We start from the raw sequence: 56878 nt of genomic DNA, 5'->3' as shown, positions 1-56878 counted from the left end.
GCCGACCCCGCTGACAAAGACGTCACGGTTCATGGAGGACTCCTGGAGGTGCTGAAGAGGGCAGCGGGATCGCGCCCTTTGAATGGTTCGATGGTAGGAATTCGTTGCCCCGCCGGCGATGACACATCGCGTCGATCGCATGGCAAAAGGCATCGGCTTGCCGGGACGTGCCCTGCTGTCAGGCCACTTGCCGGGATTGCGCTTGCCAGAAGGGCTCGCGCAGCTTGGTCTTGAGGACCTTGCCTGCACCGGACAGCGGCAGCGCTTCGGTGAAGACCAGGCTGCGCGGGCATTTGTAGCCAGCGATCAGCGACTTGCAGTGGGCGATGAGCGCTTCCGCGGAGGCTTCCTCGCCGGGCTTGAGAACCACCACCGCATGCACCGATTCGCCCCAGTCCGCGCTCGGAATGCCGATGACCGCGCAGGCCGCAACGGCGCGATGCTGGGCGAGGGCGTTCTCGACTTCGGCCGAGAAGACGTTTTCTCCGCCGGTGATGATCATGTCCTTCAGGCGGTCGGCGATGAAGATGAAGCCGTCCTCGTCCATCCAGGCGCCGTCGCCGGTATGCATCCATGCGTCGCGCACGGCCTGGGCGGTCATCTCGGGCTTGTTCCAGTAGCCTTGCATCACATTGGGGCCTCGCACCACGACCTCGCCGACGATTCCGCGGGGCACTTCGTTGCCCTGTTCGTCGACGATCTTGACCTGGGTAACGAAGCTGGCCCGACCGGCTGCGCGCAACTTGCCGCGTTTGCGGCCCTCCACCGTGTGAGTCCAGGCGGGGTTGATGGTGGCAACCGGCGAAAGCTCGGTCATGCCGTACGCCTGCACGAAGCTCACGCCGGGCAGCGCGGCCATGGCGCGGTCGACCAGGGCCTCCGAGATGGGCGCGGCGCCGTAGATGATGGTGCGCAGCGCGCTCAGGTCGCGCGGCTTCTGCATCGCCGCGTGGTCGACCATCATCTGGATCATGGTCGGGACCATCAACACATGAGTGGCGCGGTCGCGCTCCAGCACATCAAGGACCCCTTCGGGATTGAATGCCGGAATGATCGAATGGGTGTTGCCCTCCAGCCAGTGCGCCATGGCACAGCCCATGTCGGCAAGATGGAACATCGGGGCCGCATGGAGGTAGGTCCCCGCAGGCGAAGCGAGCCCTTCGGCCCGCGCGGCAAGCGCGGAGCTGCACAAATTGGTGTGGCTCAGCATCACGCCCTTGGGAAATCCCGTGGTGCCGCCGGTGTAGAAGATGCCGGCCAGGTCCTCGCCGCGTCGCAGGGCATCGGGCACCGGGTCCGTGATTGCGATCAGCGCTTCATAGCCGCGCATGCCCTCGGGCACCTCGCCATCGCCGCAATAGACCACTTCACGCAAGGTGCGCGAACTGCGCCGGAACTGCTCGGCCATCGGGCGAAAGATCTCGTCGACCAGAAGGATCGTCGAGCCCGAGTCGTCCAGCGAATAGAGGATCTCTGCAGCAGTCCAGCGGATGTTGCAGGGATTGAGAACGCCGCCGGCCCAAGGCACGGCCATCTGGTATTCGAGGTACCGATCGGAGTTGAGCGACAGCATCGCGACGCGGTCGCCGACCTGCATGCCGAGGCCTTGCAAGGCACCAGCAAACCGCGCTACGCGATCGACCAATTGCCCGAAGGTGCGATGGCGATCGCCACAGCGCACTGCAACGCGCTCGGGGTGTTGCTGCGCCGCCCGGTGCAGGGATTGCGTGAGATACATGGTGCTTGTCTCCATTCGGCCACGGAAAAACGTGGCCCATTGATATGCACCCGATCGTAGGAAGCGCCGGCCTCGCGCACGATTGCGCAATGCCCTGATCCGATGGCAAAAGACCTCACTCCCGCGAAGTCCGGATCACCTTCCGCTGCGGCGATAGGCTCCGGGCGCGCTGCCCGTCCATCCCTTGAAGGCCCGCTGAAAAGCCGCGCTGTCCGCAAACCCAAGCTCATAGGCCAGCGCCGCCAGCGAAATGCCGCTGGTGTTCAGCCGGACGATGGCCGTGTCGCGGCGGAGTTCGTCCTTGAGCGACTGAAACGAAGTGCCTTCGCTCGCAAGGCGCCTCTGCAAAGTGGAGGTCGACATATGCAGCGCTTCGGCCGTGGCGACAAGATCGGGCCATGCGGGCTGCGTGCCCTGCAAGTGACGTCGCACGCGCGCGCTCACAAAGTTATCGACTCGCCTGGGAACGATGATTTCGGCCTGCGCATAACGAAGTGCCGTGCGCACTTCGGCTTCCGTGCGTCGCACCGGTTCTTTCAACCAGGCAGCCTGGAACCAGAAGGTCGACCGCACGCAATCGAAGTGCAGCGGCGCAGGAAACGCCTGGCCGTAGCTACCGGCGTAAGCGGGCAATCCGAACGCGAAATCGAAGCGCTCCGCGGGGAGTTTGCCGCCGATCAACCAGGCAAGCTGGCGCCAGAACATCCGAAGAAAGAACTCGTGAAGAAAGTTCGGATAAATGACCGAAGCGTTCGTGAACTTCAGCGACAGGCCTGCCAATGCGCCGTCTTGCACAGGCTCCAGAAGCACATCGTCCTGCAGCAGCCAAAAGGCGCGAGCGATCCGGCGCATCGCCAGCTCGAGCGTTTCGGCCCCGACAGCAGACAGGGTGATCAAGCCGAGGCTGCCAGGCTTCAAGGGTCGCGACAAGAAGCCGAGGCATTCGTCGTCGAGGCGCTTCATCAGGATACGGAACAGTTCGGAGTACTGACTCGCTGTCACCCGGGCGCTGGCCTGTTGCATGAGCGAGGGAGCGATGCCGGCTTCGAGCAGGAATTCGTCGCAGCCCTGGCCGCGCGCGTGGACACCCGAAAGCATCCCCTGCACAAAGGTCATTGGAATGGTGACGGGCGGAGGCAGCATCGAATGGGGGAGGTGTCGACCTCGGTGCTCAGACGCTGGTCAATCGTCGAGTGGTGGGCGATCGAGTGGTCTGCAATCATCTTATCGCGATGAATATCACTTCCTGCAGAACGCGTCGCCGCTGCGCTTGCAGATCGCTGCGGCGGCCGCGGCGGCATCCCGGTCCATTGGACTGAGCTTCAGCGCGTTTTCCAGTGTTGCGAGCGCCAGTCGGTCCTGGCCATCGCGCTCGAGAGCCAGCGCATAGACATAAGCGAAGCGAGCGTTGTCCGGCGCAAGCTCTGCGGAGCGACGCAAGAGCACGAGTGCCTGGTCGAGACGGCGTTGGCGCAGCAGTGACAAGCCCAGGGCATGCTGGGCGGTGGCGTCGCCCGGAAACTTCGCGGCAACATCCCGCAGCAGAGATTGCGCATCGTCCTCTCGACCTTTGGCGCGATACACGTCCGCGAGATTCAACGAAGACGCCGCCATGTCCGGTGCCAGCTCGATCGCCTTCTTCAGCGCTGCCTCGGCCTCTTTCCACTTGCCCTGGTCCGCATAGAGGGTGCCGAGGTTGTCATAGGACTCCGGCCGATCGGCGTTGAACAACTGCACCTTGACGTATTCATCGACGATCGCGGAAAGCTGCGCCTGGTCTTTCGCGTCCCATCCTGCGACCGGCACACCGGCCAGCCAGCGGGCGACGGACATGCGAACGGCCTTGACCGGATCGGCGAGCATGGGGCGCAGCCATTGGGAGCGGATCTCTGGTGGCGCGGTGGCCAATGCTTCCATCGCCGTTCGCCGCACCAACGGATCGCGGTCCTGCAGCAGCTTGCCGATCTGGTTCAGCCCTTCAGGCCCCATCGCGGGCACGGCCCTCGACAACGCGCTGGCACGCGCAATCGACGATTGGCCGGCGTCTTCGAAGACCTTCGACAGCAGCGACAGCGCCTTCTCGGCGCCCTTGTCGAAGGCCGCGAATGCGGTCTGCAGCGGCGGGTGACGCGCTTCGATGCCCGGATACCAGCGCAGCAGCGCTTGCGACGCCCACTCCGGCGACTTGTCGACATGGCACTTGTTGCAGGCGTTCGGAATCCCGGTGCCCACCGAAAGATCGGGCCGCGGCACCCGGATGCCGTGGTCGTGCCGCGGGTCGATGGACATGTAGGTCGTGGTCGGCATGTGACATGCGACGCAACTGCTGCCCTTGGAATTCAGTTCGTGGAAGGTGTGGGTCTGCGCCTCGTACTTGGCCGGCGCATGGCATTGAAAGCACACGGCGTTGCCCGGCGCGCGCAGTTGGAGCGAATGCGGGTTGTGGCAGTCGCTGCAGGTCACTCCTTTCTGATACATCAGGCTCTGCTGGAAGGACGCGTAGTTGTAGACCTCGGCCTTCATCTGCCCGTCGGGCCAGAACAGGGACTTGTCCAGCAGCGAGGGCACGTGCGTGTCCAGCAGCGGCTTGCCATGCAAGTAGTTGTCCGAGATCTGGCTGCGATGCGAATGGCATTGCGCGCACAACTCGACCTCGGCCCTGTCGGGCGATACGGCCGGGCTGCGCACCGCGTTGCCGGTTTCCGCGCTGATGTTCCATTGCGCATCCTTGCGGTCCCGAAGCAACTGCGCGAATCCCATCGTGGCGTCCGACAGCCGTGCTGCTCCGGACAACCCGGACCAGGCCACATGGCGCGACCCCGGGCCATGGCAGCTTTCGCAGCCGACATTGCCTTCAGACCACGTGCTGCCGTAAGTGCGCGTGACGACGTCGAAGTTCTTCTTGAAGTTGGTCGTATGGCATTCGGCGCACATGAAGTTCCAGTTGTTCTGGCGGCCGGTCCAGTGCAGCGGGTCGCCGGGCTTGACGTTTTGCCCTGCGTGCAGATCGAACCAGCGCTGGCCTCCCTTGCCCTGCGGGCGGGCATCCCAGGCAATCGTCAGCGCCTGCATGCCTTTGTCGGGCATCGGAACCAGGAACTGCTGCAGCGGATAGACGCCGAGTGTGTGAGTCACCTCGAACTCTTGTTCGCGTCCGTCTCGATCCTGCGTCTCGATGTAGAACTTGCCGTCGCGCTGCCGGAAACGCGACGTGATGCCAGCTTCGGTGAAAGCTTCTCCGCGGAAGGGCGCCAGCACGGTCGCGGGCGTCGCGTGCTGCATCGCCAGATCGTGGTGCGAACCTTGCCATGCCTGGCCTTGAGCTTGGTGGCAGCCCACGCAGGCCTGCGACCCGACGAACCTGGCGGCTGACGAAGGCGCCTCGGCGCCCGAGGCGATCTTGCGAGGCCCGGATTGCGGCGAAGCCAGCAGCCAGGCGAGCACGAGCAACCCGGCGCCGACAGCCAGCGCAATCGCAACAAGCCGGCCTTGCTGGATGCGCACGGCGCGGGCCTCAGGTGTGAGCGTGGCGGGGGCGCGTCGTCACCCGTCCACCCGCCGCACTGCGCCTGCGCAACTTGCGCAATCCAAACACGATGGCGGCGATCAAGACGACGATCAGGAGCACCGCGGCGGCCAGAACGCCTGCCATCTGCCGAACCAGCACCGGCCAGTTGTTCTTCAGCAGCTGAAAGAGAGGGTTGTAGCCGGCGGGCGGATTGATCACGCCGTTCTGGCGGATGTAGTCGTCGTACTTGGCCAGCATGGTCTTCATCAGTTCAGGCTTCTCGGCGCTGAGGTCGCGAGATTCGGTCGGATCCGCCTTGATGTCGTAGAGGTGCCATTGACCGTCGAAGAACGGCGCAACATTGCGGCTGATCTTGTAGTCGCCAAAAAACAGCGCGCCGGCCCCCGTCGCTTCGAAGCCGACCGTGTAGTCGGCGGGGTGGATCGACGGCGCATGTCCCTCCAGATAGGGCAGCATGCTCGTGCCGGTCGGACGGATCAGTTTCTTGCCCTTGTACACGTCGCCAGGCATGGGAATGCCGGCAATGTCGAGCATGGTGGGCAAAAAATCAGTGACGTAGGCGAACTGATCGGTCATGCCGCCCGGCTTGATGCGCTCCGGATAGCTCACGATGAAAGGCACCCGCATGCCGCCCTCCGCGGACGTGCCCTTGAAGCTCGCGAAGGGGGTATTGGACACTTCCGCCCAGTCCTGCCCGTAGTGGACATAGCTGCCCTTTTGCCCCAACGTATCGATGCCGAGTGCATAGTTCACGCGATACCAGAGCTTGAACGGCAGGTTGAGGTTGTTGAGCTCGAAGGGGTCCGCGCCGTTGTCCGACATGACGACGAAGACGGTGTTGTCCAATTGGCCGGTGCGCTTCAGGTAGTCGCGGAACCGGCCGATGTGCTGATCCGCGCTGTCGAGCATCGCTGCGAAGACTGACATCTTCTTGGCATAGAGCTTCTGGTCCTTGGCGTCCAGGCTGTCCCAGCTCTTGCGCAGCACCGCCTCGGGCAGCTTCAACCCGGCGGGCACCAGGCCCATGTCCACTTGGCGCTGGTAGCGCTCGGAGCGCAGGTTGTCCCAGCCCTGCGTGTAGCGATCCTTGTACTTGTCGATGTCCACTTCGGGTGCCTGCAGTGGCGAATGCACGGCCTGGAAGGCGAGGACCGCAAAGAAGGGCTTGTGGGTGTCCTTGCCGTCCTCGACATAGCTGATCATCCGGTCGACGTAATGCCGCGTCGAGTAGAAGTCGGCAGGCAGCACGGCGCGCTTGCCGTCTTCCCACCAGACGGCCTCCATGTTGAGCGGCGCGTAGACCTTGGCTTCGAAGTTGTCGGCGCCCGTCTGCTCCAGGGAGATGTACCGGTCCCAGCCTTTCGCGCCCGGCGCGTGCTCGAGTCCGTCGCCCATGTTCCATTTGCCGGCGAAGTAGGTGGCATAGCCGCCGTCGTGCATCAATTGCCCAAGACTGTGCGCGTTCGGGCTCAGGAAACCCTCGTACCCGGGCTGGCCCTTCTGGTTGTCGGCCATCACGGGCCGCAGCGAGCCTGCGCCGGCGCGATGGTGGTCAATGCCGGTGTGCATCATCGCGCGGGACGATTCGCAGGTCGATGCAGTGTGGAAGTTGGTGAACCGGACGCCGGATTTCGCGATGTCGTCGATGTTGGGTGTCTTGATCTCGCTGCCATAGGCGCCGAGGTCGCTGAAGCCGGCATCGTCGATCACCACGAACACGATGTTCGGGCGAGGCTGCGCTGGCTTGTCGGCGGGGTCGGCTGTCGCGCCGTGCACGCTCGACACCAGCAGCGCCGTGGCGGCGAGCGAACACGTCAAGCCTCGGACCTTGGCCCATCTTTTCGTCATTTGTCTGTCTCCGGTCTTTGTGCGGCAAAACGCCGGGCGGCGAACGCGCGAGATGGGAGTTTGAACACGCGGCAAAAATGTGTCCAACGCAAAAATAGCCCGAGTACATTGCGTTTCATGCAACCTGACCCGAAGCTCGCCACCGACCTGCGTCGCTTGACGCACTTGATCGCCTTGGCCGAAGAAGGTCGCTTCTCGCGCGCCGCCGTGCGCGTCCACCTGAGCGAAGCGGCCTTCGGGCGCAGCATCCGAAGTCTGGAGGATCAGGTCGGCATGCGATTGTTCGACCGGGATGCGCAGCGGGTGTCGCTCACCCAGGCCGGCCAGATGGTGCTCGAGCGTGCGCGCGCCCTGGTCTTCGACAGCAGCTGCCTGCAGCGCGACATCGAACTGATGAGGCAGGGCGATGCCGGCGAACTCGCGATCGGTGCCGCGCCCATTCCCGCGGCCATCATCATGCCGGGCCTGTTGTCAGAGCTTGGCCGTAACAGCCCGCGGCTCGTCACGCGAGTTCGTCTCGGCAACCTGATGGCCCTGATCGAAAAGCTCGAAGCGCAGGAACTCGATTTTTGCCTCGGCGAGCCCAGACTGCTGGCCCGCAGCAATCGCTATTCGACGGCATTGGTAGGTGTTCAAGGTGGGGCCCTGTTCTGCCGGCCGGGCCATCCCATCGAGCGCATCGGCAAGATCGACGTCGAGGTCCTGCGCCGCTATGGCATTGCCGGAATTTCTGCGACGCACTCCGTCATGGAGCACATTGCCGTCAGCTACGGCTTCGAATCGGTGCATGACTTTCCGCTGACGGTCGAATGCGATGACCTGAACCTGCTCGGCCGCCTTGTTGCCGAAACCGACGTGCTGGGCCTGTTGCCCGACGGGCTGACCGAGGCGAGCAGGCTGGACCTGCGCCGCCTCGACATCAAGGTGAAGGCACCTTTGGCGGTCAACATCCACGCCATCTGGTTGAAGGGCCGAACGATGTCGCCGGCGGCGCTGCGTGCGGTGAGCCTGGCCCAGCAGATCGCGGCGAGGCAGAGCGCTTGATCCGCGCAACGGCCGTTACGGCGCAGTGTCTTCCGTTGAAGCGAAGAGTGGTCCATTACGATTGACGGTATGCGTACTGCGATCTACTACTTGCTGATGCTTCTGCTTGGATTCGCCTGGTACAAGTTCGGGCAGAGCCTGCTTCGGAAGGGCTATCGCGACGAGAACCGCGAACTCACGAAAGGACTCATGGGGCCGATGGGATTCCTCGTGACGGCCGTTGTGACGTGCGGCCTCCTGTTTGGCTTGTTGCGTGCGCTGTTTCGAGGTGAGGTGTCTTGCGTGGGCAGGGGTTGCAAGATGCAGATCTACACCTTGGCGGCACATGCTGGCGAGTACTGGGCCAACGTGTCATACCTCGCGTGGATGGTGCTCGGGCTTGGCTATGCGATGTATGTGACGTTCAAGATCTGGTTTCGAGCGCCTGAGGCCCTCGAGACAAAGCAGGGGACACGATGGCACTAGCTGAAGAACTTCCCGAGTTGTTCGAGCGCTTCGGGCGCGTGTCGGCCCGGCGCATGTTCGGCGGTCACGGCGTCTTCCACGAAGGGCGTATGTTCGGGCTGGTGATTGGCGAGCGCCTGTACCTCAAGACCGACGAGGCGAGCCGATCCGATTTCGAATCGAAAGGGATGGCGCCCTTCGCGTACATGCGATCAGGCAAGCTGACGCAGACCTCGTATGTCGAAGCGCCGCCCGAAATCTACGAAGACCGCGAGGAAGCGGCACGCTGGGCCCGCTTGGCCTGGGAGGCTGTCCTGCGCAAGGGCGGCGCGACCGTGCAACGCAAGACGGCGACTCGGAAGAAGTGATCAGAATGACGTTGTTGGCGCCGGCCTGCCAGCACAGCAGCAGAACAGCAGAACAAGCGAAGACTGCCTCACCACTCCACTGGAGTCGTTCGTGACCACCTCAAGCTGACGTCCTCATGGATGAATTGTCGAAGCTGTTCCAGGACCTGATGGCATTCGCTGCTGTCGTGGACGCCGGGGGATTCAATGCTGCAGGCGCGAGGTTCGGGGTTCCACCCTCGCGGCTAAGCCGCTCGGTCGCGGCGCTCGAAAGCAACCTGGGCGTCCATCTTCTTGTGCGCACCTCGCGGCGTTTCACAGTGACCGAAGTTGGCCGGCGAACCTACGAAGATGCGGTGAGTGTTCGCGCGCGGTTGCAAGGCGCTGCGGCCGCAGCGAGCGATTCACGCGGCGAACCCTCGGGCTTGTTGCGGGTTTTGTGTCCAATGGCGCTGGCTTCGGCCTTGGTCGGCCGTATCGCAATCGAGTTCATGATGCGATATCCCCGCGTGAAGATCGTGATCGAGTCGACCGATGGCAGGAGCCGTCCCTTCATGGCGCCAGCAGACCTGGCCATACAGCCGAGTCTGCAGCCACTTCGCGATTCGAGCCTGGTCGCACGTTGTCTGGCGAATGCGCACTACGTGGTCGTGAGCGCACCGGGTCTGGCGCACGAAATCCCCGAGGATCCCGGACCGACAGACTTTCCTTGCTTTCCGGCGGTGGGATGGACGTTCTTCGCTGATCCTGCGCACTGGTCTTTGCAGCATTCCCGCCATGGCAGGCATGAGATCACCGTGGACGTGCGCTTCAGCACCGATAACCTGCTGCTAATTCGCGAAGCGGCACTGGCAGGCGTGGGTGTCGCACAGCTGCCGTATGTACTGTGCTGCCGGGACATCGAAGAAGGCCGCCTGCGCGTGATCGCGCCCGACTGGGCTGCACCTCAGGTCGGCATCTACGCGCTGTATCCCTCGCGGCGCGCCCTCACGCTGGCGGGTCGCCGGTTCATCGATGCTTTGGAAGAAGGCATGGCCTCGCTCGAACGCGATCCGCGCTGACCCGGATCGTTGCACCTCTGGAACGCTGCATTGCCGTGGCGGCCTTATGCGAAGTACGCGCGATGCCTAGCATTCTCCCTAGCCGCTCGCGCCCGGGCGGTGCATCCACAGGAGACATATGCAAACAGACGCTCTTCGCGCAGCGGCCACACGCCGGCGCTTCCTGCTCTCAAGTGCCGCACTGGCAGCCGCGCCCCTGGTGGGCTGCGGCGGTGGCGGTGATAGCGGCATCGGCATCGGTGTCGGCGGCGATGCCAATCTCGTGGCCGCAACCGCGTCCGGCAGTTTTCGCGGCCGACAGCAAGATGGCGTCACTTCGTGGTTGGGGATTCCCTACGCGCAGCCCCCTGTAGGGCCGCTACGGTTCCAGGCGCCGCGACCGGCCCAGCCTGCAACCGGAATCGTCGACGCCGCTGCTTTCGGGGCAGCCAGCCTGCAGACCGTCGGAGGCATGGTGTCCTGGATCTATCCATCGCCGGACCTTCAAAGCGAAGACTGCTTGACGCTCAACGTCTGGAGCCCATCAGGAGCTCAGCGCCTGCCGGTGATCGTCTGGTTTCATGGCGGTGGCTTCCGCACCGGCGCAACCGGTATGCCGCTCATGAACGGCAAGTTGCTTGCGCAGCGCGGTGTCATCGTGGTCACGGCCAACTATCGGTTGGGTGCTCTCGGCTTGCTGTCCCATCCGGACTTCGCCGATGCCGGCAATGGCTCGACGGCAAATTGGCAATTGCAGGACATGGACGCGGCGCTGCGATGGGTGCGCGACAACATTGCCGCGTTCGGCGGCGATCCAGCGCGTGTCTGCGTCGTGGGCCAATCGGGTGGCGCCATGCACACGGCGATGCTGGCCCAGAACCCTGCGTACCGCAGCACTTTCCACAAGGCGGTGCTGCTCAGTCCGCCGAACGTGACACCGCCGGCCTCGTTGACCATGATGGATGCAGCGGCCTACACCGAACTGCTCGCGACCAGGTTCGGTACCACGCCCCGCGGGCTGCGGGACCTGCCGGCAAAGGCGTTGCACGATGCCGAGCTGGCTCAGAACGCGGCGCCTTTGCCGGCAGGATTCACCTCGGGTGCGTCACCCTACAAGCTCGCGCCCGTCGTCGACGGCAAGACCTATCTGGGCGACTGGACTCGGCGCGACTGGCCGTCGGACCTGCCTGTCGTCATCGACTACACGCTCGACGAAGGCGCTTTCTGGTGGGACCTCTACGATCCGACGACCAACACCATGCTCACGCCGACACCTCCCGCCACGCTGCCCGCCCTGGGCGCCGCGCTGGCGGCCCAACTCGGCGGCCGAACCGACGCTGCCAATACAGTCATCGACGCGTATGTTCAAGCCGCGCTTGCGGAAGGACGGCCGACGACCCCATCGCTGCTGTGGACGGACATCTTCGGCGACCAGTTGCTGCGCAATTTCGGAACCCGCTATGCAGCGCGTCTTTCCACGGCCGGTGTGCCGGTTCGCTTTGGTACCTACATGCACGCGGTCAAGGCGCCCGGGCGTGGCGTGCCGCACTGCGCTGATGTCCCCATGCTGTTCGGAACCTACGGACTGAACTACTACCGCGACAAGCTGGGTGCCGCACCGCAAGAGGCGCAGTTATCCAACCAATTCATGGCGGCCATGGTGTCGTTCGCCAGCGAGGCGCAACCTACGCTCGGCACAGGCGAGACCTGGCCGCTATATCGGCCCGGCACCGCCACTGCCGTGCGCTGGGGCGAAGGCGCAACAGGCGACACCGTGCTGGGCGCGGTGCCGAAGCTGAATCAATTGAAGGTCTGGGATGCTGTGTTGGGCTATTGACCTGCGGCTCTAGGGCCGGGCCTCGAAGACAAGGTTGAACGGCGTTTGCGCAGCGCGCCGAAAGCGACTGAACCCGCCTTCGCGCGCGACGGTGCCCAAGCGCTGCTCGCCGGCCTGGGCGCCAAGCCCGAGCCCCACTTCCTGCGACAGCGAGCAGGGCGTGCAGACCATCGTGGAGGCGCTGTAGTAGATGCGTCCGACCGCATTGAGGTTGTCCTCCAGCCGATCGTTGGCGAAAGGCTCGACGATCATCCACATCCCGTCCGGCGACAGCGTCTCGCGCACGTGCCTGGCCGCTCCCACCGGGTCGCCCATGTCGTGCAGGCAATCGAAGAAGGCGACGAGATCGAAATCGCGGCCAGGATACGTCTTCGCGCCAGCCACCTCGAAGCTGACGCGATCGGCGACGCCCGCCGCGGCCGCGCGCTCACGTGCAGCGTTGATCGAAGGCTCGTGATAGTCGTAGCCGATGAAGGTCGAAGCAGGGTAGGCCTGGGCCAGCACGATCGTCGAAGCGCCGAAACCGCAGCCGACATCGGCGACGCGAGCGCCTGCATGCAACCGCTCGCTCATGCCGTCCAGCGCCGGAATCCAGCTCGGCTCCAGGTTCGCGTTGTAGCCGGCCCTGAAGAAGCGTTCCGTGCCTGTGAACAAGCTGGGGTGGTGTTCGTGCCAGGCGAGGCCGGTGCCGTCGCGAAATGCCTTTTGCACCTTGTCGATGTCGTAGAACATCGACATCAGGCATTCGAATCCGCCGCCCATGAAGGCAGGGCTGCTGTCGTCCGCCAGCACCAGTGCGGCTTCGGGCGAGAGTGTGTAGGTCTGCGCATTCGGGTCATAGTCGACGAAGCCGCTGGCGGCCTGCGCGCTGAGCCACTCCTGTGCGTAGCGCAGACGCAGATGCGTGCGTTCGCTGAACTCATCCACCGATATCGGCCCGGCGCCCGCCATTGCCTTGTACAACCCGAGGCGATCACCCAGGATCACTAGCGGCGCACTGGCCAACGCGCCGAACTCGGTGACCATCCTGTCGAGCAGGGCGTTGAGCTTGTCCTCGTCAATTTGCTGCATGGCTTTGCTCCTCGAGGTTGCATTGGCTCTCTGTAATTCGGGCGCCGCGCTACTGCGGTTACGTCAGAAAAAAAAGCCGCAGATCGGCCCGCTGCGCATCATGGTCACTCGACCACCACTGGCTATACTCCGGCCCGTCGCGCACACTCAGCGTGACCGGGTTTAGCAGCCCGACAAGCACCCCTGCGACGAAAGCCGCAGTGACTCTCGCAGGATCTGCGGCTCTTTCGTTCGCGCGCCATTTTTGGCGGCTCGGATGGGAGGGCTCATGCCCTGCCGGTTCTCGCAAGGGGTGCCCGGTCTGCTAACCCGTTCGAGTCGCCGCCTTCGTTTAGCAGCGGGAGCGACGGTTTTTGTAAATCGCACCCTTTGGAGGCCATTGATGGTCCACCCTACTTGCGCGCCCGCGCGCCACCCAGACGTTCCGACACAAGGCAGTCTCGCCACGCTCACCCAACAAGCAGTCGGCGAAATCAGCGCATTGAAGGAGGCCTATCGCGCCGCCGGATGCATTCACGGTCTTGTCATATCTGCGCGCGCAGCGAGTGACGATGAGTTCTTCACCACCTCGGCCGACGTGCGCGCCCTGATGACGCTGGTCAATTCAGAATTCGAGCGCCGCCTCCAGATCGTCAAGGCAACCATCGCTTCGATGCCATTGCCTTGAACGCCGGGCGGATTCCTCAGATCTCCCGATCGAGCCCGCGCGCCCGCAGCACGGCCTTCAGGCGCCGCACTTCGTGCTCCAGATCGAGGATCAGCGCCGCAGCGTCGAGGCTCACGCCGAAGTCGCGCTCCAGTCGTCGCGCAGCCAGCGCGCATTGCAGATCCGTGCTCTGAAAACGCCATTGCTCAGGGCTTTCGGCGGGCGCTTGCGATTCGATGATGCCGACCTCGACCAACTGCACCACCCACTCGATTTCCGCGCCGCAGGCGTGGGCGAGTTCGGTGGCGGCGAGTGGGTGCAAGGCGCTGAGCGCCGTGGTCGTGACAGAAACTGTGGCCATGGTCGTCAAACTCCGAGATGGCGGCGCGGATTGAAGGGGGCCGCCTGTGCAAGTTGTTCGTAAGCCTTGCGGGCCGCATCGGTGTCGGCCGGGGGCAGCGCAATCTCGAGCAGCAGGTAGAGATTGCCGGGCGGCTTGCCTGGGAGCCCGCGTTCCTTCAACCGCAGCTTGAGGCCGTTGCGTGCATTGCGCGGCACGGTGACCTCGACGACCCCGCCCGTCGGCGTGGGCACCTGCACCTGTGCGCCCAGCGCGCCTTCGGCCGGCGTGATCGGCAGCGTCATGTAGAGGTCGCGGTCTTCGATGCGATAGAGCGGATGCGGCGCGATGCGCACTTCGAGGTAAAGGTCGCCGGCAGGCTCGCCACCATGGCCGGGCATGCCCTGGCCCGCCAGGCGGATGTACTGCCCGGGATGGACGCCGGCCGGGATCTTCACGCTCAGCGTGCGCGTCTTCCATTCGGGCATGCCTTGCGCGTTGATCTCCTGCGAGCGCAGCGTGATCTCGCGCTCCGCACCCTTGAGCGCATCTTCGAGCGCGATTTCGATCGCGGCGTGTTGGTCTTCGCCGCGCGCGCGGTAGTTTCGGCGCTCTGCACCGCGCCGTTCGGCCGCGCCGAAGAGCGACGAGAAGAACTCGCTGAAGTCCGCGTGATCGGCCGGCCCGGCGTGCGGCCCGCGATGAAACTCGAAGCCTTCGTCCCAGTTCGGCGGTGGCTGAAAACTGCCGTCCGGGCTGCCGCCGCGCGCGACGTGATCGGCAAGTTGGTCGTAGGCCATGCGCTTTTCCTTGTCGCGCAGGACGTCGTTGGCTTCGTTGACGTCGCGCATGCGCGTCTCGGCGTCGGGCTCCTTGCTGACGTCGGGGTGGTATTTGCGCGCGAGCTTGCGGTAGGCCTTTCGGACCTCGTCTTCGGAGGCGCCGCGCTCGAGGCCGAGGATCTTGTAGTAGTCCTTGAATTCCATGTCGCTTGTTTCCTGAAGATCCGGCAGATACGAGGAGGAGGGTCAGGCCAAGGCTGCGCCGCCTTCAACCTGCTGCATCAGCGGTGTCATGCGCCAAATGGTGCCGCTGCGCTCGAAACGCAAGGGCTGCGCGTTGCCCAGCACACTGAGGTCGACTGGCACGCCGATGAGCGCTGCGAGCGCATAGAGCGTGCCGCCGTGCGCGACCAGCAGCACCGGCCCGGGATGCGTCAGCGCGTGTTCGAGCGCGATGCGCGAGCGGTCGACAAACTCGGCCAGCGTTTCGCCACCCTCGGGTTCGCAGGCCCAGTCGATGTGGAGCGACGACGTGCCGATCAGCGCACCGAAGTTGCGCTCGCGCAGACCTTCGAGCACCACGGGCGCAATGCCGTGCGGGCTCGATACGGTGTGCGCGGTGGTCAGCGCGCGATGCACGTTGCTGCTCACGATGCTGCGGATCGGCTCGCCGGCCAGCAACTCGGCGGCGCGTGCGGCCTGCCGCAGTCCGAGCGCGCTCAGCGGCTCGTCCACCGACTGGAAGATCCGCCGCGCATTGCATTCAGTCTGCCCGTGGCGCAGAAAGTAGAAGTGGTCGCACGCCGGTGCGAGCGGTCGTTCGGCCGCCAGGGCGGCGAGTTGTCGGAGGCCAGGGGGGGCGGTCATCTCAAAGAAGCCATTCAATAGGAAGAATTTCGAGGAAGTCGATCCAGAGACGCTGGAGGGCGTCCGAGCCTGGTTCGGTGGTGAGCGTGGCCTTGCCTTCGGGGTCGTTGTCGATCCATTCGATTTTCTCGCCGTCCGGCTGAAGGCGCACTTCATAGGCCTTCGACGGAATGACCGTTTCGAACTGATTGGTGAGCATCCCGGCGAATTCGGGACTGTCGATGACCACGCCCATCTCGGTGTTGAGGCGCGAGGAACGCGGGTCGAGATTGAACGAGCCGACGAAGATGCGCTCGCGGTCCACCGCGAAGGTCTTGGCGTGCAGGCTCGATGCGGAGCTTCCGGAGCTACCACTGCCACTGCCGCCACCGCTGCCCGGAAAGCCGCGCGCCCGGTCGCCGCCGCTGGCGTCGCTGGCGTTCTTGCCGCTCTTGTCCGGTGGAGGCACGGCAGAGCCCGGCTTCAATTCGTAGAGAACCGCGCCGCTCTTGAGCAAGTCCTTGCGGTACTTGGAGTACCCGGCGTGCACAGGGCTCACGTCCGTGGCGGACAGCGAGTTGGTCAGGATGCGCACCTTCACGCCGTTCTCGGCCATGGTGCTCAGCATCTTGGTTCCTTCCTTGCCGGGCACGAAGTAAGGCGACACCAGGTCGATCTCGCGCTTTGGATTGCCGAACAACTCTCGTAGCGCCGGGGCCATCTGGAGATCGGTGCGCGTGGTGGGTTGGAGCACCTTCTCGGGGTCGTCATGGATGGCGTGCGCCGTCGTCCATCCGAAGCTGAGCTGATGCTCGGCCAGCTCGCGCATCAGCGGCGTCTGCCGCACCGATTCGGCGTAGCGAATCGCCTCGGGGTTCTGGCGTACCGTGTCCCAGCCCGCGCGCAGGGTTGCTGCGCTGCCGGCCGGAGCGGGTGCCATCAGGCTCGAAGCCGGGTAGGCCGATGCGCTGTTCCAGAACAGGTCGAACTGGTTGGACACTTCGCTCACGACCGGCCCGATCGCCAGGACGTCCAGATCCTGGAAACCGACTTCCATGTTGGCGCCGTAGTACTCGTCGCCCACGTTGCGGCCGCCGACGATCGTGGCCATGTTGTCGGCGGTGAATGACTTGTTGTGCATCCGCCGATTGACGCGCGAGAAATCGAGCGCAAAGTCGCCGACCCTGAAGCCGCGATTCGCAAACGGATTGAACAGGCGGATCTCGATGTTGGGATGCGCATCCAGCGCGGCGAGCGTGGGGTCGAGCCCGCCGGTGTTGGCGTCGTCGAGCAGCAGGCGCACGCGCACGCCGCGCTCGGCCGCTTGCCAGACAGCTTCCCAGAGCAGTTGGCCCGTGGTGTCGGCACGCCAGATGTAGTACTGCAGATCGAGGCTTCGTTCGGCAAGCCGGGCCAGGACAATGCGCGCGGCAAAGGCGTCCTCCGCATTCGAGAGCGGATGGATGCCGGACTTGCCGGGATTGGCGGTGACGAGCGGAAGCACGTCCTTGCCGAGCCGCGTGTCGGCCGTCTGGGTGATGGCGGTGGACGGCGTTCGCTCGACGTGGCCCGGCAGGCTGGCGCATCCGGTGATGAGAAGGGCGAGGGCTAAGGCGACGAATACACGTGGGGCAATCATGGGCTCGATGCTCAGAGCTTGGGGATGCGCAAGGTCTTGCTGATCATCAGCGTGCCGGAAAGCGCAAACAGCAGGCTCAACGGATGCAGCACCCACGGGCCGAGCGTCCAGGCGCCGCCCCAGATCGCTTCGCCGATGCGCCCCTGCCAGGCCGCGAGTGCCAGCACGCCGACAAGCACGACACTGGTCGGGATGGGCGTCCCTTCGAAGTACTTGACCTTGTCGGCGCCTTCGGAGAGCGCTTCGGCGGTGACGTTGTAGCGTGCGAGCCGGCTGACGCCGCAGCAGACGAAGTAGATGAGGATGACGCAGTCCCAGCCGCCATTGAGTCCCGCCGCGAAGGCGAGGGCGGCAGGCAGTACCCCGAAGGAGATGATGTCGGCCAGTGAGTCAAGTTCGCGCCCGAGTGCCGAGTGCGTCTGCCGCCAGCGCGCGATGCGGCCGTCGAACACGTCGAAGATGAAGGCAGCGGGTGCGAGCGCTGCAGCCCAGAAGAAGTGCTCGACAGACCGGCTCGCGATATAGGCCATCGCAAGGAAAATCGCGCCGACACCGCAGGCCGCATTGCCGAGCGTGAAGAAGTCGGCCAGATGAAAGCCCCGGATCATCGAGAAATGCTTGCGGGGCGGGCGCTGGGCGGAGGCGGATGTGGCCATTCTGGGGGTCCTTGAGGGTCCTTGGGCGAACTTTTCGCCCACACCTTAGCGCATCCCGGGCCCGAAGTGGGTCAGCCTCGGCGCCATCTCGCGGGCGGCCGCCTTTGGGCGCGCTTTCACCATTCTTTTCACCATTCATCCGTTGCGACGTCCAACTCGTGCTGGATGCGCTTTCTCAACGCGAGCAGCGTCGGTGCGAGTTCTTGCACGACGGCAGCAAAGGGCTCCGCCGTCGACACGCTCATGTTCAAGGCATAGGGCGAGCCCCTGAACATCAGCGGCGCGGCGACTGCGACCACTTCCGGCTGCCACGCCGCCGCGCAGTAGCCTTCTTGTGCCACGCTGCGAATGGCCGCCGCGAGCGCTGTCCCCAGCTCGGTCCATTGCGCGCGGCGCACTCGGCGGAAATAGGCGAGCAACACCTTGCGCTGATCCTGGGGCGCGCTCGCGAGATAGGCGCGGCCGAGCGAGGTCAACTCCATCGGCACGCGCTGGCCCGACACGACCTTGCGCAGGGACGGCCTGCGGTTGTAGCGGATCGATTCGAGGTAGACCATTTCGTCGCGGTCCGGAGCGGCCAGGCCGACGTTGGCCCGATGCTGCTGCGCGGCATCGCGCATGTGCGGCGCCGCGATGGCGAGCACGGTCGAACCACTGCGCATCGCATGCGCGAGGCTCAACACCGGAGGCGCCAGCCGGTAGGCCCTGGTGCGCGTTTCCACCTGCAGGTATCCCGATCCCACCAGTGTTTGCGTGAGACGACTCACCGTGGCGCGCGAGAGCCCGGTGCGCTCGGCGATCTCGGCATTGCCCAGGAGCTCGGAGCCGGGGCGGAACGACCGCAGGATCTCGATACCCCGCTCCAGAGACCTGTTCGCGGGGGATGTGCCGGGCTTCGTGGCCCCCAGCGTGTGCGCGTTTGTCGGCGAATTCATGTGTGCGGCGAAGTTTAGTGAATTCCACTGAATGGAATTGCGGGGATGTCAAACGGAGCAAGGCTTCCTAAGCTACTCCCGTCCCGTTCATTTGCCCGCATTGCAGGAGACAACCCGATGACCATGCTCTTCCGTTCCTTTCTGTGCCGTCTCGCCGGCTGCCTGGCCGCGACCGCGCTGGCAGCCTCCGCGGCGGTCGCCGCCTTCCCCGACAGGCCCGTGAAGCTGGTCGTCCCTTTCGCGCCCGGTGGCGGCACCGATGCCATTGCACGCGCACTGGGAGTGGGGATGACCAAGGCACTGGGCCAGTCGGTCATCGTCGACAACAAGCCCGGCGCGGGCACCATCATCGGCAGCGACGCGGTGGCAAAGAGCGCCCCAGACGGCTACACCGTGCTGGTGTCCACCTTTGCACATGCGGTGAACCCAAGCCTCATGACCAAGCTCCCCTATGACACGAAGAAGGCATTCGCACCGGTGATCCTGCTGGCCCGGGGCCCGAACGTCCTCGTGGTGCGGGCGGACAGTCCGTACAAGTCGGTGGCGGACGTGGTCGCAGCCGCGCGCTCGAATCCCGGCAAGCTCACCTACGCATCGCAAGGCAATGGCACTTCGGCGCATCTGGCAGGCGAGATGTTCACGAACCTGGCCAAGGTGCAGATGACGCACGTCCCTTACAAAGGCGCCGGGCCGGCCTTGACCGATCTGCTTGGCGGTCAGGTCGACATGATGTTTGCTACTGCGGCAGCGGCTTCATCGCAGGTTGCAGGCGGCAAGCTGCGCGCCATCGGCGTCACCTCGCCTCAGCGCGCGGCGGCCCTGAAGGATGTGCCAGCCATCGCGGAGACCATTCCCGGCTACGCGGTCGAGAGCTGGTATGGCCTGTTCGTCCCGGCGGCCACGCCCCCGGATGTGATCGGCAAGCTCAACGAAGCGGCGAAGAAGGCCACCGAGAGCGCAGAGTTTCGCAAGATGCTCGAACCCGAAGGCCTCACCGTGAGCGCTGGCGCTCCGGCCGAACTCGGCGATTTTGTGAACGGCGAGACCAAACGCTGGTCGCGGATCGTCAAGGAAAACAACGTCAAGATCGACTGAGCGAAGAAGGATGACTCCCATGGACTACGCCCTGATCCAACTCCAGGTAGAGCGCGGCATCGCTACGCTGACCTTCAACCGCCCGGAAAAGCGCAATGCGATGAGCGATGAACTGCGTACCGAGTTCATTCACGCACTGGAGCGCGTCGCCGCCGACAAGAGCATTCGAGCCCTGGTGCTCACGGGCGCCGGCAAAGGCTTCTGTGCCGGTGGCGACATCGCGGGCATGGAGCGCCGCATGAACGCGCCCGCCGGCGAGGTCGCATTCAACGGCTGGCACCGGCAGCAGCGCGTGCATCACACCCAAGCCCTGCTGCACACCATGCCCAAGCCGGTGATCGCCGCAGTCAATGGCGCTGCATCGGGCCTCGGCGCCGACACCGCGCTCGCATGCGACTTCATCATCGCGAGCGAGTGGGGCAGCTTCAGTTGGTCTTACATCCACCGCGGCATCATTCCCGATGGCGGCGGCATGTATTTCCTCCCGCGCCGCGTCGGTTTGCCCAAGGCCAAGGAACTGATCTTCACGGGGCGCAAGGTTGAAGTCGATGAAGCGCTCGCGCTGGGCATCGTCGATCGCAAGACCACGGCCGACCGGCTCGTCGCCGACGCCCAAGCCTGGGCTGCCGAACTGAGCCAAGGCTCCGCCACCGCGCTCGCACTGTCGAAGACCATCCTGAACCAGACCTTCGAACTGCCGGCCCAGCAGGTCTTCGCCCAAGGCAGCCAGGCGCAAGGCATTTGCTACACCAGCACCGAGCACCGTGAATCGGTCCGGGCCTTTCTCGCCAAGTCCTCCAATGCCGCCGGCACCACCAAGGGCTGATGGTCATGGAAGCTCTCTCTGCTCTGTCCAGATTGCTCCAGCCGCGAAGCGTCGCCGTCATTGGCGCATCGGGCGACCCCGCGAAGACCGCTGGCCGCCCCGTGTCGTATCTCCTGAAGCACGGCTTTGCCGGCAAGGTCTTTCCGGTGAACCCGAAGCTCGAGCGCATCGGCGACTTGCCCTGCTACCGCGACATCGCGTCGCTGCCCGAAGTCCCCGACGTCGGCATCGTCCTGCTCGGCGCCGAGCGCGCCCACATCGCCGTTCGCGAGCTTGCCGAACGCGGCGCCGCCGCAGCCATCGTGCTGGCAAGCGGCTACACGGAAACCGGCGACGAAGGCGCGCGCCGGCAACAGCAGTTGCTCGAAGCCGCAGGAACCATGCGCATCCTCGGCCCCAACACCATCGGCTTGGTCAACCTGACCGACGACATCGTGCTCTCCGCCAGTGGTGCGCTGGAGATGGACCACTTCCACGCAGGCGCCATCGGCGTGGTGTCGCAAAGCGGCGGCATCCTTGGCGCGCTCTTGTCGCGTGCTGCTGCCCGAGGCATCGGTCTATCGAAGCTGATCTCCACCAGCAACGAAGTCGATCTCGAACTCGCCGACTTCATCGACGCTTTGGTCGACGACCCCGCAACGCAAGTCATCGCCCTGTACATCGAAGCAATCCGCCACCCGCAGAAATTCCGCGCTGCCGCCCTCCGCGCCGCACGCGCAGGCAAGCCCATCGTCGCCTTCAAGATCGGACGCTCCGAAGCCGGCGCCCAAGCCGCCGTGTCGCACACAGGTGCGCTCGCAGGTGCGGACCGCATGTACGACGCCTTGTTCAAGCAAACCGGCGTCATCCGCGCGCAGACATTCGGCGACCTCCTCGACGTGCCGGCTGCTCTCGCCACACGACGCACCCTGCGAGGCAAACGCGTTGCCGTCCTCACCTCTACAGGCGGCGCAGGCACCCTCGTGTCCGACAGCCTCGGCGTCTGCGGCTTCGAGACCCCCGCCCCCGACGAAGCCACAGCGTCCGCCTTGCGCGCCCTGCAAACCGGCGACCACGCCGCCCTCGACCGCAACCCCATCGACGTCACCCTGGCCGGCCTGCAACCCGACCTGCTGCGCGGCGCCATCAAGGCGCTACTGTCCAGTCCCACCTACGACGCCTTGGTCATCATCGTCGGCTCGTCCGGCGTCGGCAGACCCGAACTGATGGCCGGCGCCATCGAAGGCGGCCTTGCACAGTCCGACAAGCCCGTGCTCGCCTACGTCAGCCCCCACGCGCCCGAAGCCGCCACCTTGCTCACGCAACGCGGCGTCCCCGCATTCGTTTCCGCCGAGAGTTGTGCGGCAGCGCTCGCCGGCATGCTCCAGGCAAGCCAATGGTCCCCGCCAGGCATCGAGCCGCCGCGCGCATCCGTTCACGCGCCGACGCAAGACCTCCCCACGGGCTCACTGGATGAGGCGCAGGCCAAACAACTGTTCGCAAGCTTCGGCGTCCCTTGCGCGAGAGAAGTGGTCGTTGAAAACGGCGCAGCCGCCGAACGCGCCGCGCGCGAACTGGGCGGCCGTGTGGTCCTCAAGATCCTCTCCAGCGAAATCACCCACAAGAGCGACGTAGGCGGCGTCGCAGTCAACGTAGAGCCCGCAGAGATCGCATCGCGCCTCCAGGCCATGGCCGATGAAGTGGAGCGAAACACAGGCGTGCGCCCCAAGCGTTTTCTGGTTCAGGAAATGGTCACCGGCGGCATCGAACTGATCCTGGGCATGCACCGCGACCCACTGGGCACGGCCATCCTGCTGGGCATGGGAGGAGTCACCGCCGAATTGTTCAAGGACACCACCATTCGCCTGCTCCCCCCAGAAGGAGCCCTGAGCAGCAGCGAAGCCTTGGACATGGCCCGTGAACTCAAAACATGGCCGTTACTGGACGGCTTCAGAGGACGCCCCAAAGCCGACGTCCCAGCACTGGTAGAGGCCATAGTCGCTTTCTCCCGCATGGCTGCAAAGCTAGGCGAACGCCTGATAGAAGCCGAAATCAACCCCCTCTTCGTGCTACCGCAGGGCTCAGGCGTAAGCGCAGCCGACGCAGTGGTAGTCCTAGCCTAAGAGCACCCTCGTAGAACAACGACAGAGCCCGGTATGCGGTGCGGCTGTGGGCGACCCTTCTGCGCCGCCGAAGCGCGCAGACTCAGGCGGATCAGGGCTGCGTGTGTCTGAGCCGCAGGCGAGTTTCACGCGGACCCCGCCTGAGTCGAGCACTGCAGGGAAGCCCGAAGGGCCGGTGCAGCGGGGTCGCCCGCAGCCGCACCGCATACCGGGCGGCCTTTCCAACGCTCAGTAGGCCAACCGCAACGGCGCCCCCACAAGCTGCGCCTGCACATCAGCCCGATGGAACGGCAACGGATTCCACTTCTTGGCAGAGAACAGCGCCAGTTGGTCGTAGTAGTAAGGTGATGCTGGATCCGTACTCTGCCCATAAGTCAGCAACCCTTGCGCCACAGGCCCCCGCTCATCAAACGTCACAGTCTGGATATAGCTGCTGCCGTAATTGATGTTGTATCCCTTCGGGTCGATATAAGACTGCCCCTGACTCTCCACCTTGTTGAGCACCCCTTCGAACTCATCGCCACCAGGAATAGTGATCTTCTGCCCGCGCACCGTGCGCGTCTGCACCTCCGCCAGCGGCACATCAGCCGCGAAGCCTGCAGTGCGAACCACACCCACAGCATCCCCGAGCGACTTGAACACAGCATCACGCGTCGCAGGCGTTGCCATATCGAGCCCCGCTGGCGTCACCACCGGACGGGCAGCATCGAAAGGCACGCGCCACACCTTCGGGATGTCCTTCGTCTTGCGCCAGAACTCACGGAACAGCGGTGCGCCCTTCGAAGCACTGTTGCTCGTGCGGTCCCATGATGCCAACACCCGGCAGCCCAGCTTTTGATCTTGCGTCAGCGCCGAAGCATTGGCCGAGCATGCCGCAACCAGATCGTCCATCACCAGCATCCCCGCCAGGTTCTTGTCCCTGAAGATCACCGTGCGCAAATCTTGCGCGCCCATCTTGTTGCCGCTCAACCCATCGTTGCCCGCAAGCCGGCCTTCAATCTCCATGATCCCGCTGCGCGTGCGCAACCGCTGCGGCGTTCCGATGAAGCCTACCAACGGGGAAACACCCGCCATCGGCGCAATGTGCGGATTGCTCAGCCAAAAGCTGTCATTGCTGTTTTGTACCCAGTCCGGCGTCACCACCACCGGCATCCGCGCCGGCGGAATCGCGCCCGGCATCGCGGCTGCAGTGTCGCGATTCCATGCGCAAGCCGAACGCGAACCATCGAGCACCGGCAAACCTGCCGCATTCAAGAGTGCCGCAGCAGCAGGCGAGGGCGCGCACGTCTTCAGCATCTCCGCCGAGACATCGGGCACCACCGAAAGGTCCGCGTACATCGCATTGCCATCGCGATCCGCCGCAATCGTATTGATCCACGGCATCCCCTGATTGCCCATCGCCGCACGCAATTCTGCGACGTTGTGAGCTTGCGCCATCTTGATCCAGCTCTGCGCCGACCGCGTATTCAGCGTGTTCACATCGCGAATCGCATAAGCCTTCGTCGCAGTCCAGTCGAGCCCCGCACGCGGTAGCGAAATCACCGGCCCCCATTCGGTGCTGTAGAACGTCTTCTGCGCCGGCGCCTTGCCTGCCTCCGCCGAGGATGCCGGCAGCGTGACAGTCTTCGCAATCATCTTGCGCGGCTTCCCATCGACGATGTAGACCGTCGGATCGCTCGGGTCGAGCTTCAGCTCATACAGCGTGAAGCGCTTGCCCGTCGACACCGTGTGCGTCCATGCCACGTCCTTGTTGAATCCGATTGCCACCACTGGGCTCAGGCCACCCGTCGCACCCATCACGTCGAGCTGCCCCGGAATCGTGAGATGCATCTGCCAGAACCGGTTCGTGCCCACCCACGGAAAGTGCGGGTTGCCCAGCACCAGCCCGCGCCCATCCGGCGTGGCATTGCGCCCGAAGGCCCAGCCATTGGAGCCGAGTTCGCCCCCTTCAGGATTCGCATTGAAACTGTGGCGTGAGATTTCAGCGACCGCCTCTTGCAGATCGACCGCCACCGACGAAGTCTTCGCGCCCGCGGCTGGCGGCGCCGCGGCCAGCTCCGCGCCGGCCAATGCACCGATGCCGCCCTGGATCATCGACATCTCGGTGGCCCGCGCGAGGTCGGCCATCGTCATCGGTCGTACCCAAGGCTTGCCACGGCACGCTTCGGGCAGGCCGTTCGGACCCGTGTCCTGCAAATACCGGTTGTAGCCCGCCACATAGCCGCGCAACGATGCCCGCACTTCAGGGCTCAGGTCGGCCGCGGCGCGCGCGAGTGCGGCGTCGTCCATGTGCGCGCGCACGAAGAGGTCGATCTGCGCATTCGGCATGCGCCCGAGGCCCAGTTCGCCCATGCCCTGCGGTCCGAGGAACTGCGCGCGCTCGCCCCGCACCGTGAGCAGATGCTCGGCCGTCTGGCAGACGTTGTCCTGCGCATGGGCGTAGCCGACGCCGTACGAGACGCCTTCGAAGTCCGGTGCGGTGATGTGCGCAATGCCGTAGGTGGTCCGCTCGATGGTCACGCTGCGCGTGCCTGGAGCGGGTGTGCTGGCGCAGCCCGCGAGGAGGGCGGCCAATGCGACGGCGCCGAACGCGAATCGCGTGGGGGTCAATGTCATGAACAAGGCTTTCGAAGAGAAAAGGGACGAGCCGTTGATTACAAGGTGCCCCTGCCCGCGAAGGCGATGCGGGCTAACCCTGAATCGCAGTCGCCAAGGTGCCAGCCGATGGGGCGTCATGCGCCTCGGCGATTTGCGCGAAGCGGGCAAGCAGACCCGACGCCGATGCAGTCGGCTTCACGCGTTCGCGCAATGCCGCCGCATCAACGCCCTCGGCACGCAGCGACTCGGCAAAGTGATCGACATAGCCGCGCATCGCATCGTCGTCGAACTCCGGGTGGAACTGCACGCCCCATGCGTTCTTGCCGACGCGGAACGCCTGCGTCGGCTCGAACTCGTTGCCCGCCAATCGCACCGCGCCATCCGGAAGCCGCAATGCGCTCTGCCGGTGAACCACGTGCGCATCGAAGCGCCTCGGCAGATCGCGCACAAGAGGATCGTCGGCAGCCTCGGGCCGCAGTTCGACCTCCACCGTGCCGAGCTCCAAGCCTGCCGGATGATCGCCAGCCTCACCGCCGAGGGCGTCCGCCAGCAATTGATGGCCAAAGCAGATGCCCAACACCGGTGTGCCGTGCGCCACCAGTTGCGCAAGCCATGCGCCCGTTGTTTCGCTCCACGGCTCGCGGTGCGAAACCATCGCGTGCGAGCCGGTCACGATAGCGCCCGAGATTGAAGCGGGGGACGGCAGCATGTCGCCACGACGCGGGTCCAACACCATCACAGGCAGCGAAGTGTCGCCGAGCCCTGCGGCGATCCAGTGCTCGAAATCGCCATGTCGATCGCGCAGCGCATCCAGCGTGTCGCCCGCCTTGATGATGGCCAGGGGACGGGGGGAGAGGTTTTCCATTTCGCGATCATGCCGCAGCAGCGTGGGCTCGTTCAACCGGGGTCGCCGGCCGCGATCGTGGCGCCGATACGGCGAGCCACCTCTGCCACGAGATCCTGCCGCTGAGGCGCATCGCGCCATCGAAGCCGGACGCCGGTCTCCCAGTCCGGATGGCTGCGTGCGGGCTGCGCCGCGCGAACCACGTCAACGAGCGCGCGTTGGTCGGTCGCGTTCGCGGTGCTCGTCGCGATCCTCTGGACGGCCGCATGGCCGCGATGTTCAAGCGCACCCAACAACCTGAGTTGCCATCCCATGAGCACGAAGAGCACGCGATCTTCCACCGTGAGCTCATGCACGTCGCGCAGTTTGTTGACGAGCTTGCGGCCCATCGGCCCCCAGCCTTGCGACATCGCGCCGCCGATCGCACCCCCGAGCGCAGCGCCTGTGCCGAGCGAAAGCCCCGCGAGCGCAATGTCGGCAACCACGCCCACGGCCGCCCCGACAGCCACGCCCTTGCCGAGCAGGATGCCGGCATCCTTCAGCGCCTCGGGATGGAAGAAGTCCATCGTCCAGCGGCCCTCCAGCAGCGGCAGCGACGCCTCGTCGGCATCGCCTTCGCGAAATCCGTACAGCCCGAGCAAGTCGTCGGCGCAACGCTGGGCCTTGTCGAAGAGCGACTTCTGCAGATCGGCGATCAGGCGCTTGCGGCCGCGCTCGTCGGCAAAATCGGCCGCCGTGGCGGTGCGCCTCATGGCGGTCGCATCGACCAGCAGTTCAGCGATGCGCCCGGACGCGGCCTCACGGCGCTGCGCGAACTCCGCTTCGAGCGATGCCGCGACGCCGTCGAGCGCGGCGCGCCGGTCGCGCAGCAGCGTCGAAAGATCGCGGTACAGCTCCCGTTCCGATCCCACGAAAGGCGCCGCCGCATCGAAACGCACCACCACGTGCAAGCCGTACGCCGAGAGCAATTCGCGCCAGGCCGCTTCGCGACTCGCGGGATGGCGCACGAAGTTCAACACCGGCAGCACGGGCCGCGCGCAGGCATTCAACAGCTCGATCTCGGCGCGAAACTTCGGCAGCACCGGTTCGCGCGCATCGATCACCAGAAAGGCGGCGTCGACCTCCAGCAGGGCGCGAAGCACCTTGGCTTCCTGCTCGAACACACCGTGCGCTTCGGGGCCTTGCAGGAATCTGCGAATGCGATCCGGGGGAGTCAGGTCCTTGTCGAAGGCCTGGAGATGCTCGCGCAACGCGACGGCGTCTTCGAGGCCGGGCGTGTCGAAGAAGCGCACCGCGGGAGCACCGTCGACGATGAGATCGATGGTTTCGACATGCCGCGTGGTGCCCGGCCGCTCTGACACCGCGCCGAAATCCACTCGCCGCGTGAGCGTGCGCAACAGCGATGTCTTGCCGGCGTTGGTGTGGCCGACCACCGCGATGCGGATCGGTGTGCCGGAGCTCATTTCCAGTCGTGGAGCAAAGGCTCCAGCGCATCGCCCGCGCGGAGCGTGTCCAGCCCGGCATGGGCCAACCACGCGTGCCAGCGCTGGCGAGCGTCGTCGTCGACGGTGGCACCGAAAAGCCACAGCCGGCAATCGCCGCACGATGCCATGACTTCGCGCAAGAAGCGCTCGGTGCCGCGGTCGGGGCTCGACGCCGCATGGCAACCCACGAGAACGCGTCGCGGCCGCAGGCGGGCGAGCGCATCGAGCACCCGGTGCCGTGCGTCGGCGCTCCCGTCGATGCGCATTGCGGTGGCGTCGCGCATCTCGAGCGCGGCCGGCGGCCACGGAAGTTCGTCCGGCAGTTCGAAGCCGATGGCCATCAGCGCGGCGGTGGTGTCGCCCGCCGGAAGGCTCTGCGTCATGAGATGCGGCAGCGGTCCGGGATCGGCATCGACGATCCTCGGCGGCGCGAGCGCATCGAAGCGCGCAAGCAGCTTGCGGTAATAAGGGTGCGACAGATCGGGCCGCAGAGCCTTGCTGCGCGCCCGGCAGACTGCGGCACTCAGCGCAGCGAACACCATGCGCGGCAGCAGTCCGTAGACGATGAGACAGCCCGTGAGCCACAGCGCGAGCTCGCGTTGACCCGAAGCCGCCGCCGTGGGCGATCGCACCACTTCGGCGGCGGGCACGGGAAAGCCCAATTGCGCCGGCAGTTGCCCGAGCCATTGCACGCCCTGCACAAAAAAATCGGGGTCCAGGATGGTGGTCTCCCAGTCCAGCGTGTAGTTGCGGAACGAAAGCGCAAAGAGCATCGCCACCAGCACCACCGTGAACGACAGCGACCAGATCGCGTGACTGACGAAGCCGAGCGCCCAATGCAGCATCCGCGCCCGCGTCAGCAACCGTGTGACGGCTCGCAGCAGCACCGGCGCCTGGCCGTGCCGCCCACCGGCAACACGCGCCGTGAGCGCCAGCCAGAGCCATCCGAACGAGGCGCTGAATGAACCCAGCGGCAAGAAAAGCCCGATGAGCCAGAACAGCAGTGTGACCAGGTGTAGCCCAAGGAGGCTGACCAGCGCGACCACCACGTTGATGCGCCGCTCTCCGGTGTCCAGCACGTTGCCCGCGAGCGACAGCCCGGCGAAGACGATGAGCGCGACCAGGCCGAGCAGCACCCACGGCGCCCATGCGCGGGCGCGGGAAATCTCGGGTTGAAGGCCGATGCGCTGACCCAGGACGCGCGCGCGTTCGGCAATGCGTCCGGCGCTGTCCGATCGAAGGAAGGAGGCTTCGCGCAGGGCCTGCGCGTCGTCGAGCGGGCCGGCCTCTTCGATCAACTGGATCGCTTCGGTGATCGCCGCGTCCTGCAACGAAGAGTGATGCGCCACTGAATTCAACAACTTCCTTTGAGCTATACGGGGCAATGCCGGCGCACCGGGTGAGTGCGCGAAATTATGCCCGTGCCAAGTCAGTCGATGCGGCACGAAAAAGGGGCCGTAGCGCGGCCCCGTCGTCCCCGCGCGCGGGGTTTCAGGCGGAAGGAATGAGGAGGGCGCGGCTTCAGCGGAGGCCGAAGAACGAAAGCACGGCGACAACGACCACGACCAGACCGACGATGTAAATGATGGAATTCACGGTGGAAACTCCTCTGTGTTGAAGACCCGTCCAGAATGCCCGCGGGTGGGTTTTGCGATGTCGGCGAGCGGCACGGGCCACTGTAGGACTCGCAGGTCAGACCGTCGATGCCTCGGCGCCGGCGTAATCCTCGTCATCGCTGCCATCGTTGCCGTCCCCGAGGAAGCCGCCGCTCTGGTGCGACCACAGGCGCGCATAGAGGCCGCCTTTCGCCAGCAGCGTGCGGTGATCGCCTTCCTCGACCACGCGGCCTTCGTCGACGACGATCAGCCGGTCCATGGCTGCGATGGTCGACAGGCGGTGCGCAATAGCGATCACCGTCTTGCCTTCCATGAGGCGATAGAGGCTCGCCTGGATGGCGGTTTCCACCTCCGAGTCGAGGGCGCTGGTGGCCTCGTCGAGCAGCAGGATCGGCGCGTCCTTCAGCATCACGCGCGCGATGGCGACGCGCTGGCGCTGGCCGCCGGAGAGCTTCACGCCCCGTTCGCCGACATGGGCTTCGTAGCCGCGCCGGCCGTTCGGGTCGCCCAGCGTCTGGATGAACTCGTGCGCCTCCGCACGCGCTGCCGCGGCTCGGATGGCCGAATCGCTGGAATCGGGCCGGCCGTAGGCGATGTTGTCGGCCACCGACCGGTGCATCAGCGACGTGTCCTGTGTCACCATGCCGATGTGCTCGCGAAGGCTGTCCTGCGTGACGTGGGCGATGTCCTGGCCGTCGATGAGAATGCGCCCGCCGTCCAGGTCATGAAAGCGCAGCAGCAGGTTGACCAGCGTCGACTTGCCGGCGCCTGAGCGGCCGACGAGCCCGATCTTTTCGCCGGGGGCCACCGTCAGCGAGAGATTGTCGATCACGCGCCGGCCGCCGTCGGCGTAACGAAAGCTCACATGCTCGAAGCGGACTTCGCCGCGCGGCACCTGCAGCGTGACGGCGTCCGGCGCATCGACCACGGTGCGTGGGCGCGACAGTGTCTTCATGCCGTCCTGCACCGTTCCGATGTTCTCGAACAGGCTGGTCATCTCCCACATCATCCAGTGCGACATGCCCTGCAGGCGCAGCGCCATCGCGGTCGCCGCAGCCACAGCGCCGATGCCGACCGAGCCTTGCGACCACAGCCACAGCGACATGCCCGCCATGCCCGCGGTCAGACCCATGCTGAGCGCATGGTTGGTGATCTCGAAGGCACTCACGAGCCGCATCTGGCCGTATCCGGTTTCCATGAATTCCTTCATGGCCGCGCGCGCGAAGCCGGCCTCGCGCTGGGTGTGCGAGAAGAGCTTGACGGTCGCGATGTTGGTGTAGGCATCGGTCACGCGGCCGGTCATGAGGGCGCGCGCATCGGCCTGCGCCTTGCCGATGCTGCCCAGGCGTGGCACGAAGAAGAACAACTGCACGGCATACAGCACCAGCCAGGCCAGGAAAGGCAGCATGAGCTGGCGGTCGAGCACCGCCGCGAGCACGATCATGGTCGCGACGTAGACGCCCATCGCCACCAGCATGTCGGCCAGCACGAAGATGGCGTCGCGCACGGCCAGCGCCGTCTGCATGACCTTCGCGGTGATGCGGCCCGCAAACTCATCCTGGTAGAAGGCCATGCTCTGGCCGAGCATCAGGCGGTGGAAGTTCCAGCGCAGCCGCATCGGCAGGTTGATCGCAAGCGTCTGGTGCTTGACGATGGTCTGCAGCGCGACCACGCCGACGCTTGCAAGCATCGCAAGGCCGAACCAGGTCAGCGTCGTGCCGCGGTCTTCCCACAAGCGCGATGGCGCCTGTCCGCCGAGCCAGTCGACGATGCGCCCAAGCACCGCGAAGAGCAGCGCCTCGAAGGCCGACACGGTCGCCACCAGCAGCGCCATGGCTGCGATTTTTCCGCGCAGGCCTTCGGTGCAGGCCCACAGAAAAGGGAACAGGCCGTTCGGCGGCAGACGGGGCTCGGGCGTCGGATAGGGGTGTAGAAGTTTTTCGAAGAAGCGGAACAAGGCGAACAGTCTCCAGTGAGCGAAACGCATTCTGCGCAGCACCGCGGCAGAGTATGGCCGCGACGCGAAAGACCTGCGACGTCACGTGCCAACACGGCGGAAATCCAGTTCCCTCAGCAGTTGGGCGGTCCCCCGCGTCAGTCTCGTCGCCGGCCCGGCCATAGGTTCCGCCAATGTCAAGGCATTCCATATGCTCGGAGGACCGAGCGGTGCGTGCGGAAGTTTGTCGCCGTACCCCCCCGCAGTGATGGCACTCTCGGGAACGATCGTAGAACCGATGCCGCTGGCCACCAAGGCCAGCAGCGTACTGACGGCGCCAACTTCCGCCAGGATTTGCAACTCCACGCGCCTGGGCAGCAGCACGGCTTCCACGAGGCTGCGGATCGCATTGGGCGCGCTCGGAAGGACCATCGGGTAGTTTGCAAGGGTGGACAGCCTGACGCGCGGGGGAAGCTTGTTTCCCGGCGGCGCGACCAGGAAGAGGCGCTCACGCATCAGCTGCGTATAGGTGAGTTGCGGTGAGGATGGTGGATCGAACAGCAGTGCCATGTCCATCCGCCCCGCGATCAACGACTCGTGCAGTGAAGAGCTCAGCCCTTCAAGTACGGTGATGACCGCCCGCGGGAAGCGTTCTCGAAAGCGCTGGACCAACGCGACGCTCAACCCATACGCAACGCGTGGCGGCAGGCCGACAATGACCCTGCCGCTGGGACTTTCCCCCATGTCGTGCAATTCCTCGCGCGCGCGGCGCGAGGCGTTGAGCATCACACGCGCGTGAACCAGCAGCGCGTCACCGGCCTCCGTGGCAGTCACGCCACGTCCATTTCGCACCAGGAGGCGCTGACCAAGCTCCGCTTCCAATAGTGCGACCTGCCGGCTCAAGCTCGGCTGAGCCAGATTCAGCACGACGGCGGCACGACTGAAACTTCCGTTCTCCATCACGTTGACGAAGTATTCGAGCTGGCGCAGATCCATAGAAGATAAGCATAGCTGGTATCGAAGCAATGCCGTATCGCTTTGTCCCGCCGAAGGCCACACTCCATCCTCTCCAACCACACCATAGAAGCAGGGATCATGAGACAAAACACTTCTCGCACACTTCTCGCCTTCGTCCTCGCCTTGTGCGCTGGACTGCCTGCCATCGCCATCGCGGCAGACGCAGCAAAGGCCGAACAACGCATCGTGACCAAGGGACCGGTGCAAATCGAAGTGACCTCCCAAGGCCAGGGTCCGTTGATTGTCATGCTGCCATCGCTCGGCCGATCGGGCCGCGACTACGACGTTGTCGCAGCACATCTGGCGGCCGACGGCTTCAGGGTGCTGAGGCCCGAGCCGCGAGGTATTGGCCGGAGTAGTGGCCCGATGCACAACCTCAGCATCCATGACTTTGCAGCCGATGTCGCGGCGGTCGTCGAAGCCGAAGGAAAGGGCCCGGTCGTCGTGGTCGGGCATGCCTGGGGCAATTTCGCCGCGCGCCAGTTGGCGGCGGATCGCCCAGACCTGGTGAAAGGCGTTGTCATCGCAGCGGGCTCCTCCGGCAAGGTGCCGCCCGGATCGAAAGAACTCCCGATCGGCCCGGAGATGCGCAAGGCCATTGATGGCTCCAGCGACCTGTCGTTGCCGGAGGCCCAGAGGCTTGAATACCTGCGAACCGCATTTTTCGCACCCGGCAACGACCCGAAGGTCTGGCTCAATGGTTGGTACCACGAGACCCATGAAGCCCAATCGCATGCCCGGAACACCACCCCGGTCGATGACTACTTCTCGGCCGGTGCGGCGCCCATCCTGGACCTGCAAGCCGGAGCCGACACAGTCGCGCCGCGTCGTTTCTCGCACGTCTTGAAGTCAATGCTGGGCGATCGCGTGTCCATCGTCGTCATTCCCGATGCAGGCCACGCACTCATTCCCGAACAACCGCAGGCGGTGGCCAACGCGATCTCGGTCTTTGCGCGCAGGGTGTATGGCGTCGGGCAGTAAGGCGCCATGAAACTTCTACTTCCGCCCGGCGCCTGCAATGCACATTGCCACGTGTTCGGTCCACGCAACCGGTTCCCGTATGCGCGAGGTGCGGCTTTCATTCCGGCGAAAGACGCACCGAAAGAAGCGCTTTTCAAACTCAACGATACGCTGGGATTGTCGCGCTGCGTGGTCGTGCAATCGGCTTGCCACGGCTTCGACAACAGCGTCAGCGCGGAGGCGGTTGCCGCACGCCCGGAGACATATCGAGCCATCGCGCTGCTCCAGACCGACGTGTCGGACGTGGAGCTTCAGAGGCTCGATTCGGCGGGATTCCGGGGCGTTCGATTCAACTACATGCATCACTTGGGGCACAGTACGCCGATTGACGACGTATTGAAGTTCGCGGCCCGCCTCGAGCCTCTTGGCTGGCATCTGCAAATCCATGGCGACCCGATGCTGTTGGCTGAAATGGCGCCGAAGCTGCAGCGATCCCCTGTGCCGGTTGTCATCGACCACCTCGGCCGTGTCGACGCAAGATTGGGCACCTCCCAACTCGCATTCGAAGCGCTTGTGAGCCTGATGGACGATCCGAGGATCTGGGTCAAAGTCAGCGGGATGGACCGCATCAGCCGCGAGGGGCCTCCTTATGCGGACGCGCAGCCATACGCCAGCGCGCTGATCCGCGAATTCGGTGATCGCGTGCTCTGGGGCAACGACTGGCCACACCCGAATCACGCAGGCCCGATTCCCGACGAAGAGGAACTGGTCGATCTGATTGCCGACATTGCCCCAACGCCCTTTCAACGGCAACTGCTGCTGGTCGACAACCCGCAGCGCCTGTACCGCTTTGCCGCTTTGGTGACCTCGCCGGAGGCCGGAATTGAACTTGAATGACAAGATCGGAGACGAATCATGAAATTGAAATCCACGGCCCTTGCGCTGATGATGCTCGTTGCGACCGCCACCACGCTGGCCCAAACCAAGGTCACCCGGATCGTGGTTTCCTTCACTGCCGGCGGGCCTGTCGATGTGGTTGCACGCGCGCTGTCGGAGCAACTGGGAAAAGAGTTGGGTGGAACCGTGTTGGTGGACAACAAACCGGGAGCCAACGGCGCCATCGGGGCGATGGATGTTGCGCGCTCCAAGCCCGATGGTTCGACGATCTGGCTGACCAGCGTTGGCGCTGCGGCGATCAACCCGTCTCTTTACGAGAAGCTGCCCTATGACATGAAGCGTGACTTTGCGCCCGTGTCACTGGTCGCGAACAACGTCGAACTGCTCGTAGTGAATTCCGCAAATCCCGCAAAAGATGCCGCGCAGTTCGTCGCCAATGCCAAGACCAGCAAGCTGCCTGTTGCAATCGCCTCGTCCGGCGTGGGCAGCATTCCTCATCTCGCCATCGAACAGATCTCCGACAGCACTGGCGTGAAGTTCCTGCATGTTCCGTACAAGGGCGCGGCACCGGCAATCTCGGACCTGATGGGCGGGCAGGTAGGCGCCTTCTTTGGTGACGTCGCCGGCCTCATCAATCAGGTGAAGGGCGGTACTCTCAGGCCGCTTGGCATCGCGTCGAACGAACGCCATCCTTCGCTGCCCGACGTGAAGACCCTGGAAGAACAGGGCATCAAGGGCGTAGACACGATCAACTGGTACGGGATGTTCGTATCGGCGAAGACACCGCCTGCCGTCATCGAGGCACTCAACAAGGCGGTCCGCAACACCTTGAACATCCCCGCCGTGCGGGACCGGATGCTGTTGATCGGTGCAGACCCGGCAGCGTCGTCGCCGCAAGAACTTGCCGCGCTGGTGAAGAGTGATTCCGAGAAATGGACCCGGATGATCCAGGCCAAGAACATCAAGGCTGAATGATGAATACCGAACAAATTCGTGTCCCCCTGGTTCAACCAGGCACGCGCCCCGAACTCGCGGAACTCGAAGGCCGTATCTTGGCGGAGCGAGGCCGCATTTCGTTGCTCTACCAAGTGCTTCTCAACAGCGAGCCTATCGCCTCCGGATGGGAACGCATGCTTACCGCCGTGCGCAACCAGACCCGAGTGGCGGCTGATCTGCGCGAGTTGATGATCCTGCGTGTCGCCGTGTTGAACGGTGCGCAGTTCGAGTTCGACGCCCATATCCCCCACGCCCGCGCCGCCGGTATCTCCGCGGCCAAGATCGCGGCCTGTCGCCAGCCGGCGCTTTCGACGGAGTTCTCGGCACTTGAGACCCTGGTGTTGGAACTCGCCGATGCGATGACACGGGACATCGCCGTGCCGGGCAAGCTGATGGATCGCCTGGGCGAGCACTTCGATCCCAGAGGCATCGTCGAAGTCGTCGCGACCGTCGCTGCGTACAACATGGTGTCGCGATTGCTCGTTGCCCTGAATGTCGTGCATCGGTCGGAAGAGGACATGAACGTTTCATGGACGTGCGACGTCGCAAAGACGGACTTGACCCACGTCGACGGGATCGACGTCTCGGATATCTGGTGGAGTCCCGACGGCACGTGGGCGCGGATGTACGGCGTCGGCGTGCCCCCCGCCAGCGCGACTGGGCTGACCTCTTTGCGATCCATTCAGGGCGCGTCGTGGCTGGAGAAGGCCACGTACCACTATGTCGTCGAAACCGACGTGGCGGAACAGGACGAGGCTGAATTCAATGCCTGGTACGAGCAGGAGCATCTACCCGGGTTGGCGCGGGTGCCGGGCACCGTCTTGGCCAGGCGCTTTCGTCGCAACTCCGGCGCGCCCCGCTACATCGCCTGCTATGACTTGACCACGCCGGCGACGCTGGAGCATCCGGCATGGCTCGAGGTGCGGCACACCTCGTGGAGCAGCCGAGTCAGGCCCCTGTTCCGAAATACCCGACGAACCATGTTCCGTGCCGAGCAAGCGTTGACCGCTGGATAGCAGGCTGCGCGCTAGGCCGTGCCCAATCGCGCGCCGAGGAAATCGATGAAGCTGCGCAGTTTGGGCGCCATATATTGCCGGCTCGTATACACCGCGAACAAGGTGACTGGCGGCGCTGCGTAGTCGGGCACCAGACGCACCAGCCGCCCCGCGGCCAGATCGTCGTCGATCAGCCATTCGGGCAGGAACGAGATGCCGATGCCTGCGTGCACCGAATGCAGCGTCAGGTTGGTGTCGTCGGACTTCATCACCGGCTGCAAGCGCAATGGTGCCTGCCTGCCGCCGGGGCCTTTGAGTGTGAAGCCCTCGAGGTTCACGTAGCTGGGGACGATGGCATCGAGCTTCGCGAGATCGGCCAGCGAAGCCGGGAGCCCGCTGCGCGCGATGCATGAAGGCGCAGCCACCAGATGAAACTGCAGCTTGCACAGGGGCCTTGCGATCAGCGCGGGCGAGGGCTCCTGCGTCGCGCGCAGTGCGAGGTCATAGCCGTCGGCCGCCAGGTCGACCTTGCGGTTCTCCAGATGCATGTCGACCACGACTTCAGGGTATCGGTCGCGGTAGCCGGCCAGTACGTTTGCGAAACGCGGCGTCGCGCACCACACGGGCGCGCTCACCTTGAGCTGCCCGCGCGGCGTGGCGCTGGTCTGGCCGATGGCCGCCTCGGCCGCATCGAGCAGGTCGAGCGCGCGGCTGCTTTGCTCGTACCAGGCTTGTCCGGCTTCGGTGAGGCTCAGATGGCGACTGGAACGGTGAAGAAGGCGAGCACCGAGGGACTTTTCGAGCTGTGCCACATGCTTGCTCGCCATCGGCGGCGAAATTCCGAGTCGCTCCGCCGCTGCGGCGAAGCTGCCGGATTCGACCACTTCGCGGAACACGCGAAGGCTTGTCAGGCGGTCCATGTCGATTTCCTGTGGAGAAACGAATCGATGCATCGTAGCCCGTCGATTTCTCATGCGGAAATCTCTAGACTCGCTCTCAAGGAGTGATCCATGAGCAACATCAACCCACGACTTCCCACCTATTTCATCTCGCACGGCGGCGGCCCCTGGCCGTGGATGAAAAAGGAAATGGGCCCCACCTACGACAAGCTCGAAGCCGCGCTGGCCGACATGCCGCGCCAGATCGGCCGCAATCCGGCCGCGATCCTGATGATCTCGGCGCATTGGGAGGAACCGGCTTTCACGGTGATGGGCAATCCGCGGCCGCCCATGATCTATGACTACGGCGGCTTTCCGGAACATACCTATCGCGTGCACTACGACGCGCCCGGCTCGCCGGAACTTGCGCGGCGCGTGCAGGGCCTGATCGAGGCTGCGGGCCTGCCTGCGCGGACGGATCCCGAGCGCGGCTTCGATCACGGCACGTTCTCGCCAATGGCGGCCATCTACCCCAATGCAGAAGTGCCTGTGGTTCAGTTGTCGCTGCGGCGCGGGCTCGATCCGGCAGAACATCTGGCGCTCGGCCGCGCGCTCGCGCCGCTGCGTGATGAAAACGTGCTCATCGTCGGCAGCGGGCTGAGCTATCACAACCTGCGCGCGTTCGGCCCGCAGGCGCGCGATGTGTCCAAGGCGTTCGACGATTGGCTGAACGAGGCCGTCGTCCACGCGAAATCGGGCGAGCGCGACGAAAAGCTGTTGCGCTGGGCGACGGCGCCGGCCGCACGCATTGCGCATCCGCGCGAGGAGCACCTGATTCCGCTGATGGTCGCCGTCGGCGCCGCAGAGGGCGAAGCCGGCGAGCGCATCTATCACGAGGATGAGTTCATGGGCGGCATTGCGGTGTCGAGCTTCAGGTTTGGATAGCCCACCCCCAGCCTCGCCCACTGCGTGTGGCTCAGCACCCCCTCAAGGGGGCGCACCCCTGCGGCCCGGCAAAGCCGGTTCCGCGGGTGCCTGCGAATAGGTCTCCTCGCGGCGCTGGGAGTGGCGGCGCGTCACAATGGGGCGGTGCCTTACTACTCGACCTTTGAACCGCAAGCCGAGGCGGACGCCGTCCGCTTGATCGAGCGCGTCGACGCGCTTTCCACCCACTACGACGTGGAGCATGACGGCGTCCGCATGCGGTGGCGGCGTTTCGGCACCGACGATTCGCGTCCGCCGCTGGTGCTGCTGCACGGCGGCCACGGCAGCTGGATGCACTGGCTGCGCAATATCGAGGCGCTTTCGGCCGAACACACGCTGTGGCTGCCCGATCTGCCGGGCTTCAATGATTCAGGCACTCCGCCGGAGCCGGCGCCCGGCCAGTCATCGCTGGATGTGGTGCTCGGCGCGTTGGGCGCGACGCTCGACAGCCTTGTCGGCGCGGGCAGCGAGATCGACCTCGGCGGTTTCTCCTTCGGCGGCTTGGTCGCATCGAAGTTCGGCGAACGGCGCGGCGGCATTCGGCGATTGGTGCTCATGGGCAGCGGCGGGCACGGCACCCTGCGCCGCATGACCGTCGAGATGATCAACTGGCGCGCCGCAGAGGATCGCGACGAGGAACGCGCCGCGTTGCTGCACAACCTGGCCGCGCTGATGCTGCACGACAGGGCGGCCATCGACGCGCTGGCCTTTGCCATTCATGACATCTCCTGCCACGGCACGCGTTTTCGCAGCAAGGAGATCTCGCTCTCCGGAGGGCTGCAGGCGGCACTGGAGACCATCGGCGGGCCGCAGTTGCTGATTTGGGGCGAGCACGACGTCACGGCCGACGCGCGTCCTCTGGTGGAGAAGCTCGTTGCCGGTCATCCGTTGCGCGAAGGTGCGGTGGTCGAAAACGCCGGGCACTGGGTGCAATTCGAGCGCGCGGCCGAGGTCAACGCGCTGCTGCTGCGCTTTCTTGCGTAGATCCGAGCTGCGGGCCCGGGTAGCTTGGGGGCCTACACCGATGCGCTCGCGGCGCCCTACACGCGCCGCGGATCGTCGGCCTAGAGTGATCGTTCGTGGCAGCGGAGTGCGAAGCCCTTCGCGCCGCTCCGGAAACTCCAACTGCAGGAGATCCACCATGCCCGAGAAGAAAACCATCGAGCGCGCCAGGCGCGACAAGCGCGAAGGCAAGGCGCCGACCACGCAGGCCGGCGAGTTCGTTCGGGAAGAGATCGAGCACATCCGTGAAGGCAAGCACGGGGCGCGTTCGCCCGAGCAGGCCATCGCGATCGGCTTGTCCAAGGCGCGGCGCGCCGGCGTCGACCTGCCTCCGCCCAAGAAGGGTGAAGCTTCCGAGAAAACGCGGCACAGCGCGCAGCATGCGCTGGAAGCCGGCCGCAAGCCCGATGCCAAGGTGTCGCGCAAGCGCTCGCGCGCGACCATCGGCGCCCTGCAGCACGAGAGCCCGGCAGCGGCGTCGAAGCCGGCGCTGGCCCGCCATGCAAAGGCCGTGTCCAAGGAGCGCACCGCGGCAGAGCGCTCGGCAGCGGCGCGCAAGGCGGCTCGGACACGGGCCGCGCACAAGGCCGGCAGGTAACCGGGCGCTGCCCGGCCGGCGCATTGCATTCACCCGGAAGGAGCCCAGCCACATGGCCATCGAATCCATGAACCCCGCCACCGGCGAAAAGCTCGAGACGCGTGCGCAGATGTCGCGCGCTGCCGTCGACGAGATCATCGGCAAGACGCACCAGGCGTTCCTGGCCTGGCGCGGTACATCGTTCGAGCAGCGTGCGCAGCGCCTGCGTGAGGCGGCAAAGATACTGCGCGCGAAGTCCGACACCTGGGCCCGCCTGATGGCGCGCGAAATGGGAAAGCCGTTGCGCGACGGCATTGCCGAGGCGCAGAAGTGTGCCGGCTGCTGCGAATTCTTTGCCGACAACGCCGCGCGGCTGCTGGCGCGTGAGCCGGTCGACACGGAGGCGCGCGCGAGTTTCGTCACCTTCAATCCGTTGGGTGTTGTGCTCGCCGTGATGCCCTGGAACTTTCCGTTCTGGCAGGTGTTCCGGTTCGCCGCTCCGGCGCTGATGGCCGGCAACGCGGCGGTGCTCAAGCACGCATCGAACACGCCGGGCTGCGCGCTCGCGATCGAGCAGATCCTGCGTGAAGCCGGCCTTCCCGAGCACCTGTTTCGAACGCTGCTGATCGGCAGTGCGCAGGTCGACGCGGCCATCGAGCATCCGCTGGTGCGCGCGGTCACGCTGACCGGCAGCGGCCCGGCCGGGAGCGCAGTGGCGCGCAAGGCCGGCGAGATGCTGAAGAAGACCGTGCTCGAACTGGGCGGCAGCGACCCCTATCTGGTGCTGGAAGACGCGGACATCGAGCTCGCCGCGAGCGTCTGCACCAAAGGCCGGCTGGTCAACGGCGGCCAGAGCTGCATCGCCGCCAAACGCTTCGTCGTCGTCGAGCCGGTGCGGCAGGAGTTCGAACAGCGCTTTGTGCAGAAAATGAAAGCGGCGCGGCAGGGCGATCCGCTGGACATGGCTACGGAAATCGGCCCGCTCGCGCGGCACGACTTGCGCGAGGCCCTGCACCGGCAGGTGGAGCAGAGCGTGCAGCGCGGCGCGCGGTGCCTGCTCGGCGGCAAGATTCCGGAGGGACCGGGCGCCTACTATCCGCCGACCGTGCTGACCGATGTTGCGAAGGGCATGCCGGCCTACGACGAGGAACTGTTCGGCCCTGTAGCGGCGGTCATTCCGGTGCGCAACGAGGAAGAGGCCATCGCCACCGCCAACGACTCCTCGTTCGGGCTTGGCGCCGCTATCTTCACGCGCGACCTGGGCCGCGGCGAGCGCATCGCGGCCGAGTCGATCGAGTCCGGATGCGTGTTCGTCAACGACGCCGTCCGTTCCGATCCGAGGCTGCCCTTCGGCGGTATGAAGGACAGCGGCTATGGCCGCGAGCTGTCGGGCTACGGCATCAGGGAGTTCGTGAACATCAAGACGGTGTGGGTGGCGGCATAGGCATCACGCCTGCCGCCAGGACAGCGCCGACGCAGCAACCAGGCAGAGAGCGATGAACACGATGGCCGTATTTGCCGCATGGGAGTACTCCCACTGGCGTTTCAATGACTCCCAATGGGCTGGGACATCGGTCCAGTTCTGCGTCGCTTGATTGGCGGGCAAGGTCCAGGCGACGAAGATCGCGAACATGGCGACGATGCAGGCTGCAGCGCACAGCGCAAGCCAGAACGGTCCGGCTTGCGAGCGAACGACGATCGCCAGGACGATGTTCGCCACGAGCGCCGCAACCCAGAACAGCCCGAGCACCCACCAGCCGCGATAGATGCCTTGGACCAGAAAATACTCCGACTGGTCAAGGCCGATCTTGTTCGGAAGCGCAGCCAGGTGCGCGCCTGAAGGAATCAGCGCGAGCGCGCCAATCAGGATGGCCAGGAACTGGACGATCCTCGTGCTCATCGCAAACTAGGCGAGCGACCGGACGAACGGCCTGATCTTCTCCAGAAAGACCTTGTGCCTCGCATCGAGCTCTTCCATGTCTTTCTGCAGCTCGGCCTTGTCGTACGGCTCGGCGGCCGCCAGCACCGTCATCCAGCGGTCGTACTTGTCGCGCTCCGCGCGCCACTCGTCATACGCGGCCCGGAGCTCGTCCCATTGGATGGTCATGTCATGACTATTCAATCTTCAGCACGCCGCTCGCGCTTCCCTGCCGCTTTGTCGTTCTCGCTGATGTCGATGATTCATGATGATTGGCTCCCGCGAAGTTGGTTTGCGAAGGGGAGGGAACGGCGACGCTCCCAACGGACATGTTCGGCAATTGGCAAGCCCCTGAAAGGCGCGAGGAATTCGAGTGTGCTGCGACGGTGCATCTCTGGCTGCCATCCGTCGGATAGCCCAGTGCCTAGATCTGCAACGACGCCAGGTTCTTTTTCCAGAATGCCGCGTCCGGCAAGATCCCTGTGCCGGCCGCCGCGTTGTCGGCCATGTGCTCGGCTCGGCTGGTGCCGGGAATGGTGCAGGTCACGGCCGGATGGCTCAGCACGAACTTGATCAGCACCTGTGCCCAGCTCGTGCAACCGATCTCCGTCGCCCAGACTGGCACGGGTTTGTCGCGCAGCCTGCGCAGCAGCCCGCCGCCACCAAAAGGCAGATTGACGATCACCGCCACGCCGCGTTCGGCCGCCAGGGGCAGCAATCGTTGCGCGGCGCCTTGCGCATCGAGCGAATAGTTGATCTGCAAGAAATCGAGCTTCTGCGCACGCAGCACGGCTTCGACTTCGCCGTACGCTGATTCGGTGTAGTGCGTGATGCCGATGTAGCGCACGCGGCCTTTGTCCTTCCAGCCGTGCAGCGTGGCGAGATGGGTTTTCCAGTCGACGAGGTTGTGCACCTGCATCAGGTCGATGCGTTCGGTGCGCAGCCGCTCGAAAGATTTCTCCATCTGCGCAATGCCGGCCTCGCGGCCCGAGGTCCAGACCTTGGTCGCAAGAAAGGCCTTGTCGCGCTGCTTCGATTCGGCCAGCAATTCGCCGGTGGTTTCTTCGGAGCGGCCGTACATCGGCGAACTGTCGATCACGGTTCCGCCGGCCGCGAACAACGCTTCGAGCACGCCGGGAAGCTGCTGGTAGGCGGCGGTGCCGGGCCGCTGGTCGAATCCGATCCAGGTGCCGCAGCCGACCACCGGCAGGGCTTCCTTCGTGGAGGGCATGGGGCGAGTGTTCATCTTCGATCTGCCTTGCTGCGCGAATCCAGGGAGTGCGACGCCGGCGCAGAGCGCGATGCCCAACCGCAGCAACTGGGTGCGCGTGAGGAGAAGGTCATTGGCCATCATCGCCCGTTGCCCCGGTCATCGCCGGTTCAATGCGCTGAGAACATCGCGTTGATTTCTCGATGGCTCACCGCCTTGCTGGCGTAGGTGAAGGTGCCGTGCTCGCGTAACTCGTTGGCGGCGTTCAGGAAGGCGCCCATCGCGGCGCGCGCCAGCGAGCCGCCGACGCTGATGCGGCGCACGCCGAGTCCGAACAGCGTCTTCGCGTCGAGCGTGACGGCGCCCAGGCCCATCAGCACATTCAGCGGGCGATCGATCTCGCGCAGTACGGTGGAGATGTCTTCGCGCGTGACCAGGCCGGGCGCAAAGAGCACATCGGCGCCGGCTTCCTGGTAGGCCTGCAGGCGCGCGATGGTGTCTACCAGGTCGTTGCGCCCGTGAAGATGGTTTTCGGCGCGCGCGGTGAGGGTGAAGGGAAAGGGCTGCGCGCGGGCCGCTTCCGCGGCGGCGCGAATGCGTTCCACCGCAAGGTCGCGGGCATAGATGGGATCGTCGGCGCGGCCGGTGGCGTCCTCGATCGATCCACCGACGACGCCCGCCTCGGCTGCGAGCCGAATGGTCTGCGCGACTTCCTCCGGGGCGTCGCCAAAGCCGTTTTCCAGGTCGGCGCTCACGGGCAGGTCGATGGCCGAAAGACTTCGAAGATGCGTGAGCACGTGGTCGCGCGAAATGGCGTTGTCGGGCCGGCCGAGCGAGAAAGCCAGGCCGGCGCTGGTGGTGGCCAATGCCTTGAACCCCATCCCCGCGAGCAGGTGCGCCGTGCCGACGTCCCAGGGGTTCGGAATGATGAAACCCTCGGTGGATTCGTGGAGGGCGCGGAAGGTCCTGGCCTTGTCGGCCTGGGAAAGCTGCGGGGATGAAGTCATGAAGAAATCTCCTTTTTGGCGCGCCAGTGTCTCTCTTTTCTCCTTTGTCCTTCCGGTTGCAGGGCCGAAAATACTGGATGAAAATACAGTTATTCACCTTTTGATCATGGGCCTTCCTTTCCTCGACTCTTTTTCCGCTGGCGCCGGCCGCGGCGTCTGGCATGCCGACGAACTCGGCAGCGCCGATGCGCAGGTCATCGGGACCGGCCACGCTGCGCTGGACGCCCAGTTGCCGGGCGGCGGCTGGCCGGTCGGCGCCATGACGGAACTGCTGCAGGCCGCGCCTGAAGACCCGCTCTGGCAGCTGGTGCTGCCCGGTCTGGTGCAGGCGGCGGAAGCGCGGGGCGGGCCGGTGGTGCTGATCGGCGCACCCTGCGAGCCCTTCGGCGCCTCGCTGGCCGCGCACGGCCTCAGGCCCGAGGCGCTGATGTGGGTCCGGAGCGAGGCCGCAGCCGCGCGGCTGTGGGCCTGCGAGCAGGCGCTGCGCTGCGCTGACGTGGGCGCCGTGCTGGCCTGGTTGCCGCAGGCCCGGGTCGGCGAATTGCGGCGGCTCCAGCTGGCTGCCGCGCAGCACGATGCGGTGTTGTTCGTCTGCCGGCCCTGGACGGTGGCACAAACGGCCTCTCCGGCGCGGCTGCGGCTGCAGATCATGCGCAGCGAGGCCGATGCGGCCCAGATCGAACTCCACATCCTCAAGCGCCGCGGCCCGCCGCTCGCTGCGCCGGTGATGCTGCCGGCACGCAGCGAGCGCATGAGCGCCTTGCTCGCCGCCGCCCGGCTGCGACGCAAGCTGCGCCTGCAACAGCAGGGCACGGCACCGGCGCACGATGCCGCCACCGTGGTGCACATCGAGGCCTGGAAGGAAGGACGCCATGCACTGGATCGCCTTGCAGTGGTTGCCTGAGTCCGCTGGGCCACCTCAAGCCGGCACGCCCCTTCCGCCCACCGAAGCCCTGGGCTGGTGGGCGCTGCAATTCACGCCGCACGTCGCCTGGCAGGACGAAGCGCTGATGCTCGAAGTCTCCGCCTGCGAAAGACTCTGGGGCGGTCGGCTGGGCCTGATGCGCCAACTCGCCAGCGCCAACCCTGCGCCCGACGCGGCCCTGAAAGGAGCGCAGGGCGCGACCAGCCTGGAGGCCTTGGCGCGGCTGCGTCTTTTCGTGCGCGGCGAACGCCGGCCCGACGACATGCCCGCCGGCCTGCCACTGGACACATTGAGCGCCGCGCACGAGCACCTCGAACTGCTCGCGCGCCTGGGTTGCCGCACCTGGGGCGATGTGGCCGCCTTGCCGCGCGGCGGCTTGTCCCGGCGCTTTGGAACCGGCTTGCGCAATGCGCTGGACATCGCCTGGGGCTCGCGTCCCGAAAGCCATGCGTGGCTCAGCCTGCCCGACGTCTTCGAGCAGAAGCTCGAACTGCCTGCGCTGGCCGAAGGCGCCAACGAGCTCATGTGGTCGGCCAACCGCCTCCTCGCGGGGCTGCAGATCTGGCTGCGCGCACGCCAGCGCGGCGCACGCGCGCTCGAACTCGAATGGACGCTCGACCTCAAGCGCTTCAACGGCGTGAACCTGCCGCCGCACCAGAACATCACCGTGCGCACTGCCGAGCCCACGCAGGACATGGCGCACCTGCGCCGGCTCCTGGTCGAGAAACTCGCGCTCACCACATTGGCCGCCCCCGCAAGCTGGCTGCGCCTGCGTTCGCTCGAAACCGATCCCTGGGCCGGCGCCAGCACCAGCTTCTTGCCCGAAGACAACCGCAAGGGCGACAAGCTCCACGAAATGGTCGAGCGCCTCAGTGCACGCCTGGGCCCCCAGCAAGTCCTGGTGCCCAAGCTACAGCCCGACCACCGCCCCGAACGCATGCAAGTGTGGCAACCCGCCCTGCAAGCCCCAAAACAGCGCCCTTCCAGAAACACCGTGGAACCGGCTCCGCCGGTCCACCAGTGTTGCCCCCTGCAAGGGGGTAGGCAAAGCGACACGAAGTGCGCGAAGCCTGGGGGTGAGTCCATCTACCCGGGGTGGTTGTTGCCGGAGCCGCTGCCTCTTGAGATGGATGGCGAGCGCCCCTGCTACCAAGGACCGCTGCGCAGGCTGATCGGCCCCCAGCGCGTCGAAGCAGGCTGGTGGGGCGGCGTGGAAGAGGGCGGCCAACCCGCAGTGCGCGACTACTACGTCGCCGAAAGCCCCAAAGCCGGCCTGGTGTGGATCTTCCGCGAGCGCTCGACCGCCTGCTTTGCCGAAGGCGAGGTCCGCTGGTACTTGCAAGGTCTCTATGCCTGAACTCAGCGGCAAGAAAACCCGTGCGCTGACGCTCGCCGAGGTCCACGCCTTGCCGCAGCCGGAGCGGCAACCGCCCGCGCCCGGACTGCCGGGCTATGCCGAGCTTCATTGCCTGACCCACTTCAGCTTTCAGCGCGGTGCCTCCACGCCCGAAGAACTGGTGGAGCGCGCCTATCAGCTCGGCTACACGGCGCTTGCAATCACCGATGAATGCTCTGTGGCCGGTGTGGTGCGTGCGCACGTCGGCCTGCGCGAACTGCCCGCCAAGCTCGATGTCTACGAGCGCGAACATCCTGACGAGCCGCCCATTCCGCGCAACCCTGATTTCCGCCTGCTGTTCGGCAGCGAATTCCGCTTCGATCGCTTCAGGCTCGTGGTCATCGCGAACGACACCGAAGGTTGGGGCAACCTCTGCGAGTTCATCACCGCCGCGCGAACCACCGAGCTGCCCAAAGGCCAATACCGGGTGACCTGGGACGGCAGCGACGTCGCTTCGCTGAAGCACTGCCAGATTCTTTTCGTGCCCGACCGAAAGCCCGGCGGCGCCATCGACATCGAGCAATTGCACGAAGACCTCTCGGCCGCGAAGGCGTTGTTCGACGGCAACCTGTGGCTGGCGGTGGAGATGCTCAATGAACTCGATGACGACCTCTGGTTCGTCACGCTGTTCCAAGCCGGCGAGCGGTCCGGCGTGCCGCTCGTGGCGGCCGGCGACGTACACATGCACGCACGCGCGCGCAAGCCGCTGCAGGACGTGCTCACTGCCGTGCGCGAAGGCAAGACCGTGGCCGAATGCGGCTTCGCATTGCAGTCCAACGCCGAGCGGCATCTGCGCCAGCGCGTGCGGCTGGCCGCGCTCTACACCGACGAGATGCTGGCGAACACGCTCGAAGTGGCGCGGCGTTGCCGTTTCGATCCCGAGGTGATCCGGGAGAACTACAAATACCCGCTCGAAAGCGTCGGCAATGGCGAGACGCCCGCGCAGACGCTGGTGCGCAAGACTTGGGAGGGCGCGCGCGACAAATATCCTTCGGGCATCCCGGAGAAGGTGTCGCTGCAAATCGAGCGCGAGCTTCGATTGATCCTCGAGCTCGAATACGAGATGTTCTTTCTCACGGTCGAGGACATCGTCCGCTTTGCCCGCTCGAAAGACATTCTTTGCCAGGGACGCGGCTCCTCGGCCAATTCGGCGGTTTGCTTCTGCCTGGGCATCACTGCGATCGACCCGGACAAAGGCCATCTGCTGTTCGAGCGATTTCTCAGCCGCCATCGCCGCGAGCCGCCCGACATCGACGTCGACTTCGAGCACCAGCGGCGCGAAGAAGTCATCCAGTACATCTATGAAAAATACGGGCGCGAACGCGCAGCCATTGCTGCTGTCGTCATCTGCTATCGCGCCCGCAGTGCGCTGCGCGACGTGGGCAAGGCGCTCGGCATCGATGCGCGGCTCGTCGACGAATTCGCCAAGGACCACTACTGGTTCGACGAAGCCGTGCTGGGCGAGCAACTGCGCGCCGCCGCAGAGCGCGTGGGCGTGCAGGAGGACGAGCTCAAGCTGCTGCAATGGATCGAGCTCACGCGGGAGCTCAGGGGTTTTCCGCGCCACCTGAGCCAGCACGTCGGCGGCTTCGTGCTCACGCACACGCGGCTCACGCGCCTGGTGCCGGTGGAAAAGGCGTCCATGAAAGACCGCTCGGTCATCCAGTGGGAAAAGGACGATCTCGAAGCGATGGGCATGCTCAAGGTCGACGTGCTCGCGCTAGGCATGCTCAGCGCCATCCGGCGTGGGCTCGAACTCATGAACCATTGGCGCGGCACGACGCGGCAGATGTATCAGATCCCCAAGGACGATGCGAAGGTGTTCGACATGATTTGCGACGCGGACACTGTCGGCGTGTTCCAGATCGAGAGCAGGGCGCAGATGTCGATGCTGCCGCGCCTGAAGCCGCGCACCTATGAAGACCTGGTGATCCAGGTGGCGATCGTCCGGCCCGGGCCCATACAGGGCGGCATGGTGCATCCCTATCTCAAGCAGCGCGATCGATTGCGCCAGGGGCTGCCGATCAAGTACGAGAAGGAAGAACTGCGCGTCGCACTGGAGCGCACGCTGGGTGTTCCGATCTTCCAGGAACAGGTGATGCAGATCGCCATGATCGCGGCCGAGTTCTCGGCCGACGAAGCCGATCAGTTGCGCCGCGCCATGGCGGCCTGGAAGCGCAAGGGCGGCCTGGACAAGTTCCACGACAAGCTGGTCGGCGGCATGGTCAATCGGGGCTATGAGCGCCCGTTTGCCGAGGCGATCTTCCAGCAGGTGCTCGGCTTCGGCGACTACGGCTTTCCTGAAAGCCATGCGGCGAGCTTTGCACTGCTGGTAACGGTGAGCTCGTGGATCAAGTATCACGAGCCCGCCTGCTTCCTGGCCGCATTGCTCGATGCGCAGCCGATGGGCTTCTACAGCCCTTCGCAGCTCGTGCAGGATGCGCGGCGCCATGGTGTCGAGGTGCGGCCGGTCGATGTGACGACGAGCGAATTCGACAGCAGCCTCGAAGCTCGCGCGCCCGATGCACCGCGCATGCCGACTGGCACCGAGGCTCGCTATGCCGATCGGCTGGGGCGCGCGCCGCAGCCAGCCGTGCGCCTGGGTCTACGGCGCGTTTCGCGCCTCAGCGAGGCGGGCGCCAAACGTCTTCTGGCCGCGCGTGCGCAGGCGCCTTTCACCAGCACCGAAGACCTTGCGCTTCGTGCGGAACTCGATGGCAAGGACATGGCGGCACTGGCCGCGGCCGATGCGCTGATGGCGCTCTCCGGCCATCGTCGACAGCAGGTGTGGGATGCGACCGCGCAGCGCCGCGCGCCCGCGCTGCTCAAGGGTGTGCCGATCAACGAGCCGGCGTTGCAACTGCCCGTTGCGTCCGAAGGCGAGGAGATCGTCGGCGACTACGCATCGTTGGGCCTCACGCTGCGCCGCCATCCGCTGGCGCTCCTGCGCTCGCGGCTGGCGCGCATGAACCTCATGAGCGCGGAGCAACTCCGTTCACTGCCCAGCGGACGGACCGTGCGCGCCTGCGGCATCGTGCAAGTCCGCCAGCGTCCGCAGACCGCCAACGGCACCATCTTCGTCACGCTCGAAGACGAGACCGGCAACGTCAACATCATCGTCTGGAGCCACGTGGTCGAGACTTGGCGCGAGCAGGTGCTCAAGGCGAAGCTGCTGGCTGTGCAGGGCACCTGGCAGCGCGACATGGACACCGGAGGCGAGGTGCGGCATGTGGTGGCGACCGGATTCAAGGATCTGACGCCGCTGCTGGGAAGGCTCGCTCAAAGCAACAGCAGCCGCGACTTTCATTGACTCAGGCTTGCTCGCTTTTGCGTGAGGTCCCTGGCTTATAGTGGCCGCGCCGACGCGCAGTTGCGCCGGTAAAAAAAAGATTCAGGGAGATTCAATATGACGAACCGTTCGCGGTCGGCGCAGCGCCGATCGCATTTCCGCGCGTGCCCCGCCCGGGGCTTTGCCTTAAGCAATGCCGGCCTATTGCGCAGATGGCTCGCAGCAGCCAGCACGCCAATATCCTTGGTGGTTCTGGCATTCGTGGCCTTCCTAGCATTGCATGGAACTGCCGCCCATGCGGCTCCAGTGACATGGCCGGCCAGATATGGCGAAGTATTGGACCTCTACGAGGCCGATAGGCAACAAAGACCACCCGTGTTCAACGTCGCCACGGAGGCAGAAGCCTGTCAGGCGGAAAACCAGAATCTCATTCGTGGGTTCCGCGGTGCCTTCAAGTACTGCGCCAATCCCAACACTTCCTACTGCGCAGACTCAGTCTTGAAGGACTCAGACCCACCCGTGCAAATCTGCACCTTCACGGCGCCCAACGGGTTCGAGGTCGAGTCCCCAGGCGATCTTGGCTACTACATCAACCCGATATGCGGCGACGTCCCAAGGACAGCGCCGCCCCCGTTTGGCTCTGTGCGCGTGCAATACGTCAAGTCGCTGGACCACACCACATGCACCTGTCCGGAAGGGAGTACGCCGCATATGGCGAGCGGAGGCTATTGCATCTTGGCCCGCAGGATCGAGTTGACCGCTTCGAGAACGACCTTCAAGCCCGGCGGGGCAAGTAAACCGGTCGAGTTGAAGGTCGCTGTCTACCTCAACGACGGGTCCGGTCGAGGAGCGCCCGGCGAGCCCGTCGAACTCTCGGTGATTCCTAGTGGGGGTGTGCCCGGCACGCTGACACCGACGACCGGCTTTGCGAACAACGGCGGCGGTTTCGGCGCGACTTACTACTTTCCGGGGAGCTTTCAGAAGGCACGCGTCGATACCATCCGCGCCACATGCCGGGGCTGTGTCGAGCCGGCGACAGTTGAGCTGAGGATGGCGCCGATTGTGGTTGGGTTTTTCAATGGGGTTTGGAATACAGACTATCAGGCGAGCGATGGTCTAAAAGCACTCAAGGAACTTATTGGTCTGAAGTACGAAGGCACAGACCTGCGCTATGAGAATTTTTATAACCAAACCGGTACGGGCAACGGCAACACTGCTTTGCAGGACATTGCCGAAGTGTTCATCCAGCGCGGCAATGAACTCGATGGCGTGCTCAATAACCGGTGGGAGCACTATTGGGAGTTGCTCGCCGGCAAACATGCCGAAGGCGATTCGCTCACCGCCCGCCTAATCAATGGATTGGGCAACGGAGCGTCGGCCTTGGCCGGGCTGTTTGATGCGACCTTCAACGCCATGCTGGGCCAGATGTTCAGCGGCTACTCGCAGATGCTCAGCAATCCGCCCACCGCTGCGGACGTGGCGGCACAACTTCAAAAGCTCAGGGGCTTGGCCGACGAAGACTATTCCTTCGCGCTCATCGCGCATTCGCAAGGCAATCTGTTCGTGAACAGCGCTTATGACGGGCTTCGCGGCAGTCACCCGGACACCAAGGCCGGTGTGATTCACGTTGCCCCGGCTTCGCCGACGCAGAGAGGCGAACACCTGTTGGCCGATATCGATCTCGTCATCAATGGTCTGCGTGTTCAGGGCATCAGCGCTGTGGCGCCAATCAACATCAATCTGCCAGCAAGCAAGAGCGACCTGAGCGGACATACCTTGGTTGACACCTATCTTGACCCGACCCGTGCGGCGCGGGAAAAGATCAACGGGATGGTTCAGGCCGTGCTCGGCAAGCTCTAGGTTCTATACGGGGAGAAAAAATGAAAATGGCAGGATTTTTGAAATCGCTCATCGGTGGCGTTCTCTTGGCAGCAATTCTTGGGGCCTGCGGCGGCGGTAGTGGCGGTGGCTCAGGCTCCTTCGGAGCGGGCACAGGTTCGTCCACGTCATCGACCGGTAGCTCGTCCGAACCGTCGTCTGGCTCGTCATTCGGTTCGTCGCCCACTGCGCCGGGAAGTCTCACGCTCGCCCAGCAGAGCGAACAGCTGGAGCGCAAAGGGGGCTATCCCACACTGGATCGTTCGTCCGACATTGCAGGGCCGGACGCCAACAAGAATGGCGTACGCGACGATATCGAGACTTGGATCGGCACGCTCGACGTGACCGAGCCGCAGCGCAAGGCGCTTACGCAGAATGCGAGCGCTATTCAGCAAACTCTGATCATTGACCTCACGGACAAGGCTGCAGTGCAACTAGCGGGAGAAAAAATCATGGCTGCGGTCAACTGCGGTGGAGACAGATTTACTCCCCATGCGCAGTTCTCCAAGTTGGGGGGAAAGATCGAAGCCATGACCGCAAATACCCGGCAGCGCGCTGAGCGCTACATGCAATACAACAAAGCACGTTCCGGCAGCAGCACGACTCTCCCCAACTACGACACCTGCGAACCGTAAACGGCGGCGTCTTCCGGGCACCGCCATCCGGCATTTCGCGCACCACTCCCGCGATGCCTCACGCTCGCAAAGCAGCTTGAATGACTAAAAAGGAAGGGTAGTTGCGGCGAACCGCTCCGAGTTCAACGCGATTCGAAGAAGCGCAGCGGCGGGGAACGGTTGCCGTCTTCACGAAAATGGCGGCGCCGGCCGCTCGTGCGCGGTCACCGTGCGCTTGATGAGCTTGCCTTCGCGAAGCAGCGACACCTGAACAGGTCGCCCAACGCGCTCGGCACCCAGCAGCCGCAGCAAGTCGTCCGCGCCCCGCACGACGACATCGTCGAGCGCGATGAGGATGTCGCCGACGCGCAAGCCCGCCAGATCGGCTGCGCCGCCGGCCTGCACTTCGCCGATGCGCACCGCGTGCGCGTCCGAATGAATCGCCAGCGCCACCCGCCGTGACATGGGGACTGTCTGCGCCGCAATGCCCAGATGCGCGCGCCGCACGCGGCCGTGGGCAATGAACTCGCCGATCACGAAGCGCGCCGTGTTGCTCGACACCGCGAAAGCGAGGCCCTGCGCACCGGCGATCATCGCCGTGTTGATGCCCACCACCAGCCCCGAGGCAGCCACCAGCGCACCGCCGGAGTTGCCCGGGTTGAGCGCCACATCGGTCTGGATGACGTCGTCAATCAGGTGTCCGCTCTGGGAGCGCAGCGACCGGCCCAGCGCCGAGACGATGCCCGCGGTGATCGTCGATTCGAAACCCAGCGGATTGCCGATGGCCACCACCAAGTGCCCACGTTTCAGCACCTTTGAATCGCCCAGCTTCGCCGTTGCCGCGCCGCGCGGCAGTTCCACGCGCAGCAGCGCGAGATCGGTTGCGGGATCGTCGCCCAGGACTTCGGCTTCCCGGTCGCCCGCCTCAGTAAGCCCGATGCGAACCCGGCGCGCACCGCCGACGACATGGCTGTTCGTCAACACCAATCCGTCGCCGGCAATCACCACGCCGGAGCCGAGACCGCTGCGGCGCCCGGAACCGCCCTGTACGCGCACGACAGCCGCACCCACACTGTCGGCCACGGTTGCGACCGCGTGCGAGTAGGCATCGATGAGCGCGTCCTGGGCCGGCTCGGCCTCTTCGCCGCTGGTGTGGATGGAAGGTGTGTTGTCGTCAAACATGATGACCTCATGACCTCAGAGATGGATGACGCCTTGCCGGACGGCCTGTGCCACTGCGTCCGTGCGGCCGGTGGCGTCGAGCTTGTCGAGCAGCGAGCCCACGTGGAACTTGGCCGTGTGGACGGAGATACCCAATCGTCGCGCGATGCTTTTGTTCGATGCGCCTTCGGCCATGAGCGCCAGCACTTCGAGTTCCCGCCGCGTCAGGGAGCTATCTGCATTCGAGTCGGTCTCGGGGTTGGCGTTGGCCACAACCAGAGCGACATCCGCGGGCTCGCCACGCCGCGCGATGCGCACACCGGGAGCGTCCGCAAGCCATGCCAGCAGCCGTTCGGACAATTCGGCGTCTTCGACATCGACCGCGATCACGATCGGGTCCGTGATGTTCGTCGTGGTCAATCGGCCGGCCTTTCGCCGATGGTGATTTGCGCTTCGGCCGCCTGCCCGGCGCGTTGCAGCGACAACTTGACGATGGAGCCCACACTGGCGGGTCCCAGCGAGCGCAACAGCGTCTGCACGCTGCGCAGCGGTTCGTTGTTCCACGCGAGGATCACGTCGCCTTGATGCAGTCCTGCTGCCGCAGCGGGGCCGTCGCGGTCGACGCCCATGACCATCGCGCCGATGCCCTCCGGCCCGGCCTTCACTGGCTGGAGCGCTACGCCGAGATAGCCGCGCGGCACTCTCCCGTGGGCGGCAAGCTGTGCGGCGACGCGGTCGATCGTTGCGCCTGGAATGACGATCACGCGCCGGCGCGGCCCGAACACGCTCATGCCGATGGCACGGCCCAGCGCATCCAGCGCCAGTCCGCCTTCGGCGCTGCGGCGCATCGTCAGCCCGAGTTCGATGCGTGCGTCGATTTCGCCGCCGCGCAGGCTGCGCCATGCGGGGCCGGAGAGCGCAACCAAGCCAGCAGCCGCGGTCGGCGTGCCGTCGAAAGACCCGATTGCAAGCGCGATCGAACCGACGCGCACCGGCATTGCATCGAACGTGACCGGGGAAGGCGCAGCACTTTCGAGACGAAGCAGCGCAACGTCAGTGCCGGCATCGCGCCCTACGAGCGTAGCTTTGGTGCTTGCTCCGCCTGGCAGGCGCACCGTCAGGTCCGTCGTGCCCGTCAGGTCGTCAGGCAGTGCTTCTTCGCTGGTGACGACCAGCCCGTCGCGCCACGCAATGCCGCTGGTGCGCGCGCGCCCGGCATGCACGGCGACCACGCTGCCGGCTGCGGCGGCGACGACGTCAGCCATTGCTGCCGACAGTTGTTCGAGAGAGAAAGAACGGGGGGGTTCGCGGATATCGGCCATGGGAGCTCCTTAGATGGCTTCATTGTGTGAAGCCGCAAGGGCTTGCCGCTACTGCCCTGTTGGGTAGGGTCAGGGTCGGCCGGGGCACACCACCCGGCTTGCGGACGCCATCAAGCGCCATCGTCCGACAAACCTGGTTACGAAATCGGGGTTAAAGACGAGGGCAGCCAGCCCAACGTTAAGAAATAACGTTTAAAAACAACTCGACAAGAGCAAGTCACTGGCTGATCCGCTGATCCAGACCCTTGAGGGAGGTGCCAGATGTCCGTGCGCGGCAAAGACAATTTCATGGTTTTCGGCTCGCCGAGGATCGAGGAAGACGAGATTCGTGAAGTCGAAGCCGTGATGCGCTCCGGCTGGCTGGGCACCGGGCCTCGCGTCGCGCAATTCGAGCGGGAGTTCGGCCGCTACCGCGGCGCGCCGCATGCCGTGGCACTGAACTCTTGCTCCGCTGCATTGCATCTGTCGCTCTTGGCTTCGGGCGTCCAGCCTGGCGACGAAGTCATCACGACGCCGATGACCTTCTGCGCGACGGCCAACGCCATCATTCACGCAGGCGCGACGCCGGTGCTTGCCGACATCGATCCGAAGACGCTGAACATCGATCCCTCCCAAGTACGCGCCAAGCTGACTTCTCGAACGCGCGCCATCGTTCCTGTTCATTTCGCTGGCCGCCCTTGCGAGATGGACACGCTGATGTCGATGGCACGCGACCAGAACCTCAAGGTCATCGAAGACTGCGCTCACGCCATCGAAACCGAGTACCGCGGGCGCAACGTCGGGACGATCGGGGACTTCGGCTGTTTCTCTTTCTACGTGACGAAGAACCTCATGACGGGCGAGGGCGGCATGGTGTTCGCGCGCAGGGAGGAAGACGCAGCCACCATCAAGGTGCTCGGTCTTCATGGCATGACCAAGGATGCATGGAAACGATTCGGTGACGAAGGCTACAAGCACTATCACGTCGTCGCGCCGGGCTTCAAGTACAACATGATGGACTTGCAGGCTGCCATCGGCCTGAAGCAGCTCGCACGCGTCGAGGCGTACTGGCAGCGGCGCAAGGCGATCTGGGAACGCTACATGGAAGAACTGGCCGACCTGCCCATCGAGCTGCCGCCGGAGATCGCACCCGATACGCGTCACGCCCATCACCTCTTCAGCATCCAGGTCGATAAGGCGCGATGCGGCATTGCGCGCGACGAGTTCCTCGACGCGATGACCGCGCAGGGCATCGGCATCGGCGTGCACTATCTCGCCTTGACCGAGCACCCGTACTACCAGCACACGTTCGGGTGGCGGCCTGAAGATACGCCGCACGCCACGCGCGTGGGCAGGCAGACGGTTTCGCTGCCCCTTTCCGCCAAGCTGACCGATGAGGATGTCGACGACGTGATCGAGGCGGTGCGACGGGTCCTGCAGTGACGCGCTCGGGGATGTCGCATCGTGCAGATCTCCATCCTCATTCCGGCATACGCCCGACCCGAGCAGCTCGGCGAAGCGCTTCAAAGCATCGCGATGCAAGACCGCGCGCTGATCGGCGAGATCATCATCGGCGACGACAGTCCGCCTCGCTACTGGCCCGCGAACCGGGCGGCCATTGCCGCGAGCGGGCTGGCAGAGCTCATCGAATACGTGCCGAGCGATCCGCCCAAGGGGATCTATCCCAATCACTGGTTTCTGGCATCGAAGGCGCGCTTCGAACATCTGCTCTTCCTGCACAACGACGATCTGCTCCGCCCCTTCGCCTTGCGAGCGCTGGCCGATGCCTGTGCCAACGAGAGCGACCCGCGCGTGAAGCTCTGGTTCGGCAAGCAGCAGATCATCGACGAGTCCGGTGCGGTGGACACGTGGAATTCGGCGAGCAACGACTTCTGGTACGGCAGGGACGGGCCGGGCGGTTCCCGCCCTGTGTGGGAATGGTGCCTCACGGAGTCCATCCCCGCGGACGCCTATCTGGTGGAGAAGGCCACGTATCTGCAACTCATGCGAGGTGAGCGCGACGGCAATGTCGGGGATTGGGCCTTCTCGGTGAGGCTGGCCAACAGCGGCAACTGGGCGCGTCTGGTTCCGGAGCCGGTCTCGCGCTACAGGGTGCAGAAAGGGTCGGTCACCAGCAGCGGACGTGGCGTCGACGCGCATCGGGCGTTCGAACTCGCCCGCGAGTTGCGCGTGCCGGCCGAGTTCGAAAAGGCGAGGGCCAAGCGCCTTTATCGCCACATGCTGGTCGTGGCAAGCCGCTATGTGCGGGACGGAGAGCGGATGAACGGATGGCGCGCGTTCCTGTCGCCGCACATTCCATGGTGGCAGCGGTTCACGCTGCGCTCGGCCTGGGTGCTGGTGATGCTGTCCACGCCGCGTTCGCTGTGGCATTGGGCCCTGCGCTACAAGGAGTGAGCCGCAACGCGTCGCAGTCTGGAGGCGGTAGCATGCCGCCTCGAAAAAAACTCATCGCGACGCAATCATGGCCACTTTCGAATGGATCATCATGCTGCTGCTTGGCGCGGCGCTGCTCGCCGCGCTCGCACGCAAGGTGGGCGCACCGTATCCGACCTTTCTTGCGCTCGGTGGTGCCGCGCTCGCGTTCGTTCCCGCCAGCCCGAACTGGACGC

At 65.0% G+C, this 56878-nt stretch carries 50 protein-coding genes and 1 pseudogene (2 of these 51 cut by a window edge); 25 read left to right on the top strand and 26 right to left on the bottom strand.

The features are described from left to right. The 5 genes from AC1DMA_RS03515 to AC1DMA_RS03495 form a co-directional block, all read right to left on the bottom strand. On the bottom strand, window positions 1-33 hold the 5' portion of the coding sequence (locus AC1DMA_RS03515; RefSeq protein ID WP_478143240.1) for a lipid-transfer protein. The gene continues 1149 nt to the left of window position 1, outside the view; 33 of the gene's 1182 nt are visible here — the first part of the coding sequence; it begins with the start codon at window positions 31-33; the stop codon falls past the left edge of the window. Between the two features lie 145 nt (window positions 34-178). Beyond that, window positions 179-1753, bottom strand: a complete 1575-nt coding sequence (locus AC1DMA_RS03510; protein WP_478143239.1) for an acyl-CoA synthetase — start codon at window positions 1751-1753, stop codon at window positions 179-181. Between the two features lie 120 nt (window positions 1754-1873). Beyond that, window positions 1874-2854, bottom strand: coding sequence for an AraC family transcriptional regulator (locus AC1DMA_RS03505; protein ID WP_478143238.1), 981 nt, complete (start codon window positions 2852-2854; stop codon window positions 1874-1876). A gap of 123 nt (window positions 2855-2977) precedes the next feature. Continuing rightward, window positions 2978-5242 carry a tetratricopeptide repeat protein gene (locus tag AC1DMA_RS03500; protein ID WP_478143237.1) on the bottom strand — a complete coding sequence of 755 codons (2265 nt, stop codon included), beginning with the start codon at window positions 5240-5242 and terminating at the stop codon, window positions 2978-2980. A gap of 10 nt (window positions 5243-5252) precedes the next feature. Next, window positions 5253-7115 (bottom strand): arylsulfatase, encoded by a 1863-nt coding sequence (locus tag AC1DMA_RS03495; protein WP_478143236.1) that lies wholly within the window; start codon window positions 7113-7115, stop codon window positions 5253-5255. Between the two features lie 117 nt (window positions 7116-7232). On the opposite strand from AC1DMA_RS03495, the gene AC1DMA_RS03490 reads away from it, so the two are divergent. The 5 genes from AC1DMA_RS03490 (at window position 7233) to AC1DMA_RS03470 (ending at window position 11827) form a co-directional block, all read left to right on the top strand. Next, complete coding sequence (locus tag AC1DMA_RS03490; RefSeq protein WP_478143235.1) at window positions 7233-8159, top strand: LysR family transcriptional regulator; 927 nt, start codon at window positions 7233-7235, stop codon at window positions 8157-8159. 69 nt (window positions 8160-8228) lie between these two features. Next, entirely contained in the window at window positions 8229-8624 is a 396-nt protein-coding gene (locus AC1DMA_RS03485) for a hypothetical protein (protein ID WP_478143234.1), read from the top strand. Then, on the top strand, window positions 8615-8971 hold the full coding sequence (locus AC1DMA_RS03480; RefSeq protein ID WP_478143233.1) for a TfoX/Sxy family protein: 357 nt from the start codon (window positions 8615-8617) through the stop codon (window positions 8969-8971). Before AC1DMA_RS03485 ends, AC1DMA_RS03480 begins: the two co-directional genes overlap by 10 nt. 116 nt (window positions 8972-9087) lie before the next feature. Further along, complete coding sequence (locus AC1DMA_RS03475; protein WP_478143232.1) at window positions 9088-10011, top strand: LysR substrate-binding domain-containing protein; 924 nt, start codon at window positions 9088-9090, stop codon at window positions 10009-10011. Between the two features lie 118 nt (window positions 10012-10129). Continuing rightward, on the top strand, window positions 10130-11827 hold the full coding sequence (locus AC1DMA_RS03470; protein WP_478143231.1) for a carboxylesterase/lipase family protein: 1698 nt from the start codon (window positions 10130-10132) through the stop codon (window positions 11825-11827). A 9-nt stretch (window positions 11828-11836) separates the two neighbouring features. On the opposite strand, the gene AC1DMA_RS03465 is transcribed toward AC1DMA_RS03470, so the two are convergent. Further along, window positions 11837-12898 (bottom strand): class I SAM-dependent methyltransferase, encoded by a 1062-nt coding sequence (locus AC1DMA_RS03465; RefSeq protein ID WP_478143230.1) that lies wholly within the window; start codon window positions 12896-12898, stop codon window positions 11837-11839. A 382-nt stretch (window positions 12899-13280) separates the two neighbouring features. Between AC1DMA_RS03465 and AC1DMA_RS03460 the strand changes: the two genes are divergently transcribed. Then, window positions 13281-13565 (top strand): hypothetical protein, encoded by a 285-nt coding sequence (locus AC1DMA_RS03460; RefSeq protein ID WP_478143229.1) that lies wholly within the window; start codon window positions 13281-13283, stop codon window positions 13563-13565. 16 nt (window positions 13566-13581) lie between these two features. Here AC1DMA_RS03460 and AC1DMA_RS03455 read toward each other — a convergent pair whose 3' ends face one another. The 6 genes from AC1DMA_RS03455 to AC1DMA_RS03430 form a co-directional block, all read right to left on the bottom strand. Beyond that, window positions 13582-13905, bottom strand: coding sequence for a chaperone modulator CbpM (locus tag AC1DMA_RS03455; protein ID WP_478143228.1), 324 nt, complete (start codon window positions 13903-13905; stop codon window positions 13582-13584). Between the two features lie 5 nt (window positions 13906-13910). After that, a complete protein-coding gene (locus AC1DMA_RS03450) occupies window positions 13911-14870 on the bottom strand; it encodes a DnaJ C-terminal domain-containing protein (protein WP_478143227.1) in 960 nt (319 codons plus the stop codon). Between the two features lie 42 nt (window positions 14871-14912). Beyond that, window positions 14913-15533: a histidine phosphatase family protein gene (locus tag AC1DMA_RS03445; protein WP_478143226.1), complete on the bottom strand. Its 621-nt coding sequence runs from the start codon at window positions 15531-15533 to the stop codon at window positions 14913-14915. Window position 15534: 1 nt separating this feature from the next. Continuing rightward, window positions 15535-17151 (bottom strand): phospholipase D family protein, encoded by a 1617-nt coding sequence (locus tag AC1DMA_RS03440; RefSeq protein WP_478143225.1) that lies wholly within the window; start codon window positions 17149-17151, stop codon window positions 15535-15537. A gap of 11 nt (window positions 17152-17162) precedes the next feature. Continuing rightward, entirely contained in the window at window positions 17163-17807 is a 645-nt protein-coding gene (locus tag AC1DMA_RS03435) for a CDP-alcohol phosphatidyltransferase family protein (RefSeq protein WP_478126587.1), read from the bottom strand. Window positions 17808-17935: 128 nt separating this feature from the next. Then, on the bottom strand, window positions 17936-18742 hold the full coding sequence (locus tag AC1DMA_RS03430; protein ID WP_478143224.1) for an IclR family transcriptional regulator: 807 nt from the start codon (window positions 18740-18742) through the stop codon (window positions 17936-17938). 123 nt (window positions 18743-18865) lie between these two features. Here AC1DMA_RS03430 and AC1DMA_RS03425 point away from each other — a divergent pair, with 123 nt between their 5' ends. The 3 genes from AC1DMA_RS03425 to AC1DMA_RS03415 are packed head-to-tail and all read left to right on the top strand — an operon-like array spanning window position 18866 to window position 22765. After that, window positions 18866-19837: a tripartite tricarboxylate transporter substrate binding protein gene (locus AC1DMA_RS03425; protein WP_478143349.1), complete on the top strand. Its 972-nt coding sequence runs from the start codon at window positions 18866-18868 to the stop codon at window positions 19835-19837. Window positions 19838-19856: 19 nt separating this feature from the next. Then, window positions 19857-20663 (top strand): enoyl-CoA hydratase/isomerase family protein, encoded by an 807-nt coding sequence (locus AC1DMA_RS03420; RefSeq protein WP_478143223.1) that lies wholly within the window; start codon window positions 19857-19859, stop codon window positions 20661-20663. Between the two features lie 5 nt (window positions 20664-20668). Then, window positions 20669-22765 carry an acetate--CoA ligase family protein gene (locus tag AC1DMA_RS03415; RefSeq protein WP_478143222.1) on the top strand — a complete coding sequence of 699 codons (2097 nt, stop codon included), beginning with the start codon at window positions 20669-20671 and terminating at the stop codon, window positions 22763-22765. Between the two features lie 228 nt (window positions 22766-22993). Here AC1DMA_RS03415 and AC1DMA_RS03410 read toward each other — a convergent pair whose 3' ends face one another. The 6 genes from AC1DMA_RS03410 to AC1DMA_RS03385 form a co-directional block, all read right to left on the bottom strand. Beyond that, window positions 22994-25381 carry an acylase gene (locus AC1DMA_RS03410; RefSeq protein ID WP_478143221.1) on the bottom strand — a complete coding sequence of 796 codons (2388 nt, stop codon included), beginning with the start codon at window positions 25379-25381 and terminating at the stop codon, window positions 22994-22996. Window positions 25382-25454: 73 nt separating this feature from the next. Beyond that, window positions 25455-26228: a glutamine amidotransferase gene (locus tag AC1DMA_RS03405; protein WP_478126582.1), complete on the bottom strand. Its 774-nt coding sequence runs from the start codon at window positions 26226-26228 to the stop codon at window positions 25455-25457. A 32-nt stretch (window positions 26229-26260) separates the two neighbouring features. Continuing rightward, on the bottom strand, window positions 26261-27670 hold the full coding sequence (locus AC1DMA_RS03400) for a GTPase/DUF3482 domain-containing protein (protein WP_478126581.1): 1410 nt from the start codon (window positions 27668-27670) through the stop codon (window positions 26261-26263). Then, window positions 27667-29040 (bottom strand): DUF2868 domain-containing protein, encoded by a 1374-nt coding sequence (locus AC1DMA_RS03395; RefSeq protein WP_478126751.1) that lies wholly within the window; start codon window positions 29038-29040, stop codon window positions 27667-27669. The genes AC1DMA_RS03400 and AC1DMA_RS03395 overlap by 4 nt, the downstream gene beginning before the upstream one ends. Window positions 29041-29383: 343 nt before the next feature. After that, on the bottom strand, window positions 29384-31264 hold the full coding sequence (locus AC1DMA_RS03390) for an ABC transporter ATP-binding protein (protein ID WP_478126580.1): 1881 nt from the start codon (window positions 31262-31264) through the stop codon (window positions 29384-29386). A gap of 81 nt (window positions 31265-31345) precedes the next feature. After that, entirely contained in the window at window positions 31346-32239 is an 894-nt protein-coding gene (locus AC1DMA_RS03385) for a LysR substrate-binding domain-containing protein (protein ID WP_478126579.1), read from the bottom strand. A gap of 99 nt (window positions 32240-32338) precedes the next feature. Between AC1DMA_RS03385 and AC1DMA_RS03380 the strand changes: the two genes are divergently transcribed. The 4 genes and pseudogenes from AC1DMA_RS03380 to AC1DMA_RS03365 all read left to right on the top strand — a co-directional run. Beyond that, window positions 32339-33241: an alpha/beta fold hydrolase gene (locus AC1DMA_RS03380; RefSeq protein WP_478126578.1), complete on the top strand. Its 903-nt coding sequence runs from the start codon at window positions 32339-32341 to the stop codon at window positions 33239-33241. A 6-nt stretch (window positions 33242-33247) separates the two neighbouring features. Next, window positions 33248-34117 (top strand): amidohydrolase family protein, encoded by an 870-nt coding sequence (locus AC1DMA_RS03375; protein WP_478126577.1) that lies wholly within the window; start codon window positions 33248-33250, stop codon window positions 34115-34117. Window positions 34118-34135: 18 nt separating this feature from the next. Beyond that, complete coding sequence (locus AC1DMA_RS03370; protein ID WP_478143220.1) at window positions 34136-35092, top strand: Bug family tripartite tricarboxylate transporter substrate binding protein; 957 nt, start codon at window positions 34136-34138, stop codon at window positions 35090-35092. Further along, a pseudogene (locus AC1DMA_RS03365) lies at window positions 35092-35616 on the top strand (carboxymuconolactone decarboxylase family protein); the annotation flags it as partial. The gene AC1DMA_RS03370 and the pseudogene AC1DMA_RS03365, both read left to right, overlap by 1 nt. Before the next feature lie 524 nt (window positions 35617-36140). On the opposite strand, the gene AC1DMA_RS03360 reads toward AC1DMA_RS03365, so the two are convergent. After that, a complete protein-coding gene (locus tag AC1DMA_RS03360; RefSeq protein WP_478126575.1) occupies window positions 36141-37028 on the bottom strand; it encodes a LysR family transcriptional regulator in 888 nt (295 codons plus the stop codon). A gap of 90 nt (window positions 37029-37118) precedes the next feature. On the opposite strand from AC1DMA_RS03360, the gene AC1DMA_RS03355 reads away from it, so the two are divergent. From AC1DMA_RS03355 to AC1DMA_RS03340, 4 genes are all read left to right on the top strand, one after another. Beyond that, the gene (locus tag AC1DMA_RS03355) at window positions 37119-37931 is read left to right on the top strand and encodes a DODA-type extradiol aromatic ring-opening family dioxygenase (RefSeq protein ID WP_478126574.1); all 813 of its coding nucleotides are present in this window, start codon (window positions 37119-37121) and stop codon (window positions 37929-37931) included. 120 nt (window positions 37932-38051) lie between these two features. Then, a complete protein-coding gene (locus AC1DMA_RS03350) occupies window positions 38052-38954 on the top strand; it encodes an alpha/beta fold hydrolase (protein ID WP_478126573.1) in 903 nt (300 codons plus the stop codon). A 157-nt stretch (window positions 38955-39111) separates the two neighbouring features. After that, window positions 39112-39570 (top strand): DUF6496 domain-containing protein, encoded by a 459-nt coding sequence (locus tag AC1DMA_RS03345; protein ID WP_478126572.1) that lies wholly within the window; start codon window positions 39112-39114, stop codon window positions 39568-39570. A gap of 52 nt (window positions 39571-39622) precedes the next feature. After that, window positions 39623-40993: an NAD-dependent succinate-semialdehyde dehydrogenase gene (locus AC1DMA_RS03340; protein ID WP_478143219.1), complete on the top strand. Its 1371-nt coding sequence runs from the start codon at window positions 39623-39625 to the stop codon at window positions 40991-40993. A 3-nt stretch (window positions 40994-40996) separates the two neighbouring features. Here AC1DMA_RS03340 and AC1DMA_RS03335 read toward each other — a convergent pair whose 3' ends face one another. The 4 genes from AC1DMA_RS03335 to AC1DMA_RS03320 form a co-directional block, all read right to left on the bottom strand. After that, window positions 40997-41449, bottom strand: coding sequence for a DUF1772 domain-containing protein (locus AC1DMA_RS03335; RefSeq protein WP_478126570.1), 453 nt, complete (start codon window positions 41447-41449; stop codon window positions 40997-40999). 6 nt (window positions 41450-41455) lie between these two features. After that, window positions 41456-41656, bottom strand: a complete 201-nt coding sequence (locus AC1DMA_RS03330; RefSeq protein ID WP_478126569.1) for a hypothetical protein — start codon at window positions 41654-41656, stop codon at window positions 41456-41458. 235 nt (window positions 41657-41891) lie between these two features. Next, window positions 41892-42818, bottom strand: a complete 927-nt coding sequence (locus tag AC1DMA_RS03325) for an aldo/keto reductase (RefSeq protein WP_478143218.1) — start codon at window positions 42816-42818, stop codon at window positions 41892-41894. Between the two features lie 29 nt (window positions 42819-42847). Continuing rightward, window positions 42848-43684, bottom strand: coding sequence for an isocitrate lyase/PEP mutase family protein (locus AC1DMA_RS03320; RefSeq protein ID WP_478143217.1), 837 nt, complete (start codon window positions 43682-43684; stop codon window positions 42848-42850). A 106-nt stretch (window positions 43685-43790) separates the two neighbouring features. Between AC1DMA_RS03320 and imuA the strand changes: the two genes are divergently transcribed. The 5 genes from imuA to AC1DMA_RS03295 all read left to right on the top strand — a co-directional run bounded on the left by imuA (window position 43791) and on the right by AC1DMA_RS03295 (window position 51807). Continuing rightward, a complete protein-coding gene (gene imuA, locus AC1DMA_RS03315) occupies window positions 43791-44588 on the top strand; it encodes a translesion DNA synthesis-associated protein ImuA (protein ID WP_478143216.1) in 798 nt (265 codons plus the stop codon). After that, window positions 44557-45966: a Y-family DNA polymerase gene (locus tag AC1DMA_RS03310; protein ID WP_478143215.1), complete on the top strand. Its 1410-nt coding sequence runs from the start codon at window positions 44557-44559 to the stop codon at window positions 45964-45966. Before imuA ends, AC1DMA_RS03310 begins: the two co-directional genes overlap by 32 nt. Further along, window positions 45959-49315 carry an error-prone DNA polymerase gene (locus AC1DMA_RS03305; RefSeq protein WP_478143214.1) on the top strand — a complete coding sequence of 1119 codons (3357 nt, stop codon included), beginning with the start codon at window positions 45959-45961 and terminating at the stop codon, window positions 49313-49315. The genes AC1DMA_RS03310 and AC1DMA_RS03305 overlap by 8 nt, the downstream gene beginning before the upstream one ends. 354 nt (window positions 49316-49669) lie before the next feature. Further along, window positions 49670-51154 (top strand): hypothetical protein, encoded by a 1485-nt coding sequence (locus tag AC1DMA_RS03300; RefSeq protein WP_478143213.1) that lies wholly within the window; start codon window positions 49670-49672, stop codon window positions 51152-51154. Window positions 51155-51174: 20 nt separating this feature from the next. Next, complete coding sequence (locus AC1DMA_RS03295) at window positions 51175-51807, top strand: hypothetical protein (RefSeq protein ID WP_478126562.1); 633 nt, start codon at window positions 51175-51177, stop codon at window positions 51805-51807. Window positions 51808-51975: 168 nt separating this feature from the next. On the opposite strand, the gene AC1DMA_RS03290 is transcribed toward AC1DMA_RS03295, so the two are convergent. From AC1DMA_RS03290 to AC1DMA_RS03280, 3 genes are read right to left on the bottom strand one after another with little or no spacing between them, the layout of a single operon-like run. After that, on the bottom strand, window positions 51976-52968 hold the full coding sequence (locus AC1DMA_RS03290) for a S1C family serine protease (RefSeq protein ID WP_478143212.1): 993 nt from the start codon (window positions 52966-52968) through the stop codon (window positions 51976-51978). A gap of 15 nt (window positions 52969-52983) precedes the next feature. Continuing rightward, window positions 52984-53367 carry a response regulator transcription factor gene (locus tag AC1DMA_RS03285; RefSeq protein ID WP_478143211.1) on the bottom strand — a complete coding sequence of 128 codons (384 nt, stop codon included), beginning with the start codon at window positions 53365-53367 and terminating at the stop codon, window positions 52984-52986. After that, a complete protein-coding gene (locus tag AC1DMA_RS03280; RefSeq protein WP_478143210.1) occupies window positions 53364-54269 on the bottom strand; it encodes a S1C family serine protease in 906 nt (301 codons plus the stop codon). Before AC1DMA_RS03280 ends, AC1DMA_RS03285 begins: the two co-directional genes overlap by 4 nt. Before the next feature lie 261 nt (window positions 54270-54530). On the opposite strand from AC1DMA_RS03280, the gene AC1DMA_RS03275 reads away from it, so the two are divergent. The 3 genes from AC1DMA_RS03275 to AC1DMA_RS03265 all read left to right on the top strand — a co-directional run. Beyond that, window positions 54531-55691, top strand: coding sequence for a DegT/DnrJ/EryC1/StrS family aminotransferase (locus AC1DMA_RS03275; protein WP_478126558.1), 1161 nt, complete (start codon window positions 54531-54533; stop codon window positions 55689-55691). A 21-nt stretch (window positions 55692-55712) separates the two neighbouring features. Further along, window positions 55713-56663 (top strand): glycosyltransferase family 2 protein, encoded by a 951-nt coding sequence (locus AC1DMA_RS03270; protein ID WP_478143209.1) that lies wholly within the window; start codon window positions 55713-55715, stop codon window positions 56661-56663. 67 nt (window positions 56664-56730) lie between these two features. Then, window positions 56731-56878, top strand: partial view of a cation:proton antiporter gene (locus tag AC1DMA_RS03265; protein WP_478143208.1) — the 5' end (the start) only. Its footprint extends 1412 nt past the window's final position; 148 of the gene's 1560 nt are visible here — the first part of the coding sequence; its start codon is at window positions 56731-56733; its stop codon lies beyond the right edge, outside the window.

The organism is Variovorax sp. 05N34, from assembly GCF_056397405.1.
This window is presented reverse-complemented; position numbering and strand designations above follow the sequence as displayed.

What these genes read in the sequence shown, in the direction of transcription:
- AC1DMA_RS03510 (WP_478143239.1), bottom strand. Translation starts at nt 1,753, where the DNA reads ATGGAGACAAGCACCATGTATCTCACGCAATCCCTGCACCGGGCGGCG.
- AC1DMA_RS03505 (WP_478143238.1), bottom strand. Translation starts at nt 2,854, where the DNA reads ATGACCTTTGTGCAGGGGATGCTTTCGGGTGTCCACGCGCGCGGCCAG.
- AC1DMA_RS03495 (WP_478143236.1), bottom strand. Translation starts at nt 7,115, where the DNA reads ATGACGAAAAGATGGGCCAAGGTCCGAGGCTTGACGTGTTCGCTCGCC.
- AC1DMA_RS03490 (WP_478143235.1), top strand. Translation starts at nt 7,233, where the DNA reads ATGCAACCTGACCCGAAGCTCGCCACCGACCTGCGTCGCTTGACGCAC.
- AC1DMA_RS03485 (WP_478143234.1), top strand. Translation starts at nt 8,229, where the DNA reads ATGCGTACTGCGATCTACTACTTGCTGATGCTTCTGCTTGGATTCGCC.
- AC1DMA_RS03480 (WP_478143233.1), top strand. Translation starts at nt 8,615, where the DNA reads ATGGCACTAGCTGAAGAACTTCCCGAGTTGTTCGAGCGCTTCGGGCGC.
- AC1DMA_RS03475 (WP_478143232.1), top strand. Translation starts at nt 9,088, where the DNA reads ATGGATGAATTGTCGAAGCTGTTCCAGGACCTGATGGCATTCGCTGCT.
- AC1DMA_RS03470 (WP_478143231.1), top strand. Translation starts at nt 10,130, where the DNA reads ATGCAAACAGACGCTCTTCGCGCAGCGGCCACACGCCGGCGCTTCCTG.
- AC1DMA_RS03465 (WP_478143230.1), bottom strand. Translation starts at nt 12,898, where the DNA reads ATGCAGCAAATTGACGAGGACAAGCTCAACGCCCTGCTCGACAGGATG.
- AC1DMA_RS03460 (WP_478143229.1), top strand. Translation starts at nt 13,281, where the DNA reads ATGGTCCACCCTACTTGCGCGCCCGCGCGCCACCCAGACGTTCCGACA.
- AC1DMA_RS03455 (WP_478143228.1), bottom strand. Translation starts at nt 13,905, where the DNA reads ATGGCCACAGTTTCTGTCACGACCACGGCGCTCAGCGCCTTGCACCCA.
- AC1DMA_RS03450 (WP_478143227.1), bottom strand. Translation starts at nt 14,870, where the DNA reads ATGGAATTCAAGGACTACTACAAGATCCTCGGCCTCGAGCGCGGCGCC.
- AC1DMA_RS03445 (WP_478143226.1), bottom strand. Translation starts at nt 15,533, where the DNA reads ATGACCGCCCCCCCTGGCCTCCGACAACTCGCCGCCCTGGCGGCCGAA.
- AC1DMA_RS03440 (WP_478143225.1), bottom strand. Translation starts at nt 17,151, where the DNA reads ATGATTGCCCCACGTGTATTCGTCGCCTTAGCCCTCGCCCTTCTCATC.
- AC1DMA_RS03435 (WP_478126587.1), bottom strand. Translation starts at nt 17,807, where the DNA reads ATGGCCACATCCGCCTCCGCCCAGCGCCCGCCCCGCAAGCATTTCTCG.
- AC1DMA_RS03430 (WP_478143224.1), bottom strand. Translation starts at nt 18,742, where the DNA reads ATGAATTCGCCGACAAACGCGCACACGCTGGGGGCCACGAAGCCCGGC.
- AC1DMA_RS03425 (WP_478143349.1), top strand. Translation starts at nt 18,866, where the DNA reads ATGCTCTTCCGTTCCTTTCTGTGCCGTCTCGCCGGCTGCCTGGCCGCG.
- AC1DMA_RS03420 (WP_478143223.1), top strand. Translation starts at nt 19,857, where the DNA reads ATGGACTACGCCCTGATCCAACTCCAGGTAGAGCGCGGCATCGCTACG.
- AC1DMA_RS03415 (WP_478143222.1), top strand. Translation starts at nt 20,669, where the DNA reads ATGGAAGCTCTCTCTGCTCTGTCCAGATTGCTCCAGCCGCGAAGCGTC.
- AC1DMA_RS03410 (WP_478143221.1), bottom strand. Translation starts at nt 25,381, where the DNA reads ATGACATTGACCCCCACGCGATTCGCGTTCGGCGCCGTCGCATTGGCC.
- AC1DMA_RS03405 (WP_478126582.1), bottom strand. Translation starts at nt 26,228, where the DNA reads ATGGAAAACCTCTCCCCCCGTCCCCTGGCCATCATCAAGGCGGGCGAC.
- AC1DMA_RS03400 (WP_478126581.1), bottom strand. Translation starts at nt 27,670, where the DNA reads ATGAGCTCCGGCACACCGATCCGCATCGCGGTGGTCGGCCACACCAAC.
- AC1DMA_RS03385 (WP_478126579.1), bottom strand. Translation starts at nt 32,239, where the DNA reads ATGGATCTGCGCCAGCTCGAATACTTCGTCAACGTGATGGAGAACGGA.
- AC1DMA_RS03380 (WP_478126578.1), top strand. Translation starts at nt 32,339, where the DNA reads ATGAGACAAAACACTTCTCGCACACTTCTCGCCTTCGTCCTCGCCTTG.
- AC1DMA_RS03375 (WP_478126577.1), top strand. Translation starts at nt 33,248, where the DNA reads ATGAAACTTCTACTTCCGCCCGGCGCCTGCAATGCACATTGCCACGTG.
- AC1DMA_RS03370 (WP_478143220.1), top strand. Translation starts at nt 34,136, where the DNA reads ATGAAATTGAAATCCACGGCCCTTGCGCTGATGATGCTCGTTGCGACC.
- AC1DMA_RS03360 (WP_478126575.1), bottom strand. Translation starts at nt 37,028, where the DNA reads ATGGACCGCCTGACAAGCCTTCGCGTGTTCCGCGAAGTGGTCGAATCC.
- AC1DMA_RS03355 (WP_478126574.1), top strand. Translation starts at nt 37,119, where the DNA reads ATGAGCAACATCAACCCACGACTTCCCACCTATTTCATCTCGCACGGC.
- AC1DMA_RS03345 (WP_478126572.1), top strand. Translation starts at nt 39,112, where the DNA reads ATGCCCGAGAAGAAAACCATCGAGCGCGCCAGGCGCGACAAGCGCGAA.
- AC1DMA_RS03340 (WP_478143219.1), top strand. Translation starts at nt 39,623, where the DNA reads ATGGCCATCGAATCCATGAACCCCGCCACCGGCGAAAAGCTCGAGACG.
- AC1DMA_RS03335 (WP_478126570.1), bottom strand. Translation starts at nt 41,449, where the DNA reads ATGAGCACGAGGATCGTCCAGTTCCTGGCCATCCTGATTGGCGCGCTC.
- AC1DMA_RS03330 (WP_478126569.1), bottom strand. Translation starts at nt 41,656, where the DNA reads ATGACCATCCAATGGGACGAGCTCCGGGCCGCGTATGACGAGTGGCGC.
- AC1DMA_RS03325 (WP_478143218.1), bottom strand. Translation starts at nt 42,818, where the DNA reads ATGGCCAATGACCTTCTCCTCACGCGCACCCAGTTGCTGCGGTTGGGC.
- AC1DMA_RS03320 (WP_478143217.1), bottom strand. Translation starts at nt 43,684, where the DNA reads ATGACTTCATCCCCGCAGCTTTCCCAGGCCGACAAGGCCAGGACCTTC.
- imuA (WP_478143216.1), top strand. Translation starts at nt 43,791, where the DNA reads ATGGGCCTTCCTTTCCTCGACTCTTTTTCCGCTGGCGCCGGCCGCGGC.
- AC1DMA_RS03310 (WP_478143215.1), top strand. Translation starts at nt 44,557, where the DNA reads ATGCACTGGATCGCCTTGCAGTGGTTGCCTGAGTCCGCTGGGCCACCT.
- AC1DMA_RS03305 (WP_478143214.1), top strand. Translation starts at nt 45,959, where the DNA reads ATGCCTGAACTCAGCGGCAAGAAAACCCGTGCGCTGACGCTCGCCGAG.
- AC1DMA_RS03295 (WP_478126562.1), top strand. Translation starts at nt 51,175, where the DNA reads ATGAAAATGGCAGGATTTTTGAAATCGCTCATCGGTGGCGTTCTCTTG.
- AC1DMA_RS03290 (WP_478143212.1), bottom strand. Translation starts at nt 52,968, where the DNA reads ATGTTTGACGACAACACACCTTCCATCCACACCAGCGGCGAAGAGGCC.
- AC1DMA_RS03280 (WP_478143210.1), bottom strand. Translation starts at nt 54,269, where the DNA reads ATGGCCGATATCCGCGAACCCCCCCGTTCTTTCTCTCTCGAACAACTG.
- AC1DMA_RS03275 (WP_478126558.1), top strand. Translation starts at nt 54,531, where the DNA reads ATGTCCGTGCGCGGCAAAGACAATTTCATGGTTTTCGGCTCGCCGAGG.